Here is a 44025-nt window from a genome sequence, read left to right as displayed (position 1 = left end):
CTCGCTCTACACAATCCTACAGATCCTGTCGCTCACCTTGTTCGAGAAAATCCCTATAAAACAAGCGCTTGACCCAAAAGAATACAGCCCAGCCCACCAATATGAAAATAACCTACTGAATTCGCTAGACTTTTAACCGGACAGTAGTGAAAAAAGACGCAAAAAACGTTCTAACTCGGGGGCACCGGCGTTTTCACGGTCACGGGCCCAAATCAACGAAGTTTTTTTTGCTTCTTTTTTGTTCACAAAAAAGAAGACTCTCCCTTCCCTTGCGCGTTTCGCCAAATACGACACAACCACCCCATGCAATCCCTCGCCCTCTACATCCATTGGCCGTTCTGCCTGTCGAAATGCCCCTATTGCGACTTCAATTCCCACGTCCGCGCGGCAATCCCCGAAGCCCGCATCCTCGCCGCCCTGCGCACCGAACTCGCCTTCGAAGCCGCCCGCCTCGGCCCGCGCCGGCTTGCCTCGATCTTTTTCGGCGGCGGCACGCCGAGCCTGATGGCACCGGAAAGCGTCGCGGCGCTGATCACCGATGCGACCGCGCTGTTCACCCCCGCACCGGATCTCGAAATCACTCTGGAAGCCAACCCCACCAGCATCGAGGCCGGCCGCTTCCGCGCCTATCGGGATGCCGGCGTCAACCGTATCTCGATCGGCGTGCAGAGCCTCGATGACGCGGCGCTGACCTTCCTCGGCCGCAACCACTCCGCCGCCCAGGCGATGGCAGCGGTCGAAATCGGCCGCGATATTTTCCCCCGCGCCAGTTTCGATCTGATCTACGCCCGCCCCGGCCAGACCCTCGCCGCCTGGCGCGCCGAACTCGCCACCGCGCTCGCCGTCGGGCTCGATCACCTTTCGCTCTACCAACTCACCATCGAGCCCGGCACGCAATTCGCAACTCTTTACGGCCGCGCCGCCTTCACCCTGCCGGACGATGAGGATGCCGCCGCATTATACGACGCCACCGCCGAGATCGCCGCCCGGTTCGGCCTCGCGCCGTACGAGATTTCGAACTACGCGAAACCCGGCCAGGAATCCCGCCACAACCTCGCCTACTGGCGCTATCAGGATTACGCCGGCATCGGCGCCGGCGCGCATGGCCGCATCACCATCGGCGATCAATTGATCGCCACGCGCCGCCACCGCGCGCCGGAGGCATGGGCCGGGCGCGTCGAGGCGCGCGGCCATGGCAGCGTCGAGGAGGCCGAGGTCAGCGCCGATGAACGCGCCCGCGAAGCCCTGCTGATGGGCCTGCGCCTTGCTGAAGGCATCGACACCAAGGCCTACGCCGCCCGCACCGGCCGCGCGCTGATCGACACGCTCGACCCCGACATCCTCGATCAGGCCCTGCTCGCCGGCTACCTCGAAGCGACGCCCGACCGTCTGATCGCCACCGCCGAAGGGCGCAAGCGGCTCAACTCCCTGCTGACCGCGTTGGTTCGATAAGCGACCGATGCTGACCCGGCTGCGCCCGCATCTCTGGCCGATCGCCGCCCTCATCCTGCTGCCGGTCGCGGCCAGCGCTTTGTTCGTGTTGGGCCTGCGCAGCAACAACCCCGCCGACGTCTGGAGTTCGTTGACCACGCCCGGCTCGCCCACGCTGCTCGGCGGCCCGCCGGGTTATTGGGACGCCTCGATCGGCCTGCTGACCCAACCCCTGGCCCGGCTCAGCGCGTCGGACTGGCTGCGCGGCGTCGTCCCCTGGTGGAATCCCTATACCGGAATCGGCATGCCGCTCGCGGCCGAAATGCAGACATTGTCGTTCTTCCTGCCCTTCGTGCTGATCATGAAATACTGGCAGGGCTGGTTCGTCGTGAAGCTGCTGATGCAGGTCATCGCGGGGCTCGGCACCTATGCGCTGATGCTCCAGATCGGCTGCCGGCGCACGCCTGGCCTGGTCAGCGCCGGCCTGTTCGCGCTGAACGGCGCGTTCCTGATGGAACCGCACGCCATGGGGTCGCTCGCGTTTTTGCCGCTGATCCTGCTCGGCATCGAGCGCAGCGCCGCCGCCGCGCGCTCGGGTGCGGCGCAGGGCTGGCACTGGATCGTGTTCGGCCTCGCCTATTCGCTGTACGGCGGCTATCCGGAGGTCGCCTACCTTGACGGATTGCTGGCCGCGGCCTGGACGTTGGCACGTTTTGCAACCCTCGGCGCCGCGCGCTGGCGCTTTGCCGGCAAGATCATCCTTGCCGTGATCATCGGCCTCGCTCTTGCGTTGCCGCTGGTGGTGCCGTTCCTGAATTACGCCGCCCAGAGCTACCTCGGCGCGCACAAGGCGGCCTACGCGGTCGATCACCTGCCGCCGATGCTGATGCCGCTGGCGCTGTTCCCGCTGATCTATGGCCCGACCGGCATCCACGCATCGGCCGGCTGGGTCGCGGCCGCTCTGCCGACTTTGCCGCTGGTCAAGCTGGGCGGCTGGTTCGGCCTCACCGCCGTGATCCCGGCTCTGGCCGCGCTGCTGCGCGCCCGGACCGATCCCGCGCGCGGTCTGATCATCGGCCTTGGTATGTTCCTCGGCGTCGGTCTCGCGCGCTGCTACGGCGTCCCCGGTGTCGCCTTCGTGCTGAACGCCATCATCCCCGATCTTGGATTGCTCAACACCGCGCGGTTCCTGTGGCCGGCGCTGTCGATGGCGGTGTTCGTGCTCGCCGGCATCGGGCTCGATCGTTGCGTCACATGCACGCTGAGCCTGCGGCAGGGCGGCATGATCGGCGCCCTGCTCGTCGCGGTGATCGCCGCCGTCATCCTGCCGGACCGGGCCATCATCACCGGCTGGTATCATTTCGCGAGCCCGCCGGTGCGCGTGACGATCGTGCTGGGCACGGTGTTCGAGGGTCTGGCAGGATTGGTCATTCTGGCGGCGCTGGCCGGGCTGAACCCTGTGGCCCACCGCCACCGCGCGCGCATGATCGCGGCGGCGATGCTGCTCGATGCCTTCGTGGTCGCAGCCCTGCCGCAACTCTCGGCGCCGCGCCCGTATCGGTACTACACCGGCGGCATCGCGTATCTCAAGGCGCATCTCGGGCTCGCGCGGGTCTATTCGCTCCGCCCGTTCGGGCCGGACTACCCGGCCGGCTACCGCCTCGCCTCGATCGATGACAGCCAGTTGCCGGTGTCGCAGGCGTGGAGCGACTATATCAGGCACCATCTCGATCCGTATGACACGGGCATGATGTTCGTGGGATGGTGGAAAGCGCCGCCCGGCAGCGGCCAGGGGCGAACCATTCTGTTCGATCATGTGCGCGACTATGCCGCGATCGGCGTGAAATATGTCATCACCAGCCCGGGCCAGATCAGCCCGTTCCTGCGCAGCGTCAGCCTGCCGCACCCCGATATTTTTGCGGGTGCCGCGGCTCTGGGTGCCGGCGATTCGCGCGATACGACGCTCGCTGCCGGGCAGGTCGCAGCGGTGGCCGCCACGCTGACCAGGATCGATCATGTCGCCGTCCTGATCGGCACCTACGACGGTAGTTCGACCGGCATCCTGTCCGCCCGCCTCTGCGCGGGGGCGCTGTGCGCCGGCGGCACCGCGCCGCTCGCCACCGCGCAGGACGATGCCTGGCTGAACATCCCCCTGCATCCGGCCATCGACCTGACCGCGGGTGCGGCACTGCATCTGCGCCTGACCCATGTGACCGGCGCGCATCCCGTGGCGCTCTGGCTGCGCCGCTCCGCTACCGGCGTGACGATGCCCGCTCTGCGCCTCAGCCAGACGCTGCCGGGTGGGTCGGCCATGCCGGTGTATCACGACCCGGTCATGTCGATTTTTCGCATCCGGTCGTATCACCGCTATTTCAGCGCGACGCCTGCCTGCCGCCTGAGCGCGACGGGGCGCGACAAAGCCAGTGCCGAGTGCGCGACACCGGCGATCCTGACCCGTCAGGAAGCCTGGTTTCCCGGCTGGCGGGCGCGGTTGAACGGGCGCGCGGTGCCGGTTGCCCGGCACGGCGCGTTGTTTCAATCGGTCGCGCTGCCGGCCGGGCGCAGCAGCGTGACGTTCAGCTACCGCCCGCGCGGCACGCGGCTATCGGTCACGCTGGCGGGACTGGCGCTGGCGCTTTGGGCCGGATGCACGATCCGGCCGTATCGCGCGTTCAGGCGGCGTGCTCTGCCGCACGGTGGAACAGGGTCGTCTCCGGCGCTTCATTGACGGTCGCGTGCCACATCAACATTGATCGCCACGATTCATTTCGCGATCGGGCGCGCCACGCCGAGGTGCAACCCGCCGATGCCGGACCCGCGCAACACCAGCGCCGCCACCACCAGCCCGCATCCGGCCAGCCCGATTGTGGCCGGCGGCGGCAGAAAGACCAGCAGCACGGTCGCCAGCGAGGCCACGATCACCCAGACGCCGGTCGATAGCTGCGATTGCAGCGCGCTGGCCGCAGCCGTCTCGCCGGCGGGAAACTCGGTCTGCACGCCATAGAACACCGCACCCGCCACGACATTGCTCAGCAGATGCGCGCAGAACACCAGGGCAAACACCAGCGGCAGCGACGGCACCACGAACGCCAGCGCGTATAATATGAAAAACCCGATCATCGGCACCAGCGCCGCGCCGCGCCGTGCGACCATCAGCCGCAGCACGAATTCCGGCGCCAGCAGCCGCCCGGCCAGCATGCCAGTGCGCCGCCCGGCCAGCACGATGATCGGGGCCGCGACCAGCCCGATCACCGGCAGCGCGCCGTAGTGCCGCTCGGCGGCGGCGGCCGGCAGCCCGACCATCAGCGGCACGATCACCATGTTCAGCGAGGGTTGCAGCATCAGGCTGCGCCATTTCGTCTCGGCCCGGCGCATCGCCCGCAGCGTGGCCGCCCAGCGCGCCGGCACTTCCGGCCCGGCGTAGTCGCGCAGCACGCCGGGGAAAAACAGGGTGCTGACATGGATCATCCCCGCCAGGGCAAAACAGCCGGTCGCGAGGGGAAAGAACACCGCCAGCCCCTCGCGATCGAACCAGACCGTGCCGAAACCAACACCGGCGACCATGCCGACCGCCATGAAGATCGCATCGAGCTTCAGCGCCAGCACAGCCCCTTTGCCCGCGCCGAATACATCGCGGATGAAGCGCGACAGGGCCGGCAGGATCGCGCTGAACACGATGCCGAGCAGAAACGCCACGATCAGCAGGCACAGCGGAATCCGGTACAGCCCGGTCAGAAACAGCACCAAAAACCCAGCAGTCGCGATCGTGTAGCCCAGCCCGATCACCGCGCGCACGCCGAACCGCCGGTTGAGCAGATGGGCGAGCCAGCCGCCGAGCAACATCGGCACGCTGACCATGACGAAATCCAGCGCGAACAGATAGGAAGCCACGTGCTCGCGCGCGAAATACCCGTAGGTCGCGACATCGAACAGGCCCATCGCGGTGTCGAAAAAGAAGAAGCCGCCGTTGAGCAATAAATAGGCCGCGAGTTGCCAGCGCCGCTCCCGCGTCATGGCGGTGACGCCCCGCGATGCGCGGCGATGTGCGGATGATCGAGCGAGCCGGTCAGATCGATCGGCAGCGCCGGGGCCGGGATGGTTCCATCGAGATGCGGTTGCAGGGTCGCGGTCAGCGCCAGCCGATCGTTCACGAAATCGACCGTGCCGCCGAGCCCGATCGATCCCGCCGTGCCGGTGAGGCTGGACTGACCCAGCGTCATCACCCCGCCCGCCACGGTGCCTTGCAGCGTTGCCGTCTCGAACACCGTGGTGCCGTTCTGCAAGGCGGTCCGCACCGCCGTGCGCAGCAGCGCATCGGCCGGGTGCGCCGGCTGCCGGGCCAGCGCCTGTGCCAGCGCGTTGGACGCCGCGGCGAGATCGACCCCCCGGATCGCGAGCGCGCTGCCGAGCGCCATCACGCTACCGGTGAGCGTCTTGCGCCAGTCTGTTGGCGTGGTGCCGTGCGCCGTCAGATCGGCGGCAACACCCAACGTGCCGGCACCGATCGGCGCGGCGATACCGCTGTCCTGCGCGAGCCTCGCGGCATCGGCGTTCTGCAGATGCGCCTTGATCGTGAGGCCGGGGGCGGTGCCGTCGGTGATTGTCGCTGCGCCACCCAACACGCCGCCCGCGACATCCGCCCGGTCGACGCCGAGCGTCACCGCGTCATCGCCAAGGGCGAGACTGCCGGCGACATGCCGGGCCACGACCGTCTCCGCATCCGCGATGCGGGCGGCGGTGATGCGCGGCAGCGCAATCCGCACCTTGCCCGCCATCGCCGCGCCGGCCAGATGCAGCAGTGTCCCCGCCGCCGGGATCATCAGCGTATCGGCCGCGATGGTGCCGGCGACCGCAGGCCGGTCGCCCAGGCGCAGGCTCAACGATCCGCTGGTGGTCAGCGCGCCGAGCGAGAGCACGAAATCGGGCAGGCCGATGCGGTCATCGCTCAGAAACGCCGAGGCCCGCAGGCTGACCGACCCGGCACCCGGCCAGTCCAGCCCGTTGCGCGGGCCGAGCACCGCAGCCCCGCCCAGATCGCGGATCAATGCCACCGCGTTCGGCGCATGCAGCGTCACCGCGCCGGTCGCGGTGCCGCCGGCCAGATCGATCACCGGCAGCGCCGCCGCCCGGATCGCGCCGAGATGCAGCGTGAGCGCGGTATGCAGCGCCCGCATCGGCCCCGCCGCGACCAGGGCGGCCGCGAAGTGGTGATGCCACACCGGCAAGCCGAACCAGGGAGGCGGCTTGCCGCCAAATCCATGCGTGACCGCCGCAAGCGTCGCTGCCGCATCCGGCCCGGTGATCAGCCAGCGCGCCGCCATGATGCCGCCATCGCTCCGCCGCGCGCCATGCCCGACCAGCAGGGTCTGGCCGATCCGCAGCGTCGCCAGCGACAATGCGACACCGCCGCCCGATGCGGCATCGCGCAGCGCGCCGTCGATCAGCAGATGCGTGCCGGTGAACAGCGGCGGCGCGGCCTTCGCCTGCGTCACGATGTCGAGCGTGCGGGCCCGCAGCGCGATCGGCCCGGTGATGGTGGTGGTCTTGGCCAGCAGCGCGGCGCGCAGCGCGCCGAGTGCGGCCGGCGTCAGGCGCAGCCGGTCGAACGCGAGGTCTGCGGCCATCGTGGCACCATGCCGGCCGGGCCGCACCATCAACCCGCCGGTGAAGCCCGAGTGCGGCCAGGTCTTGCCGCCGAGCGCGCCCTTCAGCCCGGCGAGGTCGATCGCGCCATCCGCCCGCATTCGCAAATGACCCGTGAGCGCCAGCGCGCCGAGCCCATCCGGCCAGGCCGGCAGCCAAGCGTAGCTGGCGCGCAGGGCAGCGATGGTGCGGGCCGGATCGGGGGCGGCAATCCGCACCCGTTCCGCCTCGCCGGGCGTGGTGGATTGTGCCAGCGTGAGCGATCCGGCACCCGGCAGGCTCATCGCCAGCGCCTGCAATTGCATCCCCGCCGCATCGCTCGTGAGATCGGCGTGGATCGATTTGACGGTGACATGGTCGAACCGGCTGTCCGTCAGGTCGAGCCGCGCCGCGATCGGTAGCACCGCTGCCACCCGCCGCAGCATTGTCTGCCCGGCGCCGATCCGCCAGCGCGCGCCGGTCAGGTCGAGCCGCAACAGCGGCGCCGGTCGCAGCACGATCGTGGCACTGCCGCGGGTATGGCTGGCATCGCCGATCCTGGGGTCGGTCACGCGCGCATCGATCTCGCGCAGCGTCACCACCGCGCCATCGGCGGCGAGGTCGCCATGGAAATCCACCGGGCCGGATGTGCCGCCGAGCCCGGCCAACATGCCGCTCAGCGTGCCGCGGAGCACGCTCGCGTGGTCGAGCGTGCCTTTGAACGCCATCCGCCCGGCATTGCCGTCGAGCCGGATCGTGCTCTGCACCGGCGCGGGCGCGGCGCCGCCGGTATTGTCGATATCCAGCGTCACCGAGGCCGGCATGCGACCGATCGTCAGCGTGCCGGATGCCGCCAGCACGGCGTTCGGCCCGCCGGTGAAAATCGACAGATCGACATGGTCGAATGTCAGTGATCCCAGCCGGAACACGCCATCGACGATGGTGGCATGCAGCGATGCCAGCCAGAGCGGCGGCGCCACCGCGGCGGCACCACCCGGCAGCGGCCAGGGCAGCGTCACATCGGGTTTGCGCAGCGTCAGCCTGGTTGCGCGCAGCCGCCCGAGCAGCAAGGGCAGGGGGGCGAGGTCGAGCTTCAGCGTCGCCGCCGTGATCAGCCCGCCCTTCGGACTGCCGATGGTGATCGTGTCAGCGCGCAGCTGGGGATCGGGCAGCAGCGACAATTCGATCGGCCCGGCAATGCTCACGCGCCGCCCCAGCGCATCGCTCGCCAGCCGCTCGATCGCCGCGCGGTGGTAATTGCCCGAGGCGATGCGCGGCAGATAGACGATCGCGACGGCGGCGAGCCCGATCACCACCAGCACGGCAATGATCCGCCGTGCAACCCTGGTCCGATGATCCGCCGCGTCGCTCATGCGCGCGCTGGTATCAGACCAGGCGCCTCTGTGCGACCCCTGGCCTCGGTAGTCCGGGAAAAACGGGGGAAGGCAGGGCCCTATTCTTTGTGAACAAGAAAAAGGAGAAAAATTTTTTTCGTTCTGGGGCGCGGGAGATTTCTTGGGCACGAGCCCAGATCAGCGACGTTTTTTTCCTCTTTTTTCGCAGAAACGAAGACCTGGCTTTACCTTTCACCGTGTGCGGATCAGACAGACATATTCAGCACGGAGCCCCGCGGCATCGAGCCCGAGCCGGCGGGCTCCGGTTGCGGCGCGCTGGATTGCGGGGTGGGGTTTACCGGTGCCATGCGCATCGGCGGGGTGCTGAGGCTCGACGACCCGATCGGGGCGGCGAAGGCCGAGAAGGATGCTGCTGCGATCATGAGCATGAGTATAATCACCATTCCCTAATAATAAGTTAACGGATCGCATCACGCCATCGATCTTAAGTCGTATTCCTCGTTGCTTGCAGGGTTGCCAGCACCGCGGGCAGGGCTTCCGCGAGGTCTTCGGCGATCAGACCGGGTCCGTGGGTGTGCGCGGCCGCACCGTGCAGCCAGACGCCGGCGCACGCGGCTTCGAATGCCGGCATGCCCTGGGTGAGCAGGCCGGCGATGATGCCGGACAGCGTGTCGCCCGATCCGGCGGTGGCGAGGCTGGGGGGCGCGTTGTCGTTGATCGCGGCGCGGCCATCGGGGGCGGCGATGACGGTATCCTCGCCTTTCAGGACGACGACGGCGCCGGTGATTGTGGCGGCGGCGCGGGCGCGGGACAGTTTATCGCCGGCGAGGTGGGGGAAGACGCGGCTGAATTCGCCCTCGTGCGGGGTGATCACGCGCACGCCGTGCAGGCGTTCCGGGTGATCGGCGCAGACGGTCAGGGCATCGGCGTCGGCGAGGATGGTGCGGTTGGCGGCGATCAGGGTCGCGAGCAGCGGACCCGCCCGGTCGATCCCGAGGCCGGGGCCGCAGAGCCAGACCTGGCGGCGGTGATCGGCGAGCAGGGTGGCGATGGGGTCGGTGCGGATCATGATGCCCGGCGCGGTGCCAGTGAGCGGGGTATCGGTGAGCGAGGTTTCGGTGGCGAGGCTGAGCAGGCCGACGCCGGCGCGGCGGGCGGCGTTGGCCGCGAGGATGGCGGCGCCGGACATCGGGCCGGCGAGGATGGTGAGGTGGCCACGGTCGAATTTATGGCCGGCGGCGGCGAGGACGGGGAGTTGCCAGAGTGCCGGCGTGCTGCGCCACAATGTGGGTGTGATGGTCGCGACCGCGCCGGCCGGCATACCGATGTCGGCGCAGAGCACCATGCCGCAGTGCGCCTTGCCGGGCAGCAGCAGATGGCCGGGTTTGCGGGCGACGAAGGTGATGGTGAGGGCGGCCTGGGCGGCCTTGCCGCGCAAGGCGCCGGTTGCGCCATCGACGCCGCTGGGCATGTCGATCGCGACCAATGTGCGGGCGGCGGCGAGCAGGGCAGCGCACTCCGGCGTGATGGCGCGCGCGAGGCCGGCGCCGAAGATCGCATCGATGACCAGCGCGGCGGCGGCGACTCGGGCGATCGTGGGTTCGACCAGCGGGCCGCGCCATCGCGCTGCGGCGTCGGCCGCTGGCGAGCCGGGACGGGGCGTGCCGACCGGCGCGACAACGACGGGCCATCCGCGCGCGGCGAGGTGGCGGGCGGTGACGTAGCCGTCGCCGCCATTGTTGCCGGGACCGGCGAGGACCAGCACGCGACACGGTCGGTAGCGGCGGTGAATGGCGCGGGCGACCGCGCTGCCGGCATTTTCCATCAGGGCGGGCACGTTGGCACCGTGGGCGGGGGCGGCGTGGTCGATCTCGGTCATTTCGGCGGGGGTGAACAGAGCTTCCATGGTGGATATGTGGGACAGGCGCGCCGGGATTTGCTAGGCATAATGCGAAACCGGAGGCTTGGATGGTGAAAGTGATCGCGGTGGCGCAGCAAAAGGGCGGCGCGGGCAAGACCATGCTGGCGGCCCAGCTGGCGGTGGCTTTGGCGCCGGGGCGGCGGGTGGCGGTGCTGGATATCGATCCGCAGGCCTCGCTGACCGCCTGGGGCCGACTGCGGGCGGCGAACCCGAAGGCCGCGGCGGCTGTGACGGTCGAGACCGTTTCGGGCTGGCGGTTGGCGGCGGCGCTCGATGGGTTGAAGCGCGATCATGACATCGTGCTGATCGATACGCCGCCGGTGCTCGATTCTGACGCGCGGCGGGCGATCCGGGGGGCGGATCTGGTACTGATTCCGATGAACCCGACGCCGCCCGATTTATGGGCGGCGGAGGGGACGCTGAAACTGGCGGCGGAGGAGCGGCGCCCGGTGGCGCTGGTGTTCAACCGGGCGGCCGCGGCATCGAAGCTGCGGCGGCGGTTGGAGGCGGAGATCGCGGCGCGGCGGCTGGTGCTGCTCGATGAGGCGCTGGGTAATCGGGCCGGTTATGCCAATGCGTTCGCCGAGGGGCTGGGCGTGGCGGAATCGGCGCCGGCGAGCGTCGCGGGGATCGAAATTGGCGCGCTGGCGGCGCGGGTTGTGGCGCTGCTGGGTGCGGCGGCATGAATTATGATGCCGTTTCGGCGGTGCTGGCGGTGCATTTGCTGGCATTTGCCGGGTGGACCGGGTTTTTGGCGGGGTATTTGTTGATCGGCCCGCCGGCTTTGCGGCTGTTGCGGTGGTGCCTGATGATCATGCCGGTGTCGCTGCTGTCCGGGTGGGGGCTGGCGTTGGTGCAATATGGCGGGCCGGCGGGATGGCCCAGGGCGATCAATGCGATGCAGACGGCGGGGCTGGCCATGGCGATCGTGCTGCTGATCGCGTGGTTCGGCGGGGTGCTGCTGGTGCGCGACGCCGAGTCTGCCGCTGATCCGCTGGCGATGGCCGTCGCGGTGCGGCGGTTGACCCGGTTGGTGGCGGTCGATGTGCTGCTCGGGGTGCTGATTCTGGGGTTCGCGGTGCTCGGCCGGTTCGGGTGAAACGCGAATGTATCAGAAATTAGCGCGGTCATATCCGTTTGTAATACATTTTTTCTTTCAATACCCCCGGTACGACACGAAAGGGTCTTGCTCGATTGTCAAAAATCCGCCATTTATCGGGTGTGGCGCTTACGGGAATTCGGCAGGTCGCAACTGACCTGCAAAATTTTCAGCGGTGCCAGCCGCCAAGTTTAGGGAGCCTCTTTATTGCATCAGAATGATGCCGGCCGGTCAAAGACCGGCCTTTTTTTATGCGCGGTCGCGGGCGCGGATTGAGGCTTCGAAGGTGGGGAAAGTGGGGGGCTTCTGTTGCCCGGTGCCCCCCGAACCGCGCTTATCGCTTATGCAGCGACAGCGAATGCCTCGAAATTATCGTTGGCACTTGTGATATAGCCCGATAACGGCGGTACAATGCCGAGCGAAAGATGGGTCTTTACCGTGCGTGTCGAGCCTGTTTCGCCCCCATGATCTGCCTCGGAGGGCGGAGTTTGCCCCAAAGCCAGAATTTGGTGGAGGCGCCGGGTACTGCCCCCGGGTCCACAACACTTATTCCACGCACCGTTTATCGCCATAGCCGGTTGCCCGGCACGACCTATATAGGCGATATGAGCGCCCTGCGAAAGGGACCCCGATGAACCTCACCGAATTCGACCAAGCCGAGATTGCCGCGGCGCGCGACCAGAGCGCGCCGACCAGGCGCGCCACCGTGCCCGCGCTGGAGGCGCTGCTGTTCACGCCCGTGCCGGTGCTCGATCATGGCTTTGTGCGCGTGATCGATTACATGGGCGACGATGCGGCCGTGGTGCAGGCGGCGCGGGTTTCGTATGGGCGGGGCACGCGCAAGGTGAGCGAGGACGAGGGGCTGATCCGCTATTTGATGCGGCATCGGCATTCGACGCCGTTCGAGATGTGCGAGATCAAGTTTCATGTGAAGCTGCCGATTTTCGTGGCGCGGCAGTGGATCCGGCATCGGACCGCGAATGTGAACGAGTATTCCGCCCGGTATTCGGTGATGGACCGGGAGTTCTATATCCCGGCGCCGGAGCATCTGGCGGCGCAATCGGCCAGCAACCGGCAGGGGCGGGGCGATGTGCTCGAGGGCGATGAGGCTGCGGCGGTGCTGGCTTTGCTGCGTGAGGACGCCGACCGTAATTATTCGCATTACGAGTATATGTTGAACGAAGCCGAGGCGGACCCGGACCGGCGGGGGCTGGCGCGCGAGCTGGCACGGATGAACCTGACGCTGAATGCGTATACGCAATGGTATTGGAAGACCGATCTGCATAATCTGTTTCATTTCCTGTCGCTGCGGGCGGATTCTCATGCGCAGTATGAAATCCGGGTCTATGCCGATGCGATGCTGGCGATGACGCGGGCGTGGGTGCCGGCGAGTTGCCGCGCGTTCGAGGAGTATCGGCTGGGGGCGGTGAGTTTTTCCGCGACGATGCTGGCGATCCTGCGGCGGATGCTGGCGGGCGAGGCGGTCGATCAGGCGAGTTCGGGGTTGTCGAAGCGCGAATGGGGCGAAATGATGAGCGTCTTGTACCGTTGAGCCGCGCATAGCTCCGATGTGATCGGCACAGCGGTAAAAAACTGTCGGAATGGAATATATCCCCTTGACGGCACCGCCTGACATCCGCGCAATATCGTTTTGCCGTTTCGGCCAATAGGATATCACATCGAACCGCGCCGGCGTTTTGGGGCGGCCAGGAGCAGGACATGAACCGCGACCACAAGTTTATCGCGCAATGTGACAAGGCGCTGGCGGAAATCCGCGCGGCCGGGCGGTATCGGCGGTTCGTCGCGCTGGAAAAACTGGCGGATCGGTTTCCGTATTATCGGGTGACGATGGAGGGCAGGACCGAGGATATTCTGGTCTGGTCCTCGAACGACTATTTGGCGATGGGCACCGACCCCGAGGTGATCGAGGCTTCGATCGAGGCGGCGCGGACCATGGGCGCCGGGGCGGGCGGGACGCGCAATATCGCCGGCTCGTCGCCGATCCATGTGGCGCTGGAGGCCGAACTGGCGGCGCTGCACGGCAAGGACGCGGCGCTGCTGTTCACTTCGGGCTATGTGTCGAACCAGGCGACGCTGGGGTCCGTGTTGAACGCGCTGCCCGACTGGCATGTGTTTTCCGACGCGCAGAACCATAATTCGATGATCGTCGGCATCAAGGGCGGCAAAACCTCGACCGTACATGTGTTCAAGCACAATGATCTCGCCGATCTGGAGCGGCTCCTCGCGGCAGCCCCGGTCGATGCGCCGAAGATGGTCGCGTTCGAGAGCGTGTATTCGATGGATGGCGATATCGCGCCGATCGGGGCGATCTGTGATCTGGCCGACAAATATAACGCGATCACGTATTTGGACGAGGTGCATGCGGTTGGGATGTATGGGCCGCATGGCGGCGGCGTATCCGAGCGGGATGGTGTGGCGCACCGGCTGACCATTATCGAAGGCACGCTGGCGAAGGCCTATGGCTGCCACGGCGGTTATGTGGCGGGGGATTCCAGCGTGATCGACTACATCCGTTCGACCGCGGCGGGGTTCATTTTCACGACCGCCCTGCCGCCGCCGACCGTGGCCGCGGCGCTCGCCTCGATCCGCCGGTTGAAGGTCGATCAGGCGCGGCGTGATACGCTGTTTGAGCGGGCGACGATGTTGAAGGCGAAGTTCGATGCCGCCGGGCTGCCGCGCCTGCATTCGGAGAGCCATATCGTGCCGCTGATGATCGGCAATGCGGCGCGGGCGACCGAGGTTTCGATGCGGCTGATCCGTGAGTTCGGCATGTATGCGACACCGATCAATTATCCGACCGTGCCGGCCGGCACCGAGCGCCTGCGCTTCACGCCTGGGCCGAAGCATACCGAGGCGATGATGGATGATCTGGTGGGGGCGCTGAAGCAGATCCTGTCCGGCGAAAGCGCGGTTGCGGCGGCCTGAGACACCGGCTTGCGACGGCGGCCCGGCCTCGCTATAGCGGGCGCGTGGCCGACATAGCTCAGCGGTAGAGCAACTGATTCGTAATCAGTAGGTCCGCGGTTCAATCCCGCGTGTCGGCACCATAATCCTTTCATCACCAAACGTCTCACAGAGGCCAGGAACCGGCGGATATTGGCCTGTTTTGTCGCGGGTGGCGTATCGTGGGGCGCTGTTATGCTTGTCGTGCTCGATGATGGCCGGCGTCTTCGCGCTGCATCAAGGGATAGACTGGAGCGCGGTGAGTATCGACTGGATCGGGCCTGACCAGTCGCCGAGCTGGGTCTGGCGGTGGAGGTGGAGGTGGTCGTACCAGGGTGTGGTGGTGCGGCCGAGCAGCCAGCGCCAGTCGCATGAGGCCGAGAGCAGGACGTGGCAGGGTTTGCCCATGGCGCCGGCGAGGTGGGCGATCGAGGTATCGACGGTGACGACGGCGTCGAGATTGGCGAGGATGCCGGCGGTGCTGGCGAAATCGGTGATCTGCGGTGCGAGGCTCGGGATATCGTATTCGGCGTGGCGGGCGCCGAGTTGCAGCGCGATGAAGCGGGTATTGGGCAAAGCGAGCAACGGCGTGAGCGCGCCTTGCGGCAGGGAGCGCCGCTGGTCGTTGTTGTGGCCGGGGTTGCCGGCCCAGACGAGGCCGATCAGGCGTTGGCCGATCAGGCGTTGGCCGGGTTGGTGTTGTTCGGGTTGGCGGGCCAGGGTGGCGCGCCAATGCTCGATGTTCCAGTGGTCGGCATTGGCGGTGGTTGGTGCCAGATAGCCCTCGGCGGCGGGGATGGTGGTGGGGGTGAGTGCCAGGACGTGAGGCAGGCTCATCTGGTCGATCGCGCAATCGACATCGGGCGGGGCGGGGTCATCGAGCGTGCACAGGCCGATGCCCATGCCGGCGAACAGCGTGTGCAGGGTTTTGTGGCACGCGAGGGTGAGGTGACGCGCCTGACTTGCGAGTGCCGGCAGGAAGCGGGCGAACATGATGGTATCGCCCAGCCCCTGTTCGGCGCGCACCAGCAAATGGCGGCCGGCGAGCGGTTCGCCCTGCCACGTCGGCGCCGGCAGGCGATCGAAATGGCGGCCGTAGACGGGATGGCGCTTGCGCCATTCGTAGGCGGCGAAGCCTGCGGCGAAATCGCCGCCGAGCAGGGCGGCGACGCCGCGATTCCAGTGAGCGACCGCGAAATCGGGGTCGAGTGCGATGGCATGGTCGCACGCGGTGATCGCGGCTGCGGTGTCGGCCTGGATGGTCAGGGCGACGCCGAGGCTCGCCCAGGCTTCCTTCAGGCCGGGGTTGATCGCGAGGGCGGCGCGGAGATCGGCCACGCCACCCGCGATGTCGTTGCAATTGATGCGGGCGTTGCCGCGATTGAGGTAGGCGCCGGCATGGGCGGTATCGGCTGCCAGCACCTGATTGAATTGATGGATCGCGCCGAGCGGGTCGCCTTGCGCCGAGCGGGCGGAACCCAGGGTGAAGCGGGCGTGGATGCAGTTGGGATCGAGCGAGAGCGCGAGTGCCGCCGCCTGTTCGGCGCTGGCGTGCTGCCCGGCCGCGAGGCAGGCGGCGGCGAGGCCGGCCCGGGGGGCGGCGAGTTCGGGGCGGAGCGCGACGGCGCGTTGATAATGCGCGATCGCGCCCGGTTGATCGCCACGGTCGATCAGGATGGCACCGGCGACCAGCCATGCTTCGGCAAGGTCCGGCGTGGCGCGGCAGGCGGCCTGGGCATCCGCCGCCGCGTGATCGAGGTTGCCGAGCGACCAGGCGGCGAGGGCGCGGTTGGTCAGCGCGGGCGGAAAGCCGGGCAGCTGGACCAGAACCTCGGAGAACGCCTGCACGGCGTAGGTCAGTTCGCCTGCATGATAGGCGCGCAAACCGTCCTGGAAGATCTGTTCGACTGAGACCTCGGTGAGGATGCGGGGATCGAGCGTGTGGTTCATCGCCTGATGATAGCGGCGAAACATTAAGATCGGGTTGCCGGGCTTGTTTGAGGGTGGGCGGCTTTGAGGCGGGGCGGCTTTGAGGCTGGACGGGCTTGAAGCTGGGCGTCAGTCGCCGGCGTCGGCCAGGGCGGTGCCGTAGGGGGAGAGGCGGGGGAATTTGCCTTCGGCCATCGCGTCCAGGCTTTCGGGTGTGGTGCCGAGTTGTTCGGCGTAGAGCCAGCTGTCGGCCAGGACCTGGCGGACGAAGCGGCGGGTCTGGGCGAGCGGGATCGATTCGAGGAAGATCAGCGGATCGCCGCCGTCGTGGATCGAGTGGGCCCAGGCGGCGGCGGCGACCGGACCGGCGTTGTAGCTGGCCAGAATGTCGAGCAGGTTGCGCTGCACGCCGGGTTGCTTGCCGAGGTAGCGCAGATAGCTCTGCCCCAGCGCGAGGTTGACGGCGGGTGCGCTCATGTTGCCGCCGATGCCGCCGATCCGGGCCATGGCGGCCGCGGTTTGCGGCATCAGCTGCATCAGGCCGCGGGCACCGACCGGGGAGACGGCGTTGACGTTGAAGCCCGATTCGGTGCGGGCGAGGGCGTAGATCAACGAGGGATCGACATTGAAGCCGCCGGCCGGGTGCAGTGCGGGCAAGGGCAGGCTGGTGCCGGCGATGGCGTTGCCGGGCAGCCTCTGGTCGAGCGCCACCGCGACATCGACCAAGCCGGCGCGGGCGGCGACGCGCATGACGGCGCGGCCGAAACCGGCCTCGCGACGGATATCCGGCCAGAGGGCGCGGAGCGCGCGCGCGGCATCGGCCGGGCGGCCGACCTCGATCAGGGCGAAGGCCAGCGCGCCGTCCTTGTGGGCGGCGACCGCTTCGATATCGGCTTCGGAAAGGCTGGCGGACAGGCCGGTGCCATCGAGCCCGTGGCCGAGCAAGCGTCCGGCCAGCATGCCGTAGAAACTGTCGGGTGCCGCGGCCGCCTGATCGAGCCAGTGGAGATAGGCATCCGGATGGCGCAGGCGGAGCGCGGCGCGGGCTGCCCAGAAGGCGCCCGCCGCCCGCTCGCCGGGGCTGGTGTGGGTCGCGCTGGCGGCGGCGGTGAAATAGGGCAGGGCTTCGGCGATCTTGTGCAACTGCCAGGCGGCGAGGCCGGCGATGAAATCGGGGCGCCAGACGGCATCGCCACCTTCATGGGCGGCCTGGCTCGCCACCGTGAACGCTTCGGCGTAGCGCGCGTTGATGAACAGATTGCGCGCGACATCGCCGCGCAGCGCGGCACCGGCGGCGGTGGAGATGTGGTTGTCACGGCCGATCAGATCGATCGCGAGGCTGGTGTGGCCGGCGCGCGTCAGGTTTGCCACGCGATCGGCCAGGTAGCGCGGCACCGGCACACCGGGTGGCGGGGGCGGTGCCGCACCGCTGGCCGCCATGATCGGTTCGGGCAGGTAGGTGACGGCGGCGGTGGGGGCGGATGCGCCGCGCGGCAGGCGCTGGAGGAGCAGGGCACGGATGCGCAGCGTGTGGGGTTGGCCGTTGTAGGCGGCGAGCCAGGCCTGGAGTTCGGCCGGCGTTGCGTGGTGATAGGGGCCGAGGTAGCGCTGGGCGAGGACCTGGCCTTTGAGCAGCGGGTTGTCGACGCGGTCGAGCAGGCGCTGCGCCGCTGCCATTTTGCCTTCATGCTGATCGGCGAAGATGCGCTGGTAGGTGGCGGCGTCGCTGGGGGTGAGCGGCTGCGCGAGCATGGTTTCGGCGCCGTTCAACGGCGTCGAGCGCGGTATGGCATAGGCAACGCTTTCGGATCCGGATGATCCGAGTGGTTCTGTTGCCGGCTGGCTGACGCCAGCGTGTTTCGCGGTTGTAGACCCCCTTTGCCCGGCCGGTGCCGCACTGGCAGGTGCGACGGTGGCGAGCAGTGCCGCGGAGACGATACACGCCCGGGCGACACTTAGGCGGGAGAGCTTTTTAACGGCCCCTCGCATGAGCCAAGGGGCTACACGGCTTATCTGGCCCGCGGCAACCCCTTAAATTGAGACCACTTCTAATTTTTAGCACAAAATACGCGATTAGAGGGGGTTACGTTACGACTCTGATATCAACTTTCCGTGATCGATTGCGGTTTTTGCGGAGCAGCATTGAGTAAAACGCTGTCTTCGACACAGTCCTGCCGCAATGTCAGCAGGTCGCTCCAGGCGAGGCGTTTCGCCGAAGGCTGGCGCAGCAGAAACGCCGGATGATAGGTCGGCAGGGCGCGGACCGGCTGATCGAGCCCGGGAATCGTGACCGATTTCCAGCTGCCGCGCACCCGGCTGATGCCCTCCTTGCCGCCGATCAGCGCGCGTACCGCGACCGCGCCGAGCAGCAGCAGGCGCTGCGGCCGGATCAGGGCGATGTGCTGGTGCAGAAAGGGCAGGCATTGCGCGATTTCGGCCTCCGACGGGTTTCGGTTGCCGGGCGGCCGCCAGGGCACGACATTGACGATGCGCACCTGGGTGCGGTCGAGCCCGATGCTGGCCAACATGCGGTCGAGCAGCTGGCCGGCCGGGCCGACGAAGGGGCGGCCGGCGCGATCTTCCTCGCCGCCCGGCGCTTCACCGATCAGCATGATGCGGGCGGTCTCGCTGCCATCGGCGAAGACGAGCTGGGTGGCGGTGCGCTTGAGCGCGCAATCGTCGAACGCTTCCAGCGCGGCGCGCAGCCCGGCGAGGGAGATGGCCGCGGGCGGCGCGGCGGTGGTTGCGGCGGCGGCCGGGCGGGGTGGGGACTGTGTGGTGGGGCGAAGCGGGATCGGGCGGGTCGGTTCGGCGCGCGGGGGCGGCTGCGTGTGATCCTGCGGCGCATCGGCCAGACCATCGACCGCGCCCCATTCGGCCTGGAGCGCGAGCCAGGCCAGCGCGAGATCGGGCGGTATGGGATCGGGCGATTGCATGGGACGATGTGACGCAGGAAGCCGGTGCAGCGCAATGGTGATGTTGGGGGTGATGGCGCGCGGGGCTTTACCAAACGATCAACCCGCATGATATGACCATATCGTTTACGTCAATCTGTCCGGGAGGCACCGATGTCCGAGCACGATCAAGCGCGTGAAGCCATGGAGTTCGATGTCGTCGTGATCGGCGCCGGACCGGCCGGGCTGGCCGCGGCGATCCGGCTCAAACAGCTGAACCCGGAGATCACGGTCTGCGTCGTTGAAAAGGGCGGCGAGGTCGGGGCGCATATTCTTTCGGGCTGCGTGCTGGAGCCGCGCGCGATGGCGGAATTGCTGCCCGAGGCGGATATCGGCGCGATCGATGGCTCGGTGCCGGCCGGCGAGGATCGGTTCATGTTCCTGACCGAGACCGGCAGTTTCAAATTGCCGACGCCGCCGCAGATGAACAACCACGGCAATTACGTGGTCAGCCTGGGCAACGTGGTGCGGTTTCTCGGTGCGCAGGCCGAGGCGCTGGGGGTGGAGATCTATCCCGGTTTCGCGGCCGCCGAAGTGCTGATCGAGGCGGGCAGGGTGGTCGGTGTCGCGACCGGCGACATGGGGATCGGCAAGGACGGCGCGCATACCGAGTTGTATCAGCGCGGCATGGAACTGCGCGCGACCTACACCGTGTTCGCCGAGGGATGCCGCGGCAGCCTGGGCAAGCAACTCATGGTGCAATACGGGTTGAATGCCGGCGTCGATCCGCAGACCTATGGCATCGGCATCAAGGAACTGTGGGAGGTGCCCGCCGCCAGCCACAAGCCGGGCCTGGTGATGCACAGCATCGGCTGGCCGCTTGATACCAAAACCTACGGTGGGTCGTTCCTGTATCATCTCGGCGGCAATCTGATGGCGTATGGCTTCGTCGTCGGGCTCGATTACGAGAACCCGTTCTTTTCGCCGTTCGAGGAGATGCAGCGGTTCAAGACCCATCCGGCGATCAAACCGTATTTCGAGGGCGCCAAACGGATTTCCTATGGCGCGCGGGCGTTGAACGAGGGCGGGTTCCAGTCGATCCCGAAGCTGGTGTTTCCCGGCGGCGTGCTGGTCGGCTGCGAGGCCGGGTTTCTGAACGTGCCGAAGATCAAGGGTACGCACACCGCGATGAAATCGGGGATGCTGGCGGCCGAGGCGATCGGCGAGGCGCTTGCGGGCGACCGGCCGGCGACGCTCGATGCGTTTCCCGCGAAAATCCGCGCTTCCTGGCTGTGGCCGGAACTCGAAGCGGTGCGCAACATCCGCCCTGGATTCGCCCGGTTCGGTATGTTCGGCGGCCTGCTCAACGCCGCGTTCGAAACCTATGTCAGCCGCGGCAAATCGCCCTGGACGCTGCGCAACCACGCCGATCACACGACCTTGCAACCCGCGGCCCAGGCGATGCCCATTGCGTACCCGAAACCGGATGGCAGGCTCACGTTCGATCGGCTGTCATCGGTGTTTCTCTCGAACACCAACCACGCGGAAAACCAGCCTGCCCACCTGACGCTGCGCGACCCGGCGGTTGCCATCACGGTGAACTGGGACAAATTCCGCAGCCCGGAAACCCGCTACTGCCCTGCGGGGGTCTATGAGATCATCGGGGCGGAAACCAGCGCGCCAAAACTCCAGATCAACGCGCAGAACTGCGTGCATTGCAAAACCTGCGATATCAAGGACCCGACCCAGAACATCAACTGGGTGGTGCCCGAAGGCGCTGGCGGTCCGGCCTATCCGGGGGGCATGTAGTCGGAGGGGGTGGAGCCCCTGGCCTGGCTTTCACACCCCCCCTCCGACTACGAGCCGAACCGGATCAGACCGAGGCTGGTGAGGATGGTGTGTTGGCTGGTGGCGGGGGCGTTCAGGAGGTCCCAGGCGACGTATTGTTCGGCGTAGGGGTGCGTTGAGGACATGCCGTTGTAAGGCAGGATGACGGTGTAGCCGCGGTAGGTGGCTTCGCTGGCGGTCGCGAGCACCGCACCCTCGGCGGCGGTGCCGGTGATGATGACGGTTTTGATGCCGTCCTGGCGGAGGCGTTGCGCGAGGTTGGTGTGGAGGAACTTGTCGGGGCCGGACTGGACGCTGGCTTCGCCGGGGCGGGGCGTGAGGGCAGGGTTGATATCGGCCTTGGTGCCGCTGAGCACGTAGGAATAGATGATGGTGGCGTGATGGGCGCGGGCGGTGGCGAGCAGGGTGCGGATGGCGGGGATGGTGGCGACGCATTGCGGCCGGCGGGTGTTGCTGCAGGTCTGGGTGACGAAATCGAGCAGCAGGAGGGCGGTGGTTTTCGGATCGAGCGTGACCTTGTGCACAATCGGGGCGGGTGGTGCGGTGATGCCGGCCCAGTGGCGGATCAGATCGTTCGCCTGGGCGGCGGGTGCGGCGCCGGCGAGGAGGGCGGCGCTCAGCAGGTATTGCGTGATCTGGCGGCGGGGTCTGGTTGCCATGGGGGTCCTTGGTTTTCGCGGGATGGTTGGCATGGGTTCGGTGGCGCGGCCGAGCGTAGCGCGCGGTGCGGTGATTGGCGATGCGGCGTGGGGTGATGCACGAGGTTCAGAGCGGCGGCGGGCCGAAGCCGCCGCCGCCGGGGGTTTCGATCACGATGGCGTCGCCGGTTTGCAGTTCGGCCTGATCGCGGCCGCCGAGCGCCTCGGTGGTGCCATCGGCGCGTTCGATCCATTGGGTGCCGGCGGCGCCGGGGAGGCCGCCCGCCATGCCGAACGGCGGGATGGTGCGGCGCGAGGCGAGGATGGTGACGGTCATGGGTTCGAGGAAGCGCAGGCGGCGGATGGCGCCATCGCCGCCACGGTGCTGCCCGGCACCGCCTGAGCCGCGCCGGATCGCGAACTCTTCGACGCGGACCGGGTAGCGCAGTTCGAGCACTTCGGGGTCGGTCATGCGGGTGTTGGTCATGTGGGTGTGGACGGCCGAGCAGCCGTCAAAGCCGGGTCCGGCGCCGGCGCCGCCGCAGATGGTTTCGTAATATTGGTAGCGTTGGTTGCCGAACAGCAGGTTGTTCATGGTCGCCTGGGCCGAGGCGCAGACGCCGAGCGCGCCGAGCAGGGCGGCGGTGACGGCCTGGCTGACTTCGGTATTGCCGGCGACCACCGCGGCGCCGGGTTGCGGGTTGAGGAAGCTGCCGGGCGGGTTGATGATGGTGAGCGGGCGGAGGCAGCCTTCGTTGAGCGGGATATCGTCATCGACCAGGCAGCGGAACACATAGAGCACGGCGGCGCGGGTGACGGCGGGTGGGGCGTTGAAATTACCGGCGTGCTGCGCGCCGGTGCCGGTGAAGTCGATGATGGCGGCGCGGTGGGCGTGATCGATCGTGATGCGCACCGTGAGGGGCGTGCCATCGTCCATCCGGTAAGCGAACGCACCATCGTGCAGGCGTTCGATGGCGGCGCGGACGCTCGCTTCGCCGTTGTTCATGACGTGGCGGGTGTAGGCCTGCACCATGGGCCAGCCGTATTGCGTCACCATCGCCTCGAACGCGGCGATGCCGGCGGCGTTGGCGGCGAGCTGGGCCTTGAGGTCGGCGACCGATTCATCGGGGTTGCGGGCCGGGTAGCGCGCGCTGGCGAGCGCATCGCGCAGGGTGGTTTCCTGAAACACGCCCTGGGCGACCACCAGCATATCGTCGATGATCACGCCTTCCTGTTCCAGCGTGGTCGCGAAGGGCGGCATCGAGCCGGGGGTCTGGCCGCCGATATCGGCATGGTGGCCGCGCGAGGCGACGAAGCCGCGCAGGGTGGTGCCGGCATCATCGAACATCGGGGTGATGACGGTGATGTCGGGCAGGTGGGTGCCGCCGTTGAACGGGTTGTTCAGCGCGACGGCATCGCCGGGGCGCAGCGTGGCACCGCGCCGGCGCAGCACGACGCGCACGCTCTCGCTCATCGCGCCGAGATGCACCGGAACATGGGGGGCATTGGCGATCAGTGCGCCATCCGCGTCGAACAGGGCGCAGGAAAAATCGAGCCGTTCCTTGATGTTGACGCTGCTCGCGGTGTTGCGCAGCACCGCACCGCTTTGCTCGGCGATCGCCATGAACAGGTTGTTGAACAATTCGAGTTGGACCGGATCGGCGGGTGAAGCGGCGTCGGGCGTGGCATCGGCCATGATGGTGCGGGCGGGTTCCGCGTGGCGGGTCATGATCAGGTGGTTGCGGTCGGTGATGGCGGCGCGCCAGCCCGGCTCGACGATGGTGGTGGCGTTGGCTTCGCGCAGCATCGCCGGGCCTTCGATGACATCGCCGGCGAGCAGGCTGTCGCGGTCGAACACGGCGGCGTCGTGCCAGGTGTTGCGGCTGAACATGCGGATGGTCTCGCACATGATGGGCGCGCCGGTGGTGCGGGGCGGCAGGGCGGGTTCGATGATGGTTTCGCCGGGTGCGATGGCTTCGATCGCGATGGCGCCGACGATCAGGGCGCGGCCGGGCGCGATGAAGCCGAACAGGCGGCGGTGGGCGGCCTCGAAATCGGTGCGCATGGTTGCGGGGTTGGTCAGATCGATGATCAGCGGCGTGTCGGTGCCGGCGTAGCGCAGATGGGCGCGGTGGTTGATGTGGAGCGCCGCCGGTTCGGCGCCCTGGGCGATCAGGGCTTGGCGGGCGGCATCGGCGAGGCCGGCCGCGGTGGCGTGCAGGCCCGGCATGGCGGCATCGGTGAGCGGGGTTTCGACCGCCTGTTCGCGCAGCACGATCTGGTCGGCCAGGCCCATGCCGTAGGCCGACAGCACGCCGGCCAGCGGATGGATGAAAATCGTGCTCATGCCGAGATCTTCGGCGACCAGCCAGGCGTGCTGGCCGCCGGCGCCGCCGAAACAGGCGAGGGCGAAGCCGGCGGGGTCGCGGCCTTTCTGGATCGAGATTTGCTTGATCGCCTGGGCCATGCTGGTGACGGCGATGGTGATGAAGCCGGCGGCAAGTTGTTCGATCGAATGGGCCGCCCCGGTGGCCGCGTTGATGCGCTGGGCGAGGTGGGTGAATGCGCGCTGCACCACATCGGCATCGAGCGGCTGATTCTGCGCGGGGCCGAAGATCGGCGGGAAATGCTGCGGCGCCAGTTTGCCGAGGCAGAGATTGGCATCGGTCACGGTCAGCGGGCCGCCGCGGCGGTAGCAGGCCGGGCCGGGGTTGGCGCCGGCACTGTCCGGGCCGACGCGCAGGCGCGCGCCATCGAAGCCGAGCACCGAACCGCCGCCGGCGGCGACGGTGTTGATCGCGAGCATCGGCACCAGCAGGCGGACGCCGGCGATTTCGGTCTCGAAACTGCGTTCGAAGCCGCGATCGTAGATCGACACGTCGGTCGAGGTGCCGCCCATGTCGAACCCGATGATCCGCTCGAGGCCGGCCATGCCGGCGGTGCGCGCGGCGCCGACGATGCCGCCGGCCGGGCCGGACAGGATGGCGTCCTTGCCGCTGAAGTGATGCGCCTCGGCGAGGCCGCCGTGTGATTGCATGAAATAGAGTTTCGAGCCGGGCAGGCCGGTCGCGATCCGATCGACATAGCGGCGCAGGATGGGGGTGAGATAGGCATCCGCCACCGTGGTATCGCCGCGCGGCACCAGGCGGAGCAGCGGGCTGACAACGTGGCTGGCCGAGACCTGGGTGAAGCCGGCGGCGGTGGCGAGGCCTGCGAGCGTTTGCTCATGGTCCGGATAGCGCCAGGCGTGCATTCGCGCGATGGCGACGCTTGCGATGCCATCGGCGTGCGCCTGGGCCAGGGCGGCGCGCGCGGCGGCTTGATCGAGCGGTTCGATGATGGTGCCATCGGCGCCGATGCGCCCGCCGAGTTCGACCACGCGTTCGTAGATCATGCTGGGGAGGCGGATGTCGAAGGTGAACAGGCGTGGGCGGGCCTGCGAGCCGATGCGCAACAGATCGGCCATGCCGCGATCGATCAGCAGCAGCACGCGCGCGCCCTTGCGTTCGAGCAGGGCGTTGGTGGCGACGGTGGTGCCCATTTTGACGGCGGCGATCGCGGCCGGCGGCAGCGGTTCGGTCGCGGTGAGGCCGAGCAGCGCGCGGATGCCGGCGAGGGCGGCATCGTCGTATTGATCGGGGTTTTCGGACAGGAATTTGCTGGTGTGCCGGGTACCGTCCGGCGCGGTTGCGACGATGTCGGTGAAGGTGCCGCCGCGATCGATCCAGAAGCGCCAGCCTGGATCTGGTGGGGGTGATTGGCGTGGGATGGGCTGCGCGGGGCGGGAGGCGTTTGGCATCATGTGTCGCTTTTAGTGCTGGGGCGACCGCGCGCACATGTTTTGTGATTCGTCAATTGTGCGGCGAGGCGGGATGAGCGTCGTGATCGATCCGATCTGATGCCGGCCGGCTCGCGGTTGTTGCGGTGTTGCAACGCCATATCGAGCGATGATTGCCTGAGCCAGCGTGACCCCGGTCAGGCGCGGCTCCCGGCCGGACCGGTCGCCGCGATAGAGCACGAGGATGCGCCGGATAGCAGCCGCCCGACGAACAGCCACGCAGTCGAGGGTGCGAGCGCCATGATGCCGAAATCGACAGCCTGGCCGAAACACGACAACAGGATGACCGGGCGCCAGCCGAACCGGTCGGACCAGGTCCGAGCATTGGTGCCGCGACCAGCTGCGGCAGAACCGGCAGGATGATGGCGACAGCCAGCATGTCGAGACATACCGTGGCCATGATGACGCTGAGGGCGGCTTTGGCACCCCGGGTTTCGCTGATGTCTGTCGCCATGGCCGCGATTGATATTACACTGCGGTGCGGCCGACTATCCGGCGCTCGCCGCCGCAAACCTGTTGGGCATCCTGCCCTTGTCGGACTAAGACGGAGCGGTATGACGCGTGAAATGATCCTGATCGGGCTGGGGCTGGGCAGCCTCGTGCTGCTGGGCGTCGCGGCCGCGCTGGCGTGGGCCGCCGAGGCGGCGGTGCGCGCGCTGGTGCCTATTTTGGCCGTATCCGGCGCGCCGGTGAGCCTGTTGCCGCGCCGCCTGCGCCGCCTGCTCGACCCCGCACGCGCCGAACTGCCCGGTATCGCCGCCCTCGGGGTGCTGCTGGTCGCCAGCCTGTGGCTGCTGTTTGCCGTGATGCAGGACCTGATCGCCGGCGATCCGCTGGTGCACGCCGACCATGCGGTGCTGCATCTGTTGCTCTCGCTGCGGGTCGGCTGGGCGCTGCGGCTGGCGGTGTGGTGCAGTGCGCTCGGCAGCGGCGCGGTCGTGGTGGCGCTCGCAACAGGCATCGTGCTCTGGCTTGACCGGCGGCGCGCCTGGCGCGCCATGGCCTATGCGATCATCGCGGCGATCGGGGCGATCCTGTTCACCGCGGGGCTCGATGTGGTGCTGGGCCGGCCGGCGCCGTTTCTGCGCCCGACCGGGTTGAGCCTGCTGCCGTTTCCGGGCACGCATCTCGCGGTCCTCACCGCCTTGCTCGGCTTCATGGGCGTGGTGATCTGCCGCAACGTCGGGGCGGTGTGGCGGATCGCGATGATCGCGGCCACGCTGGTGTTTCTGGCGGGGCTGGCCGTGGCGCGGCTGTATCTCGGAGCCGATTATCTCTCGACCGCGCTCGAAGCCGTTGCCTTCGGCGCCGCCTGGGCGGTGTTGCTCGGGCTCGTCTATCTGGTGCACCCGGCCGAAGCGGTGCGCCCGGCCGGGCTGGGTGTAATGATCCTGCTCGTGATCATCGGCGTCGGCGGTATTTCCGGCGCGATCGGCCAGCGCGCCGCGCTACGCGATGCGACGCTGACCAGCGGCAGCCTGACGATGTCGCGCGGCGCCTGGCTGCATGGCGGTTGGGCGCGCCTGCCGCGCCGGCCGCTCTCGCTGCTGGGCCGGTTCGGCCATCCTTTCGCGGTGCAGTTTCTTGGCGCGCCGGGCGCACTACGCGAGGATCTGGCCGCGCATGGCTGGAGCCAGCCGCCGCCGTGGCGTGTGGCGACGCTGCTGCGCTTTATGGGCAAAGGTGCGGCACCCGGCGCGCTGCCGGTGGTGCCGCGCTTCGATGACGGGCGGCTGCCCGCCCTGGTGATGATCCGCACCGGCGGCGCACTGCCGGCCGATCGGCGGTTGGTGTTCCGCCTGTGGCGCTCGCGCGTCATGGTGCCGTCGCGCGCCGGCGGGTTTGCACGCATCTGGCTCGGCGCGGTCTCGATCGAGCGCATCCGCCGCGTCGGATCGATCGTTGCGCTGCCGCGCGGGATCGGCGGCGATGCCGAGGCACCGCGGACCCTGATCCGCGCGATCGGCGCGCCGATCGTGATCGACCGTGCCGATGGCGGTGGCCTGCTCCGCCTCGCTTTCGTCACGGCACAAGGGCGATCCGCGCCATGAAGCTCCTGATCGTCGAGGACGAACCGAAGACAGCCGGGTTTCTGAAGAAAGGTCTCGAAGAGAACGGCTTCAGCGCCGATATCGCGACCGACGGGGCGATCGCGGGTTCGCTGATCCGCCAGGGCAGCTATGATCTGATCATTCTCGATGCCATGCTGCCGGGCGTTGATGGCTGGACCCTGCTGAAAGACATGCGTCAGCGGCGCGATCAGACCCCCGCGCTGTTTTTGACCGCGCGCGATGCGGTGGCCGACCGGGTCCACGGGCTGGAACTCGGCGCGGATGATTATCTGGTCAAGCCCTTTGCGTTTTCCGAACTGCTGGCGCGCATCCGCACCATTTTGCGCCGCGGCCCGCAGCGCCAGGCCGCGACGTTGCAGGTCGCCGATCTGGTGATCGATGTGCAGCGCCACCGCGCGCTGCGCGCCGGCCGGCTGCTCGACCTGACGCCGAAGGAGTTTCTGCTGCTCGCCCTGCTGGCCCGCCGCGCCGGTGACGTGATCACCCGCACCCTGATCGCCGAGCAGGTATGGGACATCAATTTCGACAGCGGGGGGAACGTGGTCGATGTGCACATGCACCGCCTGCGCGCCAAGGTGGACGATCCGTTTCCCGCCCGGCTGATCCATACCGTGCGCGGCATCGGCTATGTGCTCGAGGATCGCTCCGGTGCCTGATCAGGGCGGATTGCCGGCGGCGCGTGCGGCCGTGCGGCAAGCTGCGCCGCATGCCGCCGGCTCGATCGTGATCCGCATGACGGCGTGGTACGCCGCGACCAGTTTTCTGCTCATCCTGATCGCGGCGAGCGTGTTGTACGGCACCGTCGCCGGCAATCTGCGCGCGGAGGATCGGCGTATCCTGACCGATACGGCGGCCAATCTGCGGCTGCTGGTGGCCGATACGCCCGCCTTTGCTGCATCCTCGTCTGCCGCGCCAACTGCCGATGCACCGCGCGCATCGTCACCCGGCTCGGGTTTCATCTGGTTCCGGCTGATCGCGCCCGATGGTCGGATCGAGCGGGAAACCGCCGGCATGGACCGCGAGGTGCCGCTGGCCGGTTTCGCGGCGCTGCTGGCGTTGCGCCCCGGTGCCCAGGATTTCGCGACCGTGCAGAACGAGCACGGCGCGCCGTTCGAGCTGTTGAGCGAGCGATTTACCGCGGGTGGCGCCGATACCATCGTGCAGGTCGCGATCGATCGCGCCCGCGACCAGCGGGTGCTGATCAAGGATCGCGAGCGGCTGCTGTTCATGCTGATCCTGTCGCTCGGCGTGTGCGCCGCGATCGGCTATGCCATCGCGCGGGGCGGTATTCGCCCGGTTGCGCGCATCGCGGCGGCGGCGGGCAGCATCCGCGCCACCACATTGCATGAACGGCTCGATACGTCGGATCTGCCCGGCGAACTGCAATCGCTGGCGGCCACCTTCAACGACATGCTGGACCGGTTGGAAGCCTCGTTCGCGCAGGTCTCGCAATTTTCGGCGGATGTCGCGCATGAACTGCGCACGCCGGTCAATAATCTGCGCGGTGAACTCGAAGTCGCGCTCGGCCGGGTCCGCTCCGCGCCGGACTATCGCGATGTGCTGGGGTCGGCGCTCGAGGAATGCGGCCGGATCAACCGGGTGATCGACAGCCTGCTGTTCCTGGCGCGCGCCGAGGCGGCCGGTGCCGAGCCGCGGCGCGAGGCGCTGGACGTCGCCGCCGAACTCCAAGCGATCCTGGAATTCTACGAACCGGCGGCGCTCGACTCCGGCATCGGTCTGGTGCTGCGCGCCGATGCGCGGCTGATCGCGCCGTGCGATCGCACGCTGTTCCAGCAGGCGGTCGGTAATCTGGTCGCCAACGCGATCGCCCATACCGGGCGGGGCGGCACCGTCACCGTGGCGCTGGGGCCGGATGCGGCCAGCGCGCCCGCGCCGATGCTGCGGATCGATGTGGCCGATACCGGCAGCGGCATCGCGCCCGCGCATCTGCCGCATGTATTCGACCGGTTCTACCGCGCCGATGCCGCACGTTCGAGCCTCGGCGGCAATTTCGGCCTCGGGCTCGCGGTGGTTCGCAGCATTGCCACGCTGCATGGCGGCACGGTGTCGATCGCGAGCACGCTCGGCATCGGTACCGTGGTCAGTCTGCGCCTGCCGTTGCGCGCGGTGTGAACAAATTTGCGTTTCTGACGATTTCGTCAGGTTCGGGTTCGCGAAACGTCAGGTAGCGCTGGTATCGGCTGGCCCGAGATGGATGCGATGATCGATACGCTCGGCCGGCGGCGCGGCCCATGGCGCTTGGTGCTGCTGACAGTGATGCTGTTGCCGGCGGCGCTGGCCGGTTGCGCGCGCTATGTGCCCCGCCCGATCGATGCGGCCACCAGCGCCGGCCGGCTTGCGGCGCGGCGCCTCGATGATGCGGCGCTGCGCCGGTTTCTGGCCGCGATGGGCCATCCCGCGCCGCGCTGGGGCATCGGCACGCTCACGCTGGTTGCGGTGTTCGAGCGGCCGGACCTGCGGATCGCGGTGGCGGGCCAGGCGATCGCGCAGGGCGGGCTGGTCGCTGCCACCGCCCTGCCGAACCCGACGCTCGGGCTCAGCCCGACCTTCAACACCGGCGCTGGCCTGCCGTCGCCGATCAAGATCGGTCCGATCGTCGATTTCGTGATCGACAGTTTCGGCGCCCGCGCGGCCGATGCCGCGGCGGCGCGGGCGAATATCGCGGTGGCGCGCGCCGCTATCCGCACCGCCGCCTGGCAGGAGCGCGCCCGCGTTCGCGACGCGCTGCTCGCGGTCTGGCAGGCGCGCTCGCGGGCCGCGATCGCGGATCGGGCGGCGCGCACGGCCGCCGCGAGCGGGATTGTGCTCAACCAGCGGTTCGCGGCCGGCATGATCGCGGCGCCTGTGCTCACCGCCGGGCAGATCACCGCCGAACAGGCAGGCTTCGCCGCCGCCGAGGCGGCGCGGCGAACCGCGCTCGCGTCGACGCGTCTGGCCGCCGCGATCGGCATGCCGGCGGCGGCGCTGCGCGGCATTCCGCTCGATTTTGCCGCGTTCGATACCGCGTCGCAGCCGCAGGATGTCGCGCCCCTGGCGCGCGCGGCGCTGATCGAGCGGCCCGCGGTGCGGGCGGCGCTCGCTTCGTATCGTGCCGCGCAGGACCGGCTGCGCGCCGCGATCGACCGGCAATATCCGGGCTTCACCATCGGGCCGGGCTATCATTACGACCAGGGTGACAACAAATTCCTGCTCGCTTTGTCGGTGCCGCTGCCGGTGTTCAACCAGAACCAGGGCCCGATCGCGATCGCGCGCGCCGATCGCCGCCGTGCCGCCGCGCGGTTCGATGCGGCGCAGCAGAACGTCCTTGCCATGATCGATCAGGCGCGGGCCGATCTGCGCGCGAGCCAGGCGGCGATGCGTGCGGCTGATCGCAGCGCCGCCGGCGCCGATCGTACCGCCGCCGCCGCCGCACAGGCGTTTCGTGCCGGTGCCAGCGGCAGGCTCGGCCTGCTGGGGGCGCGGCAGGCGGCGATCGTCGCCCGGCAGGATGCGCTGACCGCCCGCGCGCAGGACCTTGCCGCGATCGGCCGGCTGGAAGACGCGCTGCATCATCGTTTTTTCAGGAGCAACCCATGATCCGCCGCGTGCTCGTTCTGGCCGGACTGGCCCTGCTGCCGCTGCCGGCGTTGGCCGGTCCCACCGACCCGGTCGCGGTGATCGCCAGCGGCCCTGCGCTGGCCGGCGGCGTGCGCATTGCGACGCTGGCGTTGACGCGCTTCCAGCCGGCGCGCGTGGCCGATGGCGTCGTCACCGATCCGGCCGGTTTGCTGACGCTTCGGGCGGAGCTGATCGACGCCGGCATCCGCGCGCATCTCGCCGCGGCTGAGCTTGCGCGCACCCGCCAGTTGTTCCGCGCCGGTCAGAACGTCTCCGCCGCCAGCCTGCAACAGGCCGAGGCCGCCGATGCCCTGGCCACCGCGCGCTGCCAGGCACTCGCCGCCCAGGCGATCGCCCGGTTCGGCCTGGTGCTGGCCGGCATGATGGCGCGGTCAACCGGTCCGGTCGCCGCCATGGCCGTCGGCAAAGCGTCGCTGGTCGCGGTGGCGCTCACCGCCAGCCCGCCGCCGCGTGCGACCGCGCGGGATGCCGCCGGGGCGCCGATCACGCTGACATTCATCGGCGCCATGGCGCACGCGCCGGCCGGGCGGATCGGGCCGGGGGCCTATTACCGCGCGCCGCTGCTGCCGGCCGGCGAACCGCTCGCGCTCCGGCTGGATCAGGGCGGTGCCCATCGCGGCTACCTGATCCCGGCCTCGGCGATCATCTATCGGCCGGGGCGTCGGGCGATCTTCATCGAGACCGCGCCGCACCGCTTTACCCTGACGGCGCTGCGCGGTGCCGTGCCGGTGCGGGCGGAGGGCAGCTTGCGCTCGTACTTCGTCCGCCGCACGCACCTGCCGCCGCATCCCACCGTGGCGATCGCCGGGGCGGGATTGCTGCTCTCGATCATCGCCAGCCATGAGGGCAAGGCCGGCGGCCGCACACGATGATCGAGGCGATCATCCGCCTGTCGCTGCGCTATCGCCTGCTGGTCGTGCTCGGCATCGGCGCGGTGGCTCTGTTTGCCGCGGCTGCGCTGCCGGCGGCGCATTATGGCGTGTTTCCCGAATTCGCGCCGCCCACCGTGCAGATTCAGACCAACGCTGCCGGCCTTGATCCACGCGAGATCGAGCACGCCGTGACCGACCGGCTGGAACAGGGGTTGAGCGGCCTGCCCGGGATCGCCGCGATCCGCTCGGAATCGAGCACCGGCCTGTCGGTGATCAATCTGGTGTTCCACGGCGGCACCGATGTCGCGGCGGATCGCGCGAGCGTCGCCGGCCGGTTGACCAGCCTGACCGCCTCGCTGCCGCCGCGCGCCGTGCCGGTGATCATGCCGCGCCAATCCGCTACCGGCACGGCGGTGGTGATCGGGCTCGATGCGCCGGCGATGCCGCTGATGCGCCTGAGCGCGATCACCGAGACCACCATCCGCCCGGCGCTGCTGGCGGTGCCGGGGGTTGCCAATGTCGTGGTGTTCGGCCTTGCGCTGCCGCGGCTCGAAATCCAGTTGAACCGGCGCGCGCTGCTCGCCAGCGGCTTCGGGCTCAACCAGGTTGCCGCCGCCGCGCATGATGCCAGCGCCCTGCTCGGCGGCGGCTTCATCGATACCGGCAACCAGCAACTCCTGCTCGATGCCCATGGCCAGACCCGCAGCGCCGCCGCACTGGCGCAAAGCCTGCTCGGCGAACATGCCGGACTGCCGGTCACGCTCGGCGATGTCGCACAGATCACCACCGCGCCGCCGCCCCGGTTCGGTGCCGCGCTGATCCACGGCAAGCCCGGCCTGCTGCTGATTGTTTCCTCGCTCGCCGGGGCGGATACGCTGCACGTTGCGCATGGCGCCGAACAGGCGCTCGCCGCGATCAGCCCGGCGCTGCGCCGTCAGGGCATCGATATCGACGCCCATGCCCTCGCACCCTCGGGCTTCGTGCGCGAAGCCCTGAGCGATCTGGGCCGGGTGCTGCTGATCGGTGCGGTGCTCATCCTGGTCGTGCTGTTGCTTGCCCTGCGCGACTGGCGGATTGCGCTGATTTCGTTCGTCTCGATCCCGGTGGCACTGCTGGTGGCGACCCTGGTGCTGCGCGCCCTCGGCATCACCATGAACACGATGGCGCTGGCGGGCCTTGCCATCGCGCTCGGTGAGATCATCGACGATGCGGTCGTCGATATCGAAAACATCAACCGCCGGCTGATCGAAAACCGCGCCCGCGCCACGCCGCTGCCGGTGCTGCGCGTCATCCGTGATGCCTCGGTCGAAGTGCGCGGCGCGATCATTTTCGCAACTTTATGCGTCGCGGTGATGTTCACCCCGGTGCTGCTGCTCGGCGGCGTTGCCGGGCGGTTGTTCGCCCCGCTCGGCATCGCTTATCTGGCGGCGATCATCGCTTCGCTGTTCGTCGCCCTCACGCTCACCCCCGCGCTCGCCGGCCTGCTGCTGGCGCGCCGCACCGGCGGGGTCGCGCATGTGCCGATGCAATCGGCCCGCAGCGCCTATGGCCGCCTGCTCGATGTCATCGCCCGCCGCGCCGGTCTGCTCGCGCTGTTCGCCATTGTATTCGTGATCGGCATGGGCGCCTCGCTGCCGCTGGTGCGCACCCAGTTTCTGCCGCAGTTCCGCGAGCAGGACATGATCGCCCATTACCTTGCGGCCCCCGGCACCTCGATCAAGACCATGCTGACGATCGGCCGGCACGTCGCCGCCGTTCTGGGCCGGATGCCCGAAGTGGCCGATGTGGTCGAGCATGTCGGCCGCGCGACGCTCGGCAACGGCCACCCCGATGTCAACAAGGCCGAAGTCGATATCACGCTCAGCCGCAGCGGCAACGCCCACAATGCGACGGCGGAGCGCAAAATTCTTGCCGCGATCGATACCGTGCCCGGGGTGCGCTGGTGGGCCAACAGCTTCCTGACCGAGCGCATCCACGAAACCCTGTCAGGCTTTACCGCACCGCTGGTGATTTCGGTCTATGGCGACACGCTCGCCGCGATTTCGGCGGATGCCGGGCGCATCCTGCACAGGATCCGCCCGATCAAGGGCGTCATCGTCGCTGCCGTCGCCGCGCCGCCCAACACGCCGGAACTGTCCATCACACCCAACCGCGCCGCCATGCTGCGCTATGGCGTTACCGCGCGCGCGCTGCTCACCGCGATTCATATGGGCTACGCCGGCGATCGCGTGGGCCAGGTCTATCAGGGCAGCCTGATCGAGCCGATCGTGATCACCCTGCGCCAAGCCCGCCGTGCCGACCCCGATGCGCTGCGCAGCCTGCCGATCGAGGCGATCGATCATCGCATCGTGCCGCTTGGCTTGGTCGCCCACATCCGCCAGACCGCCGCGCCGTCGCTTATTTTGCACAATGCCGGGCGTACCGAACAGGTCATTACCGTCCACACGCGTCCGGGCGATGGTGATGCCGTGCTCGCGGCGATCAAGCGCCGCATCGCGGCCCTGCATCTGACCGGCAATGCCTATGTCACCTACGGCGGTAGTGCCGTGGCGGGCGGCGCGGCGCGGCGCTCGCTGGTGACCCACGCGGGCATCGCGCTGGTCGTGATCGCGGCGCTGCTGGCGCTCGCGCTGAAATCGGCGCGGGGGGTGGCACTTATGGCGCTCGGGCTGCCGTTTGCGTTGGCCGGCGGTATCGCCGCCGCGTGGCTGTTTCTGGGCGGCACGATCAGCCTGGGCGCGATGGTCGGGTTGGTCACCTTGTTCGGCCTGTCGCTGCGCAACGGCCTGCTGCTGCTGATCCATTACGCGAGGCTGGTGCAGACCGATGGCTTGGCCTGGTCCGCCGCCACCGCGCGGCGCGGTGCGATGGACCGGCTGCCGGCCATTTTGATCACCGCGACCGTCACCGCAATCGGCCTGCTGCCGCTCGCTCTTGCCAACGGCGCGCCGGGGGATGAAATCGAGGGGCCGATGGCCATCATCATTCTCGGCGGCCTGTTCACCGCGACCATGCTCACCCTGCTTCTGCTGCCGCGCCTTGCTTCACGCTACCTGCGGATCGGACCCTCGCTCAACGACGGGCTGGACCCGCCAAGGACCTGATCAAACACACGAAAGGACACGACCATGCATCATCTCACCCGCACCGCTCTCATCGCCGCCACCCTGGCGCTGCCGCTCGCGGCTCAGGCCGCCGCGCCGAAGCCGGTTTATATCCATATGAACGGGGCGAATATGTTTCTCGAAAACCCGGTCGCGGTGCGGCCGGGTCAGGCGGTGGTGTTCGTCAATGAAGATACCGGGGGCCATACCATCATCGGCTACAGCGCGGCCACCGGCAAAACCAGCACAAGCTTCGATGGCGCGGTGGCGGGCACCAAGGGCGCGGGCAGCCCGGTTCACACTTATACAATTACCTTCCCGCACCAGGGCGTCGTGCATTATTATTGCTCGGTCCACGCCATCCTCGCCAAGGAACCCGGCGGCCGTACCGTCGCCAAAGTCCGCCCCGGCGTGGACGGCTTCGGCGACCCGATGGCCGGCACCATCATCGTCACCACCGATGCCAAACTGCTGGCCGACAACCCGAAAACCGCCGGCGAGAAGATCCTGCCGGGTTATTTCGGCGGATAAGCAAGACCGGGTGCTTTGCTGGCTCCCCGCCTCACCCCAACCGCGTTCGGCATCTACCGATCGGATGGGGCGGATCGTGACCCCGATTGCCAAACGCCGCGCGCCGGCCGATACCGCACGGATCATGGATGGACCCGTTCTCCGCATCGGCATTGCTGGCATGACCGGCCGCATGGGCAGGCTGCTCGCTGATTCGGTTCCGGCCGCGGGTGCGGTGTTGGCGGGCGGCGTCGGCCGGGCCGGCGATCTTGCAGATCTTGCGGCGGGGGCTGACGTCATCATCGATTTCACTACCCAGGCCACGGTCCGGCGGCATGCCGGTATTCTTGCCGGAAGCGGCATTCCCTGGGTGCTCGGCACCACTGGGTTGACCGCGGCCGATGAGGTCGCGGTCCGCGCCGCAGCGGCGCAAATTCCGGTGTTCCAAGCCGCGAATTTCGCGCCCGGCGTCAATCTGGTGTTCGCCCTGGCCGAGCGCCTCGGCGCCGCCCTTGCCGCAAGCACCCATGATGCCGAAATCCTCGAAATGCATCACCGCCAGAAGATCGACGCGCCTTCCGGCACCGCCATCAGTCTTGGCGATGCGATCGCGCGGGGCAGGGGGGTCGATCTTGCGGCGGTCATGCAGTCCGGCCGCGATGGCCATACCGGCCCGCGCGAGGCGGGGGCGATCGGCTTCGCCGCCTTGCGCGGCGGCCAGATCGTTGGCAGCCATAGCGCGATGTTCACCAGTGCGACCGAACAGATCACCCTGACCCATCACGCGCTCGACCGCCGCATTTTTGCCGACGGCGCGGTCCAGGCCGCACTGTTCCTCGCCACGAGGCCAGCCGGGCTCTACGGCATGCGCGACCTGCTCGGCCTATGATCCCCCAGGTCACGCTGAAGGACGGTACGCCGGTTCCCGCCATCGGTCAGGGCACCTGGAATGTGGGCGATACCCGAGCAAACGCAGCCGCCGAGCGTGCCGCCCTGCGCGCCGGCATCGATCATGGTCTCACCCTGATCGACACGGCCGAAATGTATGGCGAGGGCAAGTCCGAACGTCTGATCGCCGAGGTCATCGCCGGCCAGCGCGACCGGGTGTTTCTGGTGAGCAAAATCTATCCACACAACGCCTCGGCGGCCGGTGTCGCCCGCTCGTGTGCCGCTAGCCTAAAGCGCCTCGGCACGGATTATCTCGATCTTTATCTGCTCCACTGGCGCGGCAGCCATCCGCTGGCGGAAACCATCGCCGCGTTCGAACGCCTGCGCGCGGCCGGCCACATCCGGCGGTGGGGGGTCTCGAATTTCGATACCGATGACATGACCGAACTGCTGGCGCTGCCGGAGGGTGGCCATTGCGCCACCAACCAGGTGCTCTACCACCCCGATGCGCGCGGCATCGAATTCGATCTGCTGCCGTGGTGCCGCAGCCACGGCATGCCCGTCATGGCCTATTCGCCGCTCGGTCAGGCTGGACGATTGCTGCGCTCGCCGGCGCTCGCCGCCGTCGCGCAGCGCCATGGCGCGACGCCGGCGCAGATCGCGCTTGCCTGGTGCCTGCGGCAGGGCAACGTCATCGCGATCCCCAAGGCCGCCACGCTCGATCATGTCCGTGACAATGCCGCTGCGGCCGCCATCGTGCTGAGCGACTCCGACCTTGCCGCGATCGATGCCGCCCATCCGCCACCGCGGGGCAAGCAGCCTCTGGCCATGCTGTAGCGTCGTCACGATGCTGTCCCGGCGATCGCTCCTTGCGCTGATCGGGCTTGGTGCCACGGCACCGGCGGCCCGCGGTGATACGCCGCAACACGTCTGGCCGGACTGGCAGGCGATTATTTATCAGCACCAGAACGACGCCCAACTCGATACGCTGCAACGCATGGGCGTCACCAACGGCAAGATCTTCACCAGCCGTGACGATGCTGCCAGCAATCCGGCCAACCCGCAGGCCGCCGCGTTCGCGCGGCGCGGCATGCGGTTTTACGTGGAGAACATCGCGACCGATTTTTACTCGGCCTATCATCGCTGGTTTCCCGACCGGCCGGTGGATGCGGCATTCCTGGCGGTGCAGGCGCTGCATCGCAAGCACCCGAGCGACCCTGCCGCGTTCATCCGCAATCCCGGCCTGTCCGACCCGGTCTGGCTCGCGCGCGTTCAGGGCCGGCTTGGCCGGGTGGTGCGCGATTATGCGCGCTATCGTCCGCTCTATTACAGCCTGGCCGATGAGCCCGGCATCGCCGATCTCGCCGCCAACTGGGATTTCGATCTGGCATCAAGCTCGCTCGCCGGAATGCGCGCCTGGCTGAAAACCCAATACCCCAGCCTCGCCGCGCTCAATCGCCAGTGGGAGGCCGATTTCAGCAGTTGGGACGCCGTCACGCCGGTCCTGACCGATGCGGCGGTGCGCCAGTTCGGCCGTAATTTTTCCGGCTGGGCCGATTTCAAACGCTGGATGGATGTCGCCTTCGCCCGCGCGGTCCGGCTTGGTACCCAGGCGGTCCATGCCGCCGATCCCGGCGCGCTTGCCGCGATCGAAGGGGCGCAGATCCCCGGTTGGGGCGGCTATAATTACACGCATCTTGCTGGCGCGGTCGATGTGATGGAAATCTACGACGGGGACGAGAATATCGAAATCGCCCGCTCGCTCAATCCGTCGCTGATCATGCTGCTCACGATTGCGGGCGCCGATCCGGCGCAGCGCCATCAACTCTGGCGCAGCGTGCTGCGCGGCATGCGCGGTGCCATATTGTGGGATCCGTCCAGCACCATGGTGTTGGCCGATGGCGCGCCCGGCCCCTGGGCGGTGCAGGCGGCGCCGGTGTTCGCGGCGTTGCGCGGGCCGCTCGGCCGCACCCTGCTCGCCGCCGAACGGATCGATGACGGCATCGCGATACTCTACTCGCCCGCCAGCCTGCGCACCCAATGGCTGCTCGATCGGCGCGGTGACTGGAGCCGCTGGGAAAATCGCGGTCCCTCGGTCGAGACCGCATCGAACGATGCGGTACACGCCGCCATGCGCGGCTTTGCCACGCTGATCGATCATGCCGGATTTCAGGGCCATTACACCGCACAAGGCCTGATCGAGCAGGGCGCGCTGGAGTCCGGGCGCATCCGCCTTTTGGTCTTGCCGCATGTAATCGCGCTGTCGGATCGGGCGGCGGCCGCCGTCCGCCGCTTCGTCGCCGGCGGCGGCATCGTGGTGGCGGATATCGCACCCGGCGCGTTCGACGAGCATAGCCGCGCGCGCGAGCGCCCCGTGTTGGCGGATTTGTTCCAGGCCGGCGGCAACGCGATCATCCAGTCGCCATCGGGCGACCGTGCGACCACTTTATTCGCCCGCGCCGGCCTGCACGCCCCATTCCGCGTCGAGCGGGCGGACGGTCAGGCCGGTGATCCGGTGCGGCTGTTCCGCTTCCGCCATCATGGTGCAACCCTGCTGGCCATGCTTCGCAGTTTTGCAGATGGCGGCACCGTCGCGCCGTTCACGCTCCATCTGGCATCGCCCGCCGCGACGACGGATTTGCGGAGCGGGGCCAAGACGGGGCCGGTTCGTCGGCTGGACCTGATGCTCGATCCGGTGACGCCGACTCTGCTCAGGGTTGGCTGATCGCTGCGGTTTCGGGCGTTCAAGGCAGGAGAGTCTTCTTTTTTGTGAACAAAAAAGAAGCAAAAAAACTTTGTTGATTTGGGCCCGTGCCGTTTCGAACGCCCGTGCCCCGGAGATAGAAAGTTTTTTGGTTCTTTTTTTCAAAAAAGAACCGCTTCCTTCTTCTACCCGTCCGTCCGCATCCGCCAAGTCTCAATCTTGACCCAAACCGCTGTTTCGGCCAATGCCGGATGGCTCCGGCATGTGGCCAGGGCGCTCCCCGGCTCCGGGCATTTCGCGACAAGAGGAGAAATCCATGCGCGACCAAGGCGAATTTCTGTTCACTTCGGAATCGGTTTCCGAAGGTCACCCCGACAAGGTGGCCGACCGTATTTCCGATACCGTGCTCGATGCCTATCTGGCGGCCGACCCTTATGCGCGGGTCGCCTGCGAAACCCTGGTGACCACCAACCAGATCGTGCTGGCCGGCGAGACCCGTGGTCCTGCCTCGATCACCAATGAATACCTCGCTCATCTCGCCCGCATGGCGGTGCAGGATATCGGCTACGACCAGGAAGGTTTTTCCTGGCGCGACGCCAATATCGATGTGCTGCTGCACGCCCAGTCGGCCGATATCGCGGTCGGTGTCGATGCTGCGGGCAACAAGGACGAAGGCGCCGGTGATCAGGGCATCATGTTCGGCTATGCCTGCACCGAGACCGAGGCGCTGATGCCCGCACCGATCCATTACGCGCATCTGATTCTGCGCCGCATGGCGGAGTTGCGCAAAATCGGTGACACCCGCGCCGCCGGCCTGCAGCCGGACGCGAAGAGCCAGGTGACGCTGAAATATGTCGATGGCAAGCCGGTCGGCGCGACCTCGATCGTGGTGTCGACCCAGCATGATGAGGGGTTAAGTCAGAAGGCGATCAAGGCGATGCTGCGGCCGCTGATCACCGAACTGCTGCCGGAAGGCTGGATGTGCGGCGATGAGCATTTCTACGTCAACCCGACCGGCAATTTCGTCATCGGCGGGCCGGACGGCGATTGCGGGCTGACCGGGCGGAAAATCATTGTCGATACCTACGGTGGCGCCGCACCGCACGGCGGTGGTGCGTTCTCCGGCAAGGACCCGACCAAGGTCGATCGCTCGGCGGCCTATATGTGCCGTTACCTCGCGAAAAACGTCGTCGCCGCGGGGCTCGCCAGCCGCTGTACCATTCAGGTCAGCTACGCCATCGGCGTGTCGCATCCGCTGTCGGTCTATGTCGATCTGCATGGCACCGGCAACGATGTCGAACAGGCCAAAATCGAGCGCGTGCTGCGCGAGTCGGTCAATCTGACGCCGCGCGGCATTCGCGAGCACCTGCATCTCAACCGGCCGATCTATGTGCCGACCTCCGCCTACGGCCATTTCGGCCGCGAACCCGATGCCGAACTCGGCACCTTTACCTGGGAAAAGACCGATCTGGTCCCGACCTTGAAATCGGCGTTTGGACGCTAACCCACGCATGGGGGTCAAGCCGCCGCCCGACCGTCTCTACGGTCGGGCGGTCGGTCATGCCCTGCGGGCGCGCCAGACCGAGCTGATCGACATGCTGCTGCCGCGCCTGCGCTGGCCGGATGCTGGCTTCGGCATCGCGCCGCGCGAAACCTGGCTTGAGGTCGGCGCCGGCGGGTTCGAACATGCCCAGGCGATTGCCGCCTTGCATCAGGATATCGGCCTGATCGCCTGCGAAGTGTTTGCCAATTCGATCGCCTCGCTGCTATCGCGCCTCGCCCCCCTGGGCGAAGCGGCGATGATCCCTGCCAATCTGCGGGTACACGACGATGACGCGCGGCCGCTGATCCGCAGCATGGCCCCCGCATCGATCGGGCGGGTCTATCTGATGTTCCCCGACCCCTGGCCGAAGGCGCGCCACGCCAAGCGCCGCTTCGTCCACCCGGCGACCCTGGCCGATGTCGCCCGCGTCCTTGTACCGGGCGGTGAATGGCGGATCGCCAGCGACGATCCGACCTATCAGGCCTGGGTCGACCAGGTGTTCGGGGAGTCGGCGCTGTTCGACCGGATCGAGACCACCACCACCCGGCCGGATGATTGGTGCCCGACGCGCTATGAAGCCAAGGCCATCCGCGCCGGCCGCACGCCGCGCTACTGGCGTTTCGCCCGCGCCCGATCCTGACCGATGAGCACGATGGCACGCACGGCAACCTCGATCGAGGCCGCGAAAGTCATGACCGCCGGCGTCGCCAGCATGGTGCTCACGGTCGGGCTCGCGCGGTTTTTATACACGCCGCTGCTGCCTTTGATGCAGGCGCAGGCGCATCTTTCGGTCACCGGCGGCGGCTGGCTCGCGACCATAAATTACGCCGGCTATATGGCTGGCACACTGCTTGCGGCCTCGGTGGGCGATCTCGCGGCGAAATTCCGGCTCTATCGCGTCCTGTTGCTGGTGGCATTGGTCGGCACCGCCGGCATGGGGCTGACCACCGATATCGTGGTGTGGGCCGCATTGCGGTTCGCCGCCGGGGTTTCCGCAGTGGCGGGGCTGCTGCTGAGTTCCGGGCTCGTGTTGAACTGGCTACGCCAGCATGGCCGCCGGCTGGAGCTTGGGATTCATTTCGGCGGCGTCGGGCTGGGGATCGCGGTGTCCGGCCTGCTCGCCGTGGTGATGGCAGGGTCGCTGAACTGGGCCGATCAATGGCTGGTCGCCGGTGGCGCCGGGCTGCTCCTGCTGATCCCGGCCTGGGTGTGGATGCCAGCACCCATGCCGGTCAGCGTGCATCATGTGGTGCCTGCCGATCGTCCGCCCTCGCGGGTCTGGCTTGTTCTGTTCACGATGGCCTATTTCTGTGCCGGCGTCGGCTACGTGGTCAGTGCCACCTTCATCGTCGCGATCGCGGCGCATCATCCGGCGCTGCATGGCTATGGCAATCTGGTCTGGGTGGTGGTCGGTCTCGGTGCCATGCCGTCCTGCCCGTTGTGGGACCGCATCGCGCGACGCACCGGCGACAAGACGGCGCTGCTTGCCGCGTTCGGCCTGCTGTTTACCAGCATCATGCTGTCCGCGCTCAGCGCCGGGCTGGCCTTGCTGTTGCTTGCCGCGCTGATTTACGGCGCATCGTTCAACGGCATCACCAGCATGATCCTGAGCATCATCGGCCGGCTGTTCCCCAGCAATCCGGCCAAGGCGATGGCGCGGCTGACTATCAGTTTCGGCGCCGCCCAGGTCATCGCCCCTGCGGCGTCCGGCATGATCGCGGCGCTGACCGGCAGCTATCGCGGTGCGCTGTTCATGGCCGCGGCCACCATGCTGGTGGGCATGGCACTGCTGGCGGCAATGCCACGCAATTCGGGCGAGGCGTAGCGCGCGCGGGGTTATTTTGCGGTGCAACAACCCCTATCTCCAAATCGATCGCCGTTCCGGCGCCACGTTTGAGATGGATGTTATCATGTTGCAAAAAACCGACTCCCCCTTGTTCCAGCCGATCACGATCGGTGATCTCGCACTGAAAAACCGCATTGTAATGGCGCCGCTGACGCGCAGCCGCTCGTCGGACGCCGGCGTGCCGCCTGATTTCGCGGCCGATTATTACGCCCAGCGCGCGAGTGCCGGGCTGATTATTTCCGAAGCCACCAACATCTCGGCCCAGGCGCGCGGTTATGCGCTGACTCCGGGCATCTGGACCGAGGCGCAGGTGGCCGCGTGGCGGCGTGTGACGACGGCTGTGCATGCCAATGACGGCAAAATGTTTCTGCAGCTCTGGCACACCGGGCGGATTTCGCACCCCGATCTGCATGGCGGCGAGCTGCCTGTGGCACCTTCAGCGATCGCCCCGAAGGGCCAGGCGTTCACCAATGAGGGCCTGAAGGATCATGTGACCCCGCGCGCCCTGGAAACCGGTGAAATTCCGGCGATCGTGGCGGATTACGCCCACGCCGCGCAATGCGCCAAGGATGCCGGGTTCGATGGGGTCGAGGTGCATTCGGCAAACAATTATCTGCTGGAGCAATTCATCCGCGACAGTTCCAACCAGCGTACGGATCGCTATGGTGGTTCGGTCGAAAACCGGCTGCGCTTTCCGCTCGAAGTGGTTGCCGCCGTCACCAAGGTGTGGGGCGGTGGCCAGCGAGTTGGCCTGCGCATGTCCCCCGGTACCACGATGCCTGGCGAAACGCCGCTCGACAGCAATCCGATGGCGACCTATGGGGCTTATATCAAGGAACTCAACAAGTTCGGCCTGCTATATATCCATGATATCGAGGGCGTTACCCAATTGAGCCGTGCTGCCGATGGCATCGATTACATGGCGTTCCGCAAGGCTTTCACGGGTGCCTATATCGCCAACAACAACTACACACGTGAACTCGCCGAAGCGACGGTGAGCGAGGGTAAAGCAGATCTGATCAGTTTTGGCCGCCCGTTTATCGCCAATCCCGATCTGGTCGAACGCCTGCGCAATGGTTCGCCGTTGGCCGAGGCGCCGAAAGCATACTGGTATGGGGGCGATGCCACCGGTTACTCAGATTGGCCGGGGATGGACGGACAGATCCGGCTGAAATCCTGAGACAATTCGACTGAACTATCTACAATAACTCGTGCCTATCCGGTTGACTCAGACACCCACTAGGGCTAGTGGCCCCCGCCATGGCGGCCATTGACATTCACCAGCGTGACGAACTGGCTTTCCCCCAA

At 67.7% G+C, this 44025-nt stretch carries 31 protein-coding genes, 1 tRNA gene and 1 other RNA gene; 22 read left to right on the top strand and 11 right to left on the bottom strand.

The window, feature by feature from the left end:
- The first annotated feature begins 303 nt into the window (after positions 1–303).
- Both hemW and B7X49_RS02310 read left to right on the top strand, forming a co-directional pair.
- Positions 304–1452, top strand: coding sequence for a radical SAM family heme chaperone HemW (gene hemW, locus B7X49_RS02315; protein ID WP_286704145.1), 1149 nt, complete (start codon positions 304–306; stop codon positions 1450–1452).
- A gap of 7 nt (positions 1453–1459) precedes the next feature.
- Entirely contained in the window at positions 1460–4159 is a 2700-nt protein-coding gene (locus tag B7X49_RS02310) for a hypothetical protein (RefSeq protein WP_286704146.1), read from the top strand.
- A gap of 35 nt (positions 4160–4194) precedes the next feature.
- Here B7X49_RS02310 and B7X49_RS02305 read toward each other — a convergent pair whose 3' ends face one another.
- The 4 genes from B7X49_RS02305 to B7X49_RS02290 form a co-directional block, all read right to left on the bottom strand.
- Complete coding sequence (locus tag B7X49_RS02305; RefSeq protein ID WP_286704147.1) at positions 4195–5445, bottom strand: hypothetical protein; 1251 nt, start codon at positions 5443–5445, stop codon at positions 4195–4197.
- Positions 5442–8426 carry an AsmA family protein gene (locus tag B7X49_RS02300; RefSeq protein ID WP_286704148.1) on the bottom strand — a complete coding sequence of 995 codons (2985 nt, stop codon included), beginning with the start codon at positions 8424–8426 and terminating at the stop codon, positions 5442–5444. The genes B7X49_RS02305 and B7X49_RS02300 overlap by 4 nt, the downstream gene beginning before the upstream one ends.
- 227 nt (positions 8427–8653) lie before the next feature.
- Positions 8654–8836, bottom strand: a complete 183-nt coding sequence (locus B7X49_RS02295; protein ID WP_286704149.1) for a hypothetical protein — start codon at positions 8834–8836, stop codon at positions 8654–8656.
- A gap of 56 nt (positions 8837–8892) precedes the next feature.
- Positions 8893–10314 (bottom strand): NAD(P)H-hydrate dehydratase, encoded by a 1422-nt coding sequence (locus B7X49_RS02290; protein ID WP_286704150.1) that lies wholly within the window; start codon positions 10312–10314, stop codon positions 8893–8895.
- 62 nt (positions 10315–10376) lie between these two features.
- On the opposite strand from B7X49_RS02290, the gene parA reads away from it, so the two are divergent.
- Positions 10377–11015 carry a ParA family partition ATPase gene (gene parA / locus B7X49_RS02285; protein WP_286704151.1) on the top strand — a complete coding sequence of 213 codons (639 nt, stop codon included), beginning with the start codon at positions 10377–10379 and terminating at the stop codon, positions 11013–11015.
- On the top strand, positions 11012–11428 hold the full coding sequence (locus tag B7X49_RS02280) for a hypothetical protein (RefSeq protein ID WP_286704152.1): 417 nt from the start codon (positions 11012–11014) through the stop codon (positions 11426–11428). The genes parA and B7X49_RS02280 overlap by 4 nt, the downstream gene beginning before the upstream one ends.
- A gap of 294 nt (positions 11429–11722) precedes the next feature.
- On the opposite strand, the gene ssrA is transcribed toward B7X49_RS02280, so the two are convergent.
- Positions 11723–12054, bottom strand: a transfer-messenger RNA (tmRNA) gene (gene ssrA, locus B7X49_RS02275).
- 5 nt (positions 12055–12059) lie between these two features.
- Between ssrA and thyX the strand changes: the two genes are divergently transcribed.
- The 3 genes from thyX to B7X49_RS02260 all read left to right on the top strand — a co-directional run bounded on the left by thyX (position 12060) and on the right by B7X49_RS02260 (position 14496).
- The gene (gene thyX, locus B7X49_RS02270) at positions 12060–12980 is read left to right on the top strand and encodes an FAD-dependent thymidylate synthase (RefSeq protein WP_286704153.1); all 921 of its coding nucleotides are present in this window, start codon (positions 12060–12062) and stop codon (positions 12978–12980) included.
- A 167-nt stretch (positions 12981–13147) separates the two neighbouring features.
- The gene (hemA, locus tag B7X49_RS02265) at positions 13148–14374 is read left to right on the top strand and encodes a 5-aminolevulinate synthase (protein WP_029313365.1); all 1227 of its coding nucleotides are present in this window, start codon (positions 13148–13150) and stop codon (positions 14372–14374) included.
- A gap of 47 nt (positions 14375–14421) precedes the next feature.
- A tRNA-Thr gene (locus B7X49_RS02260) sits at positions 14422–14496 on the top strand.
- A gap of 133 nt (positions 14497–14629) precedes the next feature.
- On the opposite strand, the gene B7X49_RS02255 is transcribed toward B7X49_RS02260, so the two are convergent.
- The 3 genes from B7X49_RS02255 to B7X49_RS02245 form a co-directional block, all read right to left on the bottom strand.
- Positions 14630–16366 carry a tetratricopeptide repeat protein gene (locus B7X49_RS02255; RefSeq protein WP_286838152.1) on the bottom strand — a complete coding sequence of 579 codons (1737 nt, stop codon included), beginning with the start codon at positions 16364–16366 and terminating at the stop codon, positions 14630–14632.
- An 84-nt stretch (positions 16367–16450) separates the two neighbouring features.
- Positions 16451–18091 (bottom strand): lytic transglycosylase domain-containing protein, encoded by a 1641-nt coding sequence (locus B7X49_RS02250; RefSeq protein WP_286704155.1) that lies wholly within the window; start codon positions 18089–18091, stop codon positions 16451–16453.
- A 332-nt stretch (positions 18092–18423) separates the two neighbouring features.
- The gene (locus tag B7X49_RS02245) at positions 18424–19257 is read right to left on the bottom strand and encodes a uracil-DNA glycosylase family protein (RefSeq protein ID WP_286704156.1); all 834 of its coding nucleotides are present in this window, start codon (positions 19255–19257) and stop codon (positions 18424–18426) included.
- 132 nt (positions 19258–19389) lie between these two features.
- Here B7X49_RS02245 and B7X49_RS02240 point away from each other — a divergent pair, with 132 nt between their 5' ends.
- On the top strand, positions 19390–21024 hold the full coding sequence (locus tag B7X49_RS02240) for an electron transfer flavoprotein-ubiquinone oxidoreductase (RefSeq protein WP_286704157.1): 1635 nt from the start codon (positions 19390–19392) through the stop codon (positions 21022–21024).
- A 47-nt stretch (positions 21025–21071) separates the two neighbouring features.
- Here the strand turns inward: B7X49_RS02240 and B7X49_RS02235 are convergent, their stop codons facing one another.
- The 3 genes from B7X49_RS02235 to B7X49_RS02225 all read right to left on the bottom strand — a co-directional run bounded on the left by B7X49_RS02235 (position 21072) and on the right by B7X49_RS02225 (position 25928).
- The gene (locus tag B7X49_RS02235; protein ID WP_286704158.1) at positions 21072–21722 is read right to left on the bottom strand and encodes an isochorismatase family protein; all 651 of its coding nucleotides are present in this window, start codon (positions 21720–21722) and stop codon (positions 21072–21074) included.
- A gap of 106 nt (positions 21723–21828) precedes the next feature.
- Positions 21829–25500 (bottom strand): hydantoinase B/oxoprolinase family protein, encoded by a 3672-nt coding sequence (locus B7X49_RS02230; RefSeq protein ID WP_286704159.1) that lies wholly within the window; start codon positions 25498–25500, stop codon positions 21829–21831.
- A 176-nt stretch (positions 25501–25676) separates the two neighbouring features.
- Positions 25677–25928 carry a hypothetical protein gene (locus tag B7X49_RS02225; RefSeq protein WP_286704160.1) on the bottom strand — a complete coding sequence of 84 codons (252 nt, stop codon included), beginning with the start codon at positions 25926–25928 and terminating at the stop codon, positions 25677–25679.
- 165 nt (positions 25929–26093) lie between these two features.
- On the opposite strand from B7X49_RS02225, the gene B7X49_RS02220 reads away from it, so the two are divergent.
- From B7X49_RS02220 to B7X49_RS02155, 14 genes are all read left to right on the top strand, one after another.
- A complete protein-coding gene (locus B7X49_RS02220; protein WP_286704161.1) occupies positions 26094–27590 on the top strand; it encodes an LssY C-terminal domain-containing protein in 1497 nt (498 codons plus the stop codon).
- Positions 27587–28267, top strand: coding sequence for a heavy metal response regulator transcription factor (locus B7X49_RS02215; protein WP_286704162.1), 681 nt, complete (start codon positions 27587–27589; stop codon positions 28265–28267). The genes B7X49_RS02220 and B7X49_RS02215 overlap by 4 nt, the downstream gene beginning before the upstream one ends.
- Positions 28260–29744, top strand: a complete 1485-nt coding sequence (locus tag B7X49_RS02210) for a heavy metal sensor histidine kinase (protein ID WP_286704163.1) — start codon at positions 28260–28262, stop codon at positions 29742–29744. The genes B7X49_RS02215 and B7X49_RS02210 overlap by 8 nt, the downstream gene beginning before the upstream one ends.
- Positions 29745–29822: 78 nt before the next feature.
- The gene (locus tag B7X49_RS02205) at positions 29823–31208 is read left to right on the top strand and encodes a TolC family protein (protein WP_286704164.1); all 1386 of its coding nucleotides are present in this window, start codon (positions 29823–29825) and stop codon (positions 31206–31208) included.
- Positions 31205–32122: a hypothetical protein gene (locus B7X49_RS02200; RefSeq protein ID WP_286704165.1), complete on the top strand. Its 918-nt coding sequence runs from the start codon at positions 31205–31207 to the stop codon at positions 32120–32122. The genes B7X49_RS02205 and B7X49_RS02200 overlap by 4 nt, the downstream gene beginning before the upstream one ends.
- The gene (locus B7X49_RS02195; protein ID WP_286704166.1) at positions 32119–35226 is read left to right on the top strand and encodes an efflux RND transporter permease subunit; all 3108 of its coding nucleotides are present in this window, start codon (positions 32119–32121) and stop codon (positions 35224–35226) included. The genes B7X49_RS02200 and B7X49_RS02195 overlap by 4 nt, the downstream gene beginning before the upstream one ends.
- Positions 35227–35250: 24 nt before the next feature.
- Positions 35251–35757 carry a Cupredoxin gene (locus tag B7X49_RS02190; RefSeq protein ID WP_286704167.1) on the top strand — a complete coding sequence of 169 codons (507 nt, stop codon included), beginning with the start codon at positions 35251–35253 and terminating at the stop codon, positions 35755–35757.
- A 124-nt stretch (positions 35758–35881) separates the two neighbouring features.
- Complete coding sequence (dapB, locus tag B7X49_RS02185; protein WP_286704176.1) at positions 35882–36625, top strand: 4-hydroxy-tetrahydrodipicolinate reductase; 744 nt, start codon at positions 35882–35884, stop codon at positions 36623–36625.
- On the top strand, positions 36625–37461 hold the full coding sequence (locus B7X49_RS02180; protein WP_286704177.1) for an aldo/keto reductase: 837 nt from the start codon (positions 36625–36627) through the stop codon (positions 37459–37461). The genes dapB and B7X49_RS02180 overlap by 1 nt, the downstream gene beginning before the upstream one ends.
- The gene (locus tag B7X49_RS02175; protein WP_286838147.1) at positions 37412–39349 is read left to right on the top strand and encodes a hypothetical protein; all 1938 of its coding nucleotides are present in this window, start codon (positions 37412–37414) and stop codon (positions 39347–39349) included. Before B7X49_RS02180 ends, B7X49_RS02175 begins: the two co-directional genes overlap by 50 nt.
- 295 nt (positions 39350–39644) lie before the next feature.
- Positions 39645–40832 (top strand): methionine adenosyltransferase, encoded by a 1188-nt coding sequence (gene metK, locus B7X49_RS02170; protein ID WP_286704170.1) that lies wholly within the window; start codon positions 39645–39647, stop codon positions 40830–40832.
- A gap of 7 nt (positions 40833–40839) precedes the next feature.
- Positions 40840–41511 carry a tRNA (guanosine(46)-N(7))-methyltransferase TrmB gene (locus tag B7X49_RS02165; protein ID WP_035227920.1) on the top strand — a complete coding sequence of 224 codons (672 nt, stop codon included), beginning with the start codon at positions 40840–40842 and terminating at the stop codon, positions 41509–41511.
- A gap of 3 nt (positions 41512–41514) precedes the next feature.
- Positions 41515–42696: a YbfB/YjiJ family MFS transporter gene (locus B7X49_RS02160; RefSeq protein WP_029310646.1), complete on the top strand. Its 1182-nt coding sequence runs from the start codon at positions 41515–41517 to the stop codon at positions 42694–42696.
- 85 nt (positions 42697–42781) lie between these two features.
- Positions 42782–43897 (top strand): alkene reductase, encoded by a 1116-nt coding sequence (locus tag B7X49_RS02155; RefSeq protein ID WP_286704171.1) that lies wholly within the window; start codon positions 42782–42784, stop codon positions 43895–43897.
- Positions 43898–44025: the final 128 nt, after the last annotated feature.

The sequence above is a fragment of the Acidiphilium sp. 34-64-41 genome, from assembly GCF_002282635.1.
Taxonomy (GTDB): domain Bacteria; phylum Pseudomonadota; class Alphaproteobacteria; order Acetobacterales; family Acetobacteraceae; genus Acidiphilium; species Acidiphilium rubrum.
This window is presented reverse-complemented; position numbering and strand designations above follow the sequence as displayed.

Excerpts from the sequence above, each read along its gene's own strand:
- hemW (WP_286704145.1), top strand. The coding sequence starts at position 304 with ATGCAATCCCTCGCCCTCTACATCCATTGGCCGTTCTGCCTGTCGAAA.
- B7X49_RS02290 (WP_286704150.1), bottom strand. The coding sequence starts at position 10,314 with ATGGAAGCTCTGTTCACCCCCGCCGAAATGACCGAGATCGACCACGCC.
- B7X49_RS02280 (WP_286704152.1), top strand. The coding sequence starts at position 11,012 with ATGAATTATGATGCCGTTTCGGCGGTGCTGGCGGTGCATTTGCTGGCA.
- B7X49_RS02160 (WP_029310646.1), top strand. The coding sequence starts at position 41,515 with ATGAGCACGATGGCACGCACGGCAACCTCGATCGAGGCCGCGAAAGTC.
- parA (WP_286704151.1), top strand. The coding sequence starts at position 10,377 with ATGGTGAAAGTGATCGCGGTGGCGCAGCAAAAGGGCGGCGCGGGCAAG.
- B7X49_RS02220 (WP_286704161.1), top strand. The coding sequence starts at position 26,094 with ATGACGCGTGAAATGATCCTGATCGGGCTGGGGCTGGGCAGCCTCGTG.
- B7X49_RS02305 (WP_286704147.1), bottom strand. The coding sequence starts at position 5,445 with ATGACGCGGGAGCGGCGCTGGCAACTCGCGGCCTATTTATTGCTCAAC.
- B7X49_RS02155 (WP_286704171.1), top strand. The coding sequence starts at position 42,782 with ATGTTGCAAAAAACCGACTCCCCCTTGTTCCAGCCGATCACGATCGGT.
- B7X49_RS02215 (WP_286704162.1), top strand. The coding sequence starts at position 27,587 with ATGAAGCTCCTGATCGTCGAGGACGAACCGAAGACAGCCGGGTTTCTG.
- B7X49_RS02190 (WP_286704167.1), top strand. The coding sequence starts at position 35,251 with ATGCATCATCTCACCCGCACCGCTCTCATCGCCGCCACCCTGGCGCTG.
- B7X49_RS02300 (WP_286704148.1), bottom strand. The coding sequence starts at position 8,426 with ATGAGCGACGCGGCGGATCATCGGACCAGGGTTGCACGGCGGATCATT.
- B7X49_RS02175 (WP_286838147.1), top strand. The coding sequence starts at position 37,412 with ATGCCGCCCATCCGCCACCGCGGGGCAAGCAGCCTCTGGCCATGCTGT.
- B7X49_RS02295 (WP_286704149.1), bottom strand. The coding sequence starts at position 8,836 with ATGCTCATGATCGCAGCAGCATCCTTCTCGGCCTTCGCCGCCCCGATC.
- metK (WP_286704170.1), top strand. The coding sequence starts at position 39,645 with ATGCGCGACCAAGGCGAATTTCTGTTCACTTCGGAATCGGTTTCCGAA.
- B7X49_RS02205 (WP_286704164.1), top strand. The coding sequence starts at position 29,823 with ATGGATGCGATGATCGATACGCTCGGCCGGCGGCGCGGCCCATGGCGC.
- hemA (WP_029313365.1), top strand. The coding sequence starts at position 13,148 with ATGAACCGCGACCACAAGTTTATCGCGCAATGTGACAAGGCGCTGGCG.
- B7X49_RS02235 (WP_286704158.1), bottom strand. The coding sequence starts at position 21,722 with ATGGCAACCAGACCCCGCCGCCAGATCACGCAATACCTGCTGAGCGCC.
- thyX (WP_286704153.1), top strand. The coding sequence starts at position 12,060 with ATGAACCTCACCGAATTCGACCAAGCCGAGATTGCCGCGGCGCGCGAC.
- B7X49_RS02245 (WP_286704156.1), bottom strand. The coding sequence starts at position 19,257 with ATGCAATCGCCCGATCCCATACCGCCCGATCTCGCGCTGGCCTGGCTC.
- B7X49_RS02255 (WP_286838152.1), bottom strand. The coding sequence starts at position 16,366 with ATGTTTCGCCGCTATCATCAGGCGATGAACCACACGCTCGATCCCCGC.
- B7X49_RS02200 (WP_286704165.1), top strand. The coding sequence starts at position 31,205 with ATGATCCGCCGCGTGCTCGTTCTGGCCGGACTGGCCCTGCTGCCGCTG.
- B7X49_RS02240 (WP_286704157.1), top strand. The coding sequence starts at position 19,390 with ATGTCCGAGCACGATCAAGCGCGTGAAGCCATGGAGTTCGATGTCGTC.
- B7X49_RS02225 (WP_286704160.1), bottom strand. The coding sequence starts at position 25,928 with ATGTCTCGACATGCTGGCTGTCGCCATCATCCTGCCGGTTCTGCCGCA.
- B7X49_RS02230 (WP_286704159.1), bottom strand. The coding sequence starts at position 25,500 with ATGCCAAACGCCTCCCGCCCCGCGCAGCCCATCCCACGCCAATCACCC.
- B7X49_RS02165 (WP_035227920.1), top strand. The coding sequence starts at position 40,840 with ATGGGGGTCAAGCCGCCGCCCGACCGTCTCTACGGTCGGGCGGTCGGT.
- B7X49_RS02310 (WP_286704146.1), top strand. The coding sequence starts at position 1,460 with ATGCTGACCCGGCTGCGCCCGCATCTCTGGCCGATCGCCGCCCTCATC.
- dapB (WP_286704176.1), top strand. The coding sequence starts at position 35,882 with ATGGATGGACCCGTTCTCCGCATCGGCATTGCTGGCATGACCGGCCGC.
- B7X49_RS02195 (WP_286704166.1), top strand. The coding sequence starts at position 32,119 with ATGATCGAGGCGATCATCCGCCTGTCGCTGCGCTATCGCCTGCTGGTC.